Genomic DNA, 56,617 nt, shown 5'->3' with positions numbered 1-56,617 from the left:
ACGGCGACCGGGTCAAGGTGCAGAACGGCGTGGCGATGCCTTACTGACATAGGGTCGCCCGGATCTTCTATTGTTATTGTCTAAGGGTGTTAGGGTTCCCGGGCGGTGAGGCGGCCGCGCATAGCGCACCCGCTTGCTTGCCTGGCGCCGTTCATCCCACAGCAAGGAGCACAGCATGAAGATCCTGATGGTTCTGACCTCGCATGACCAGTTGGGCAATACCGGCAAGAAAACCGGCTTCTGGCTCGAAGAGTTTGCCTCGCCCTACTATGTGTTTCGCGATGCCGGGGCCGACATCACGCTGGCCTCGCCCCAGGGCGGCCAGCCGCCGCTGGACCCCAAGAGCGACGCGCCCGATGCGCAGACCGAAGCCACCGCACGCTTGCGCAAGGACACCGCGGCCCAGGCTACCCTGGCCAGCACGCTAAAGCTCGCGCAGGTCAAGGGTGGCGACTACGACGCTGTGTTCTATCCCGGCGGCCACGGCCCGTTATGGGACCTCGCCGAGGATCGCGCCTCCATTGCGCTGATCGAGACCATGTATGCCGCCGGCAAGCCGGTTGCCGCCGTGTGCCACGCGCCCGGCGTGCTGCGCCATGTGCGTGGCCCGGACGGTGAGCCGCTGGTGCGGGGCAAGGCGGTGACCGGCTTTTCCAATGCCGAGGAGGCCGCCGTCCAGCTGACCGAGGTGGTGCCCTTCCTGGTCGAGGATGAACTCAAGCGGTTGGGCGGCCACTACAGCAAGGCGGCCGACTGGCAGAGCTACGCGCTGGTGGCGCAGCGGCTCGTGACCGGGCAGAATCCCGCCTCGTCGGCCGCAGCGGCCGAGGCCTTGCTGGCGTTGCTGAAGTCTTGATCGCCTTCGCCTACACGCCCGCCCCGAACAAGTCCGCGTAATCCTCGCGCAATTGCCGCTTGAGCAGTTTGCCGGCGGTGTTGCGCGGCAGGTCGGGCACGAACACGATGCGCTTGGGCACCTTGTACGGGGCGAGCGCGGCGCGGGCATGGGCAAGCAGCGCCTCCTCCTCCGCGCGCGTCTCGCGCTTGAGCACCACGCAAGCCGCCACGGCTTCCACCCACTTGGGGTGCGGCAGGGCGAACACCGCGGCTTCCGCCACGGCTTCATGCTGGTACAGGCACTCCTCGACTTCACGGCTGGATACCAGCACGCCGCCGGAATTGATCACGTCCTTGATGCGGTCCACCACATACAGGTAGCCGCCCTCGTCCATATAGCCCAGGTCGCCCGAGTGGAACCAGCCGCCGCTGAAGGCCTCGGCGGTCTGCTCCGGCTTGTCCCAGTACTCGGTGAGCAACTGTGGCGAGCGGTGCACGATCTCGCCGAGCTCGCCGGGTCTGGCGTCCTGCATCTTTTCATCGACGATGCGGGTTTCCACATTCAGCACGGGCCGCCCGGCCGAAGCGGGCCGCTCGCGGTGCTCCTCGGGGCCGAGTACCGTGGCCAGCGGGCCGATCTCGCTTTGTCCGTAGCAGTTGAAAAAGCCCAGCGCGGGCAGGCGCTCGCGCAGCTCCAGCAGCACCGGCAGCGGCATGATCGAGGCGCCGTAATAGGCCTTGGTCAGCGAGACCAGCTGGCGCGGATCGAAGTCCGCGTGGCGCAGCAGCGCAATCCATACGGTGGGTGGCGCAAAGAAGCTGGTGATGCCTGCCTCGCGCACCGTGCGCAGGCAGAAGCCCGGCTCGGGGCTTTGCGCCAGCAGGATGCTGCCGCCCATCAGCAGCAGCGGCATCAGGAAGACATGCATCTGCGCGGAGTGGTAGAGCGGCAGCGCAGCCAGCGCGTCATCCTCCGGCTTGATGTCGCACGTGGCGATGGCGCTCATGTATTCGGCCAGCAAGGCGCGATGCGTCAGCACCGCCCCCTTGGGCGCGGACGTGGTGCCTGAGGTGTAGAGGATCTGCGCTGGCATGGCGTCGTCGAGGGTGGCGAGGATCTCCCCGGCGGGGCCCTTGGCCGCCGTCAGCACGTCGCGCTCGTCGCCGCCATGCAGGCTCCCCAGCAACGGGCAAGGCAGCCCTTCGACGTGCGCGGCCAGCGCCGGGTCGGAGAACAGCGCGCTGGCGCCGGACTGGGCGACGATGTATTCGACCTCGCCGCGCGTCATCGAGAAATTCACCGGCACATGGATCAGCCCGGCACGCAGGCAGCCCAGCCACAGCAGCACGTAGGCATCCGAATTCTTGCCGAACGCCGCCACGCGGTCGCCGGGGCGCAGGCCCCACCGCTGCAGCGCTGCGCCCACGCTGGCCGCCGCGGCCTCGAGTTCGCGATAGGTCCAGCTGCGTTCGCCAAAGCGCAGCGCCACCTTGTCGGGGCTGCGCCRTACCGCGCGGGCGAGGGCATCGGGGATGGTATTGCGCAGGACGCGCTGCTGCTCTGACTGCATGGTGGTCTCCGTTATGGTTTTAGGGTCCAGCAAGTCTTGAGAGCCGATGCCGCGGGGCTTGATCGCGTCATTGCATGCCTGGCGCAAGCACGATGCCCTGGCTGCGGCGTTGGCCTTCGAGGGGCCAGCATAGGGGCGGGACGGCACAGGCGCAAGCCGCCCTGGCGTGGGGGAAGGCGAGAGACGCCGGGCAGGACGCCCGGCGCAAGGGGAAGATAAAGCGAGGCAGCGCGCCACGGCAGGGCCATGGCGCGTGCGTGTCTGCAGCCCGATGGCGGCGGCTGCCGCTGCCGCTGGCTCAGGCGGACAGCGCGCCAGCCAGGAAAGTCAGGGCTCGGCCATGGGCCAGCGCGGCGGACGGCTGATGATACGAGCCGCGCGCCCAGCAGTTGAAGCCGTGATCGGCCTGCGCATAGACGTGGATTTCCGCCTGGCGATTGCCGGCCACGGCCGCGCGCACTTTCTCGACAGCGTCGGCCGGGATATGCGCATCGAGCGCGCCGTAGTGGAACTGGACCGGCACCTTGATACTGGCGGCTTCCTGCAGATTGTTCTGGATGCCGCCGCCATAGTAAGGAACCGCCGCATCGACCAGGCCGCGCGCGGCGCACAGGTAGGCCATCAGGCCACCGAAGCAGTAGCCCACTGCCGCAATCTTTGTGCCCGGGCTGAGCTGGCCGCGCAGCGCCTCGGCGGTGGCGGCGATGTCTTTCACCGCCAGCTCCACATCCACCTTCTGGCGCAACTCCATCGCGCGCGCCATGTCCGCGCCCGCATAGCCCAGTTCCACGCGCGGCGCCAGGCGCCAGAACACGTCCGGCGCCAGCACCACGTAGCCGTCGAGGGCGTACTGGTCCGCTACCGCGCGGATATGTTCATTGACGCCGAAGATTTCCTGCACCAGCACGATGCCCGGTGCATTGGCCGCCTTGCCCGTGGGCGGCAGGGCCAGGTAGGCATCGAAGGCGCCGCCTTCGGTTTCAACGCGGATCCATTGGCTGTTGCTGTGGTTAGGCATGCTTGCTTGCTCCATTGACACTCAGTGACGTTGATCGGCAGGACAGAAATCCGGCAAACCGCAAGTGTGCCACTGTCCGGGCAGACGTGCCGGGCGTGCCGCAGTCCACACTCGTCATGCAGCATGCGGGCGCCCGGTCCATCAGCTTGCCGGCTGAACGCCAGGCAGGAACTCGATGCCGGTGCGCTTGACCAGCTCGCCATAGGAAATCGGCTTGCCCGGCCGGGCGGCGTCGGAGTTTTCGATCCAGTGCGCCCAGGCGCGGTTGGTCGACGGGTCGTAGACGAGCTTGTAGAGGTATGTGGGGACCCAGACCTTGCCGCTGCCGATGGTGCGAACGTTGCCATCGAAGACCGGGCCCGTGATGACATAGACATCGCCGGCCGCGCGCATGGCGTACTTGCGTGTGGCCTTTTCGATGGAGGCCCATGCCTTGCGGTTGTTCTGGCTGTATTGCGGCACCACGTTGGCGAGCGTGAACGATTGCGACATGGCTTGCGCGGTCGGCTGGTCGGCGGCAGGCGACATATGGCCACGGTCGATGCCTTCATTGCCCTTGTAATCGTCCAGTTCCGCCCGCTCGGCGCGGGGCAGGCGCGCATCGGAGAAGAAGCGATTCGTTCGTGCTTCGTCCCTGGCATCGATCAGTTGCGCGCGCGACAGGCGCTCGGCCACGTACAGCGGGGTCTTGCTGCGGCCCGAGTGCATGACCGCAAAGGCGTCATAGCAAAGCGGGCGCAGCTTAAGCTCGGCCGAGCTCGGCGCCTTGGGGGCTGCGCTTTGCGCGAAGAATTGAGGACATTGGGCAAAGCTACCGGAAGCGCTGGCCACGCCAGATGCCAGGCACAGCGCCACCGAGACAAAAAACGTCTTCATGCGAGAAAGGAATCCTTACAGCTTGCAGATTGAAGAGACGGGAAAAACCGGCAAAGGCCAAAAAAAGCCTGAAAAAGCCGGCGAGAGCCGTCAGAGGACATCGCACCGTCGCGCAGGATGGCGGAGGCCGTGCGCGGGAGCCGGGCATTCTGCCAGACAGAAGCGCGATGCGGAACGAGCGATGCGAAACCTACATAGACCAGGGCGGCAATGAGACAGTTCTGATTCAACGCCGCGGCGGATCCTATAATCGCGCTTTTGCATCATCACCCACGCACCTGCGCTTTTCACGGCGCACACCACCATGCTCAACCGGCTGGAAATGCTGAGGATCTTTTGCGCGGCAGCGGAGTCGGCTTCGTTCAGGGCGGCCGCGACGCGGCTGGGCACGTCGCCGCAAACCGTCACCCGCGCGGTCAAGGACCTCGAGGAAGCCGTGGGCGAGCCGCTGTTCCACCGCAACACCCGCCAGATCCGCATCACCGCCGCCGGCGAGCGCCTGGCCGAGCGCGCCCGCGCGGCGCTCGTCGATGTGGACAGCCTGTTCGCGCATCCGGCCAGCCGCTCGGACACGGAGCTCAAGGGCGTCGTGCGCATTACCGCGCCGAGCACGCTGGGGCGGCAGCATCTGCTGGTGGCGCTGCGGGAGGTGGCGCTGGCGCATCCGGGCATCACGCTCGATATCCGGCTCTCGGACCAGGTCGCCGATGTGGTCGACGACGAGATCGACATCGGCCTGCGCCTCGGCATGTTCCGCGACCAGCGGCTGGTGGCGCGCATGACGACGCGGGTGGGCTTCCATATCGTGGGCACGCCGGAGCTGGTGGCGCGCGTCGGCAAGCCAGCCGACCTGGCCCAACTCGCCGCGCTGCCTACCACAGGCCTGATCGACCGCAGCAGCGGCCGCGCCTGGCCGTGGTATTTCGCGCAGGGCGAGCAGTTCAATCCGCGCGCGCCAGCGTTTCTCACCGACGACCCGGAGACTGAAATGGAGGCGATCCTCTCCGGGCTCGCCTACGGTCAGTTGCCTGACTATCTCGCGCAGCCCCATCTGCGCTCGGGCCGCCTCGTCAGCGTGCTGGAGCGCTTCGCGCCCGCGCCGTGGGGTTTGTACATCTACCGCTCGCGCCGTAGCCCGGTGCCGATGCGCATCCGGCTGGTGTTCGATGCGCTGGTGGCTTACTTCGGCGACAAGGATGCCGTGCCGGCGCGCTGAGCGCGCTTCCCGCTGGCTTGAACGAGTGGACGGTGGCATGCCGCCGCCGGGCAGGGTTCGCCGATAGCCGTTAGCTGGTGAGTTCCAGAAAATGGAATACTGAAATCAAAATGTTTCCATTTTGATGGATCGTCGCAGCCAAGATAATCACTCCCATCCGCAGGCAGCGCGCCTGCAGTTTTCCGGAGTGAACAATGAGCACGAACATCGCAAGCAAGGTTATCGTCATCACCGGCGCCAGCAGCGGGCTGGGCGAAGCCACCGCGCGTCACCTGGGCGCGGCGGGCGCCTCGCTGGTGCTGGCCGCGCGTCGCGGCGACCGCCTGGAATCCCTGGCGGCCGAAATCCGCGCCAAGGGCGGCAAGGTGGAGGTGGTGGTAGCCGACGTGAGCCGGCGCGCCGATGTCGAGGCCTTGGTGCAAAAGGCCGTGGCCAGCTTCGGCCGCATCGATGTCATGATCAACAACGCGGGCCTCATGGCCATCGCCCCCATGAGCGAGGCCAAGGTCGAGGAATGGGAGCGCATGATCGACATCAACATCAAGGGCGTGCTGTATGGCATCGCCGCCGCGCTGCCAGTGTTCCAGAAGCAGGGCACGGGGCACTTCATCAATATTGCCTCGGTCGCGGGCGTAAAGGTGTTCAGCCCGGGCGGCACGGTGTACAGCGGCACCAAGTTCGCGGTGCGCGCCATTTCCGAAGGCCTGCGGCATGAAACCGGCGGCGCGATCCGCACCACGGTGATTTCGCCGGGCGCGGTCGACTCGGAACTCAAGCTGGGCAGCTCCCACGCGGAAAGCGCCAAGGTGGTGGGCGAGTTCTATCAGCAAGCCATCCCGGCCGATTCGGTGGCGCGCGCCATCGCCTACGCGATCGAGCAGCCGGCCGACGTGGATATCAACGAGATTGTGCTGCGCCCGACCGTGCAGGAATTCTGAGCATTGCGGACAATGAGGCCACGCCCCTGTGGATCAGGCAGCGCGCGGTGTCTTTCGGCTGCGCATGGCCGAGGGGCGCACCTGCTGCAGGGTGCGCAGGCTCTGGATGGCATCTTCGATCGCCTCGATGCCTTGAGTGAGGCGGTCGCGCGCCTGGCCCAGCGCGGTCTGGGTCTCGGCGTCGAAGATCGCCAGGTGATCAAGCGAATCGACCTCGGCCTGCAACTGGCCGACGAGCCGTCGCAACTGCGCGGTGCTGTGTGAGGCGGTGGAACGGATTGCCATTGCGGTCTCCGGAAAGGCAGGGCGCACACTCGTAAGGTAGAACGTATGCACCGGAAAGGACAAACATTTTCTCGGCGCATCCGATCGTTTTACGCGTCAGGCATCAGTCTGGAAACAGTTGGGCAAGACATCGCAAACCACGGCAAGTCGAGGGCACGAATCGCGCCATGCAATGGCATGATCCTTGCTGCCGCAAAAGCCTGTGCCGCGGCCCTTGGCGCGCACGCACGGCACATACGCCGCGCAGCTATGCAGCGAGTGCGTTCGCTTATGGCTTGGCGTTGCGCACAATCGCCGCAATGGCCGCGCCCACGTCATCCGTGCGCGCTTCGCCGCCCAGGTCCGGCGTGCGCGGACCCTGCGCCAGCACGGCCTCGATAGCCCGCACGATGGCATCGTGCGCTTCGCGGTAGCGTGCGCTGTCGGCTGTCGCCAAGCCTTTGGTGCTGCTGAGGAAGTCCAGCATCAGCGCACCCGACCAGATCATCGCGATCGGGTTGGCGATGGCCTTGCCGTAGATGTCCGGCGCCGAACCATGGACCGGCTCGAACAGCGAGGGAAACGTGCGCTCCGGGTTGAGATTGGCCGAAGGCGCCAGCCCGATGGTGCCGGCGCAGGCGGGGCCCAGGTCGGAAAGGATGTCGCCGAACAGGTTGGAAGCCACCACCACGTCGAAGCGGTCGGGTTGCAGCACGAAGCGCGCCGTGAGGATGTCGATGTGCTGGCGGTCAACCGTCACATCCGGGTAGTGCTTCGCCATGGCGTCGGCGCGCTCGTCCCAGTACGGCATGCTGACCGCGATGCCGTTGGACTTGGTGGCCACCGTGAGGTGGCGGCGCGGCCGCGATTGCGCCAGCGCGAAGGCGTAGCGCAGCACGCGGTCGGTGCCCACGCGGCTGAACACGGATTCCTGCAACACCACCTCACGCTCCGTGCCCTCGAACATGCGGCCGCCCAGCGAGGTGTATTCCCCCTCGGTGTTCTCGCGCACCACGAAGAAATCGATGTCGCCCGGCTTGCGGTTGGCCAGCGGGCAAGGCACGCCCTCGAATAGCCGCACCGGGCGCAGATTCACGTACTGGTCGAACTCGCGCCGGAACTTCAGCAGCGAGCCCCACAGCGAGACATGATCCGGCACTTTGGCCGGCCAGCCCACTGCGCCGAAATACAATGCGTCGAACCCTTCCAGTTGCTCACGCCAGTCCGCCGGCATCATCGCGCCGGTTTGCAGGTAGTAGTCGCAGTGCGCCCAGTCGAAGCGGACGAATTCAAGCGCCAGCGAGTAGCGCTCGGCGGCGGCTTCCAGCACGCGCAGGCCTTCGGGCATGACTTCATTGCCGATGCCGTCGCCAGGGATGACGGCAATGCGCAGGGGCGCGGGAGTGGTCGGGTTCACGTTGGAGTCCTCACTGATGGGATCGGGGAGGCCCATGGTAAGCAACTTCAAGCGGAATATAATCGGCCAAACTGTAATGCCATAAAACACACATCGTGAAGAATGACGTGCTCAACGAGGACCTGCGGGTCTTCATCGAAGTGGCGCGCAAGTCCAGCTTTGCCGCCGCCGCCGAGGCGCTCGGCGTTTCGCCTGCCTACATCAGCAAGCGGATCCAGCTGCTCGAAGCCGCACTTGCGGTCAAGTTGTTTCACCGCACTACCCGCCGCGTGGTAGTGAGCGACGATGGCGAGCGGGTGTATGCGCTGGCGCAGCGCATCCTCGACGATGTGGACCATCTCTACGAGGAAGTCTCCAGCGCGCGCCGCGAGCCGCGCGGCCTGCTGCGGGTTTGCTCCAGCTTCGGCTTCGGCCGCCGTGTCGTGGCGCCGGCGATCTCGGAGTTGTCTATGCGCTATCCCGCGCTCCAGGTGCGCTTCGAGGTGTTCGACCGGTTGGTGGATGTGGCCACGGAAGGCTTTGACCTCGATATCCGAGTGGGCGACGAGATCGCACCGCACCATATCGCGCGCCGGCTTGGCGACAACCACCGGATCCTGTGCGCGGCCCCCGCCTACCTCGCGCGCCGGGGCCGGCCGCGCACGCTAGCCGACCTCGCCAGCCATGATTGCCTGGTGATCAAGGAGCGCGACCATCCCTTCGGCGTCTGGAAGCTGCGTAGCGGGATCAATGGCAACACCGAGCAGACCGTCAAGGTCACCGGGCCGCTCTCGTCCAACCACGGCGAGATCGTGGTGCGCTGGGCGGTCGACGGGCGCGGCATCGTGCTGCGCTCGCTATGGGACGTGGGCCCGCAGTTGGCCACGGGCGAACTCGAGCAGATCCTGCCCGAATGCCATCAGGAGGCGAACATCTGGGCGGTGTACCCGTCGCGCCTGACCACCTCGGCCAAGATCCGGGTTTGCGTGGAATTCTTCGAGGCGTTCTTTCGCGAGCGGGCAGCCTCGCATGGCAGCACGCGAGGCTGATATCGGTCGATATCGGTCAATATCTGTTGGTGCTGGCTGATGCCGCTTAATCCGCGTGGATATTGGCCGCTTGCGCGATCTTGCGCAGGCGCGCGATCTCGCTGATGACGCGTGCGCGGTATTCGCCGGCGCTGCCGTACTCGGGCTCGAAGCCGTTGGCGGTCATGCTCTGCTGCAGCGCGGGATCTTTCATCATGCTGGCAATGGCGGCGTCCAGCGTCTGGCGCACCGGCGCGGGAATGCCCTTGGGCGCGACGATGGCAAACCAGGTGCTGAGCGACACGCCGGGATAGCCGCTTTCGATCGCCGTGGGCACCTGGGGCAACAACATCGAGCGCGTGGCGCTGGTGACGGCGATGGCCTTGACCTTGCCGCCCTTGATTTGCGGCGCGGCTGCCACCACGGTATCGACCGACAGCGGGATCTGGTTGCCGATCAGGTCGGCCATGGCGGGCGCGCTGCCTTTGTACGGTACGTGCAGCAAGCCCATGCCGGTCGCCGCGTTGATCATCTCGCCCGCGAAGTGCGCGGTGGTGCCCGCGCCATAGGAGCCGTAGGACATGCCGCCCGGCGTGGCCTTAGCCTCGGCCACCAGTTGCTTGAGCGTGTCCGCCTTGACCGCCGGATTGGCCAGCAGCACCAGCGCGGTGGAGCCGACCATGCCGAGCGGCTCGAAGCTCTTGAGCGAGTCGTAGGGCAGGCGCGAGTACGTGACCGGATTCACGGTGAATGTGGTGGCGGCACTGAGTAGCAGGGTATAGCCGTCAGGCGTGGCTTTCGCCACATAGTCGGCGCCGACGATCGTGCCCGCGCCGGCCTTGTTCTCCACCACCACGGATTGCCGCAGCACTTCGCCCAGCTTGCGCGCCACCAGGCGGGCCAGCACATCCGTGGAGCCGCCCGGGGGAAACGGCACTACCAGCTTGACCGGCTTGTCCGGGTACGTCTGGGCCAGCGCCGGCCCGGCAGCCGCCAGTGCCGCGCAGGCGGCGGCACCGCCCATGATGCATCGGGCCACGGCGCTGGTCTTGTCCAGCGTCCATCTTGTCATGTGCGTTGCAAGCATCTGTGTTTCCCCTTGTGTTGCGATCAATGTGGTCGATGTTGTCGAAATGGTCAATGTGGCCCGGACTGCGGACCCTGGCCGGCGCCGCCGTGGCGGCTTACAACGCCGGGCGGATGCGCCCGGCGGCGTTGGCCTGCTCGAACAGTTGCGCGAAGGCCAGCAGCGCGCGCTCGCCGCGATACTTGCCGACGATCTGCAAGCCCACCGGCAAGCCATCGTCGGTAAAGCCGCAGGGCACCGAGATGGCAGGATGGCCGGTGATGGTGATGCGGTAGCACGAGCGCATCCAGCCGATATAGCTAGGCATCGGCACGCCTTCGATGTGCTGCGGATATTCGGTTTCAACGGCGAACGGCGTTACCTGCGACACCGGCGCGATCAGGAAATCGTAACGTGTCAGCAGGGCCTGCATGCGCGCAAACATGCGGCTGTGGGCCCGCGCGGCTTCCGCCATCGCGGCGCCGTCCTGGGCCAGGCCCAGGTCGATGTTCCAGCGCACGGTTTCCTTCATCTGTTCGCCATGCTCGGCGCGCGCCGCGCCGTAGTTGGTGGCGAATGCCAGCGCGCGCAGCACCTCGAAGGCGTGGTCGGCTCCGCTGAAATCCGGCTCCGCCTCGTCCACCGTGCAGCCCAGCGCCTGGCACTGGCGAATCCCCTCCTGCAGCACGCGGCTCACCGCCGGCTCGAACGGCAGCCCGCCGAGCGTCGGGCTGACCGCTACGCGCAGGCCCTTGCCATCGATCCGGGGCAGGGTGGCGAAATCGCTGGCGTCGGCAGCGATTGCCAGCGGGTCGGCCGGATCGTCGCCGGCCAGCACGCTGAACATCAGCGCCACATCCGCCACCGAGCGGCCCATCGGCCCCCCCACCGTGAGCGTGTTGAAGGCATGGTTGGCCGGTGTCATCGGCACCCGGCCGATCGACGCTCGCAAGCCCACCACGTTGCAGAAGCTGGCCGGGTTGCGCAGCGAACCGCCCATGTCCGAGCCATCGGCCAGCGCAACCATGCCCGCGGCCAGCGCCGCCGCGCTACCACCACTGCTGCCACCCGCCGAGACGTCCTGGCGGTAAGGGTTGCGCGTAGCGCCGAACACCGCGTTGAAGGTTTGCGAGCCCGCGCCGAACTCCGGCAGGTTGGTCTTGCCCAGCATGATGGCGCCCGCCGCCCGCTGGCGCGCCACCACCGCACTGTCCTGCGCCGGCACGAAATCCCGGTACACGGCGGAGCCAAAGGTAGTGCGCACGCCTGCGCTCAGAAAGGAATCCTTGTGCGCCACCGGCAGGCCAAACAGCGGCCCGGGCACGGCGCCACGGGCCAGCGCCGTGTCGGCCGCATCGGCCGCTGCCTGTGCCTCGTCGAAGGTGGTGGTGACGATGGCGTTGATGGCCGGGTTGACGCGCTGGATGCGCGCGATATGCGCGTCAACCACTTCGCGCACGCCGAGTTCGCGGGTGCGGATGGCGCGGGCCATTTCCACGGCGCCCAGGTAGCAGATGTCTTCCATGAGGTTACGGTCTCCTTGCTTCGCTTTGCATTCTGTCGGCGCCCCGCTGCCGCTTACCGCCTTGCAACCGCTTGCGCGGCCGGGGCATGGCGTAACGATAACGGCAGCCGGGCCGGCTCCGGCAAACCGCGTGTCGCAATGCCAACAGCATTTCCGGGTTCTGCCTGTCAGTTCACGCCCGCCAGTGGCGTGGACTAGCGCACTAGCCGCACCGCGGCGGTGCCGTTTGCGCGAGAAGCTGCTGCTCAGGCTGCGCCGCATGGCATTTCGGCACCATTGGTGGTCCGGCCGGCCAGAAAGCCGCTTTCTAAAATCGGCAAGGCAAGCGTAGGCCAGGCTTATCATTGCGCAAAGGCCGGTGCGGCATGGCAGCACGCTGCCAGTCCCTCTCATGCCAATACAAGCTTGCCAGAAGCACAACCATGAAGCTCACATCGATCCACGCGGTACCGCTGGCCTATTTCCTTGAAGTGGCAGAGCGCGGCTCGCTCAGCGCGGCCTCTGCCTCGTTGCATGTCGCGGTATCGGCCATCAGCCGGCAGGTGGCCCGGCTCGAAGCGGAACTCGGTACGGCGCTCTTTGAGCGTGAGCCGCGCGGCATGCGCCTGACCGAGGCCGGACTGGTGGTGCAGCAGTACGGACGCCGCGCCTTCCTCGACGCGCAGACCCTGCGGGCCGATCTCCAGGGCTTGCTTAGCGTGGCGCACAGCAAAGTCAGGCTGGCCTGCACTGACGGCTTTGCGCGGGACTACATGCCTTACGCGATGGCGCTGTTCCAGCGCCGTTTTCCCGGTGTGAGCTTTTCGCTTGAAGTCTGCGCCCCCGCGGTCGCCACGCGTATGGTCCGCGAGGGCACGGTGGACCTGGCGCTGACCTTCGCCATTGCGGCCCAGGAAGGCATCGAAGTCGCCTATTCGGAAGCCGCGCCGGTCTATGCCTATGTAGCGCGCAAGCATCCGCTGGCCGCGCTCAAGCGCGCCAGCCTGAAGGAGGTGGTGGCGTATCCGCTGGCACTGCCCAGCGAGACCAACACTATCCGGCAACTGTTCGACCTGGCCTGCGGCGTGGAAGGGCTGCGCCCGCGCATATTGCTTAGCAGCAATTCGCTGAGCGCGCTGGTGGGCTACCAGGCATACACGGACGCGGTGTACCTGACGGGTTCCCTTGCGGTGCGCAACAACCTGCGCGCGGAGCGGCGCGTGCTGGTGCCGATCGCCAGCCGCGCCATGCAGCAGCGCGCGCTGCAGGTACAGACCATGGCGGGGCGCCACCTGCCGCCGGCGGTGCGCGCCTTCGTCGAATGGCTAGCCGAGGACATCGCCGGGCGGCGCCGCGCCGTGCCGGACCAGCCGGCACGCCGGCGCGCGGGCCAGCCTCAGGCATGAAACGCCGGCACGGGGCCAGTGCTTGACCCGTCAGCAATCTTGCCGGCGAGTAACCGCACTTTGGATTTGCCGTGCCCGCTGCCTATGATGGAGAAACGTATCCGGAGCACCAGGCTGGCGGGTGCGGATCATAGCCAGCGGCCATCGCGCCAAGGAGGGCGGACATGTCAAACCACACCTACAAACTGGTCGAGATCGTGGGCTCGTCGCCGGACGGCTGCGACGCGGCGATCCGTAGCGCCATCGAGAAGGCGAGCGAGACCATCAAGCATATCGACTGGTTCGAAGTGGTTGAGACACGCGGGCACATCGCGGACGGCAAGGTCGCGCACTTCCAGGTCACGCTGAAGATTGGCTTTCGCGTGAGCTGAGTTGCGCGGCATCGTCCGCGTGGCTATACAACTGGTTCAGCGCCGCGTCGGGCGCGTCGCGCAGGAAGGCGAGCATCTTGTCGATGAATGGCGCATTGGCGGTGCGCGGCACTTGCCGCACCCAGCGGATGGCCTCGTGTTCCTGGCCGCATAGCGCCAGCGCGCGGGCGTAGTTGAACTGGCCGCGAAAATCGCCGCCTTCGGCGGCGCGGCGGTAGTAGTCCATTGCCACGGCCGCGTTGCGTTCTACTTCCCAGCCGTCCTCGTAGAAGCCGCCCACGATATTGAGCGACTTGGCGTGCCCCATGTCGGCGGCCCGCAGATACCAGTCGAGCGCTTGCGGGCGGCTGGCTGCAATGCCGCGGCCAAGCACCAGCGCGGTTGCCAGGTTGTACATGCCCCAGTCGGAGCCGCGCTGCGCCGCGAGCGTGTACCACTGCGCTGCCGCGTGATCGTCCTGCAGCGTGCCCCAGGCGTTTTCGTAGCAGCGGCCAGTCATGTTCGAGGCCCCGGCATGGCCGGCGTGCGCGGCGTGCTTGAACCACGCGAAAGCGCGGGCTTCATCGCGCTCGACGCCATGGCCGGCGAGAAACCACTGGCCAAGAATCATCTGCGCGTCGAGGTTGCCTTGCACGGCGGCGCCGCCCAGCCAGGGCAGCGCCAGGTGTGGCGGCTCGCGCAGCTTGTCGGCCAGGCCGTTGGGGCCAAGCTGGTCAAGCTCTCCGGGAGAGACGATGCGCAAGGGGAGTGTGGCCAGTGTGTCCAGTGTTTCCGGTGTTTCCATACGGGGCGATCAAGTAAAAACGGCACACCGTGCCGCAAGGGTGGTGTGCCGTGTGCGGGCTGGCCGGTCAGCAAGACCGGTCAGCAGCGCAGGGTTTGCCGAGCGCTTGCTGCCGCTCAATAACGCACGTTGAGGCTCAGGACGCCGGAGCGTCCGGGAGCGATCGATGCGTAGTGGCTGGCGAAGGCCTGGTTGTAATAGACCTTGTCGGCCAGGTTGAACACATTGAGCTGCACCGTCACGTTCTTGTTGATGCGATACGAAGCCATCGCATCAAAGCGCCAGTACGACGGCACCCACTTGTTGGTGGCTTCGCTGCCCCACACCTTGGAGACGTAGTACGCACCACCGCCTACCGTGAGGTTGGGGATGATCTGATACGTGCTCCACACGCTGAAGCTGTCCGCCGGCGTGTTGGGGAAGGACTGGCCGTCGGTGGCGCCGAAGGCCGCGCCGGAACCGCCGTTGTTGCGCAGTTCGCTCTTCAGGTGCGTGTAGCCGCCAAAGACAGCCCACTTGTCGGTGACGTTGCCCGAGAAGCCCAGTTCCACACCGTCCACGCGCTTGTTGCCGGCCATGGCTGCGGTGCCGTCCTGCTGCGTGATGCGCGCATTGGTGGTTTCCACGCGGAAGATCGCGGCGGTCAAAGCGAGGCGCTTGCGCAGCACGTCCCACTTGGTGCCGATCTCGAAGGCGCGGTTCTTTTCCGGCGCGAGGTCGGAGCCGGGATTGCGGCCACTGCGGTCCGGCCCCAGTGCGTTGCCGTCGCTGCCTTGGGCCAGGAAGGAGCCAGCCGGGGTAGACGAGGTGCCGTAGGAGACGTAGAAGCTGGCGTTGTCCACCGGCTTGTACACCACGCCCAACTGGTAGTTGAACAGGTTGTCGTCACGCGAGTACTCGGCGCGGGTGCCGTTGGCGGCGCGGGCGGCCTGGAACTCGGTGCTGTAGCGGTCAAAGCGCACGCCGGCATTGAGCAGCCACTGCTTGTTCAGCTCGATCGAGTCGAAGGCGTAGACCGAGCTGGTGTTGGTCTTCGAGTTGGTCGGGTTGTTCACGCGGCTGATGGCGCCCGCCCATGGGTCGTTGGGGATCGGGTTGTACAGCGTGGTGCAGTTGTAGCCGCCGGCTGCGCCCGGGCCTCTCGGGCAGCGGTTGCCGCTGGTGCCACCCGTATCCACGTTGTAGCTGTCGTTCTCGCTCTTCTCTTGCGCGAACTCCACGCCGAAGGCGTACTTGTGCTTGATCGTGCCGGTGGCGAACTCGCCCGACAGGTCGGTCTGGTTGGCAATGGTGTTTGCGGTGGCCACACGCGTATTGGCGCGGCGCCAGATCATGCCGTAATACAGATTGCCCTGGCTGTCGTCCGGCTGGGTCCAGATGAAGTCTTGGCTGGTCTTGGCAATACGGGTCTGGTTGCGGAACTTGAGCGCGGGGCTGAAATCGTGCTCGAAGCGGATGGTGCCCATGTCGGCCTTATCCTTGCGGAAGTCGCGATCGGACAAGCCGTAGTAGGTGTTGCGCGGCACGTTCACCGGCGAGCCGTCGCCGGCAACGCTCAGGCGCGGGCGGCCGTCGGTGCGGCGATTGAAGGTGGGGTTGTTGTACGGGATGCCGGTGTCGGGGATGTCGTCCGACTGCATGTGGTAGTAGGACAGCGTCAGGCGCGTGTCGGTACCCAGGCCGAAGGCCACGGAGGGGGCAAAGCCCCAGCGATTCTGGTGCGTGGTATCGCGCCCGGCGACGCCGGCATCGTGATACATGGCGTTCAGGCGGAAAGCCGCGTGGTCGGCGAACTTCCAGTTCCCGTCGACCGTGGCGCGCTTGTAGTCCGCATTGCCGACGCCGATGTTGCCTTCGGCGAAGCTGGTCAGCTTGGGCGCCTTGCTGACGATATTGATGCTGCCGCCGGCCGAGCCCCGGCCGTCGTAGGCGCCGGCCGGGCCCTTGGTGACTTCGACGGATTCGACGTTGAACAACTCGCGGCTTTGCGAGCCGATGTCGCGGAAGCCATCCAGGAAGGTGCTGGCCTGCGCATCGTAGCCACGGATAAAGGGCCGGTCGCCAACCGGGTTGCCGCCTTCGCCGGCGCCGAAGGAGATGCCGGGTACCGTACGCAGCACATCGCTCAGGCTGGTCGAGCCGGTGCTCTGGATCACTTCCTGCGGAATGATGGTGATCGATTTGGGCGTATCGAGCAGGGCGGCGGGCGTCTTGATCGACGATGCGGTGTCCGCCTTGAAGCCGCTTTCGTTGGCGCCACTGACGGTTACCGCGGGTAATTCCACGGCGGCAACGGTCGTGCCGGCCGATTGGGCAGCCACCGGCGCGGCTGCTACCGCCATGCCAACGGCGCCGGAAAGGCGCGGGATGACGTTATGTTTCTTGTTCTTCCGGACGACAAAAGCGGTCTGCACGAATTTCCCCGATTGCTTGAATGATGTTGCGAATGAGAGGAATTATCATTTGTGTTTCATATGTCAGTCAAGACATACATCCATAGCGTCTGTAGCGAAAACGTTACATTTTGGAATTCGCGGTATGGGAATACATGCCGTGGCACGTGCGGCTCCCGCGTGCCACGGCGGCGACAAACCTCGGCTCAGTAGCGCAGGTTGACGTTGAAAACGGCGGCGCGCCCGGGCGCGATCGATGCGTAGTGCGCCGGGTAGGCTTGGTTGTAATAGACCTTGTCGGCGAGGTTCATCACGTTGAGCTGCAGCGTCACGTTCTTGTTCAGCTTGTAGGCCGCCATGGCGTCGAAGCGCCAGTAGGACGGCACCCAGTTGTTACGGGCCTCGCTGCCCCACACCTTGGAGACGTAGTAAGCGCCGCCGCCCACCGTGAGATTGGGGAGGAACTGGTAGGTGCTCCACAGGCTGAAGCTATCTGACGGCGTGTTGGGGAATGAGTGGCCGTTGGATGCGCCGAAGGCCGCGCCGGATCCGCCGTTGTTGCGCAGTTCGCTCTTCAGGTGGGTGTAGCCGCCAAAGACAGCCCACTGGTCCGTCACGTTGCCGGAGAAGCCGAGCTCGATGCCGTCCACGCGCTTGTTGCCCACCATGGCCGCGAGGCCGTCTTCCAGGATGATGCGCGCATTGGTGGTTTCCACGCGGAAGATGGCAGCCGTCAAGGCCAGGCGCTTGCGCAGCACGTCCCACTTGGTGCCGAGCTCGATGCTGCGGTTCTTTTCCGGAGACAACGCGGAGCCCGCGCTGGTCGGCGCGATCCCGCTCGGCTCGCTGCCCTGGCCGACCACGGCGCCGGCTGGCGTGGACGAGGTGCCGTAGGATAAGTAGACACTGGCGTTTTCCACCGGCTTGTAGACCACGCCGACCTGATAGTTGAAGAGGTTGTCGTCACGCGTATGCGTGCTGCGCGGGCCCGCGCCACCGTTGGCGCGGGCGGTCTGCACTTCGCCGCGGTAGTGGTCGAAGCGCAATCCCGCATTCAACATCCACTGCTTGCTGAGTTCGATCGAGTCGAAGGCATAGACCGATGCGGTCGTGGCCGTGTGATTGGTCGGGTTGTAGTTGCGGGCGATCCGGCCGCTCCAGGGGTCATGCGGGTCGGGGTTGTACAGCGTGGTGCAGTTGTAGCCGCTGGCCGCGCCCGGGCCGCTTGGGCAGCGGTTGTTGCCGGTGGCGACCGTGTAGCCGTCGTTCTCGCTTTTCTCGCGAGAGAATTCCACGCCGAACGCGTACTTGTGCTTGATGGCCCCGGTGAGGAACTCGCCCGACAAGTCGGTCTGGTTGGCCTGCGTAGTCGAGATGCCGTGGCGCTGGTTGGTCCGGCGCCAGACCATGTCGTAGTAGATGTTGCCATTGAAGCTGCCGTCCGGGCGCGTCCACAGGTAGTCCTGCTTGGTGCGCCCGATGCGCGTCTGGTTGCGGAACTTGAGCGCCTGGCTGAAATCGTGCTCGAAGCGGATGGTGGCGACATCGGCGCTGTCTTTGCGGAAATCGCGGTCGACCAGGCCGTAGTAGGTGTTGCGCGGCAGCTTGAGCGGTGAGCCGTCGCCGGGCAGCCGTGCACGCGGCCGGCCATCGGTGCGCGGGACGAAGTTCGGGTTGTTGTAGGGCATGCCGGTGTCGGGCAGCCCATTCGTCTCCATGTAGTAGTAGGACAGCGTCAGCCGGGTCGGGCCACCAAGGCCAAGGGCGACGGACGGGGCAAAGCCCCAGCGCTCTTGATGCGCGCTGTCGCGCCCGGGCACGCCCGCATCCTGGAACATGGCGTTGAAACGCGCCGCGGCGTGGCCGCTGAACTGCCAGTTGGCGTCGGCGGTACCGCGCTTGTAGCTGGCATTGCCCACGCCGAGATTGCCTTCGGCGAAGCTGCCCAGCTTGGGCGACTTGCTGACGATGTTGATGCTGCCGCCCGCCGAGCCGCGTCCGTCGTAGGCGCCGGCCGGCCCTTTGGTGACCTCGACCGACTCGATGTTGAACATCTCGCGCGATTGCGCGCCGATGTCGCGCATGCCATCCAGGAAGGTGCTGGCCTGCGCATCGTAGCCACGGATAAACGGACGGTCGCCAACCGGGTTGCCGCCTTCGCCCGCGCCAAATGCAATGCCGGGCACGGTGCGCAGCGCCTCGGTGAGGCTGGTGGAGGCGGTGCTCTGGATCAGTTCCTGCGGGATCACCGTGATGGACCTGGGCGTATCCAGCAAGGCGCCAGGCGTTTTGATCGAGGAGGTGCCGTCGGTCTTGAACGGGTTCGGGGCCGAGCCGCTGACGACGACTGCGGGCAGCTCCACCGCCGCCACCTTGGTGCTTCCCGCGGTCTGGGCAGCCGTTGGCGCGGCCGCGATAGCCACGCCAACGGCGCCTGTCAGGTGCGGGATGGCGCTGAGTTTCTTCTTGGTCCTGATGACGAGGGCGCTTTGCATGATTCTCCGACGGCTGCGGTTGGTAATGAATGCAAACAATTATCATTTGCATCAACGCCGCAGAAATTCGGAAAAATCTGCAAAGCTAAGTGGAAAATTCCCAAAGACGCTTCGTCTTTGCCGTCCAATCGCTACCGACTCGCCACCTGCGCCGTCACCTATTCAAACTGATACGAGTACGTTGCGTTCAGGCGCGGTGACCGGCGCGCGGCATTGGTCGGCTTGTCGCCAACCGGCTGCGCCACCGAGACATCCAGCGTGTAGTAGCGCCGGTCCGAGAAGCGCAGGCCGATGGCCACCGACTGCAGCGTGCGGTGCACCAGCGACAAACTGTTCGAGTACACGCGCGCCATGTCTGTCAGCACGTAAGGCTGCACGGTCTTCAGGTAGGTCAGGCCAGGCGTAAAGAGGCGGTTGATCTCAGCCGACGCGCCCCAGCCCTTGTCGCCCGCCACCTCGCCCGCCGGATAGCCTAGCCCGAAGAAGCGGCCACCAAAGCTGATCTGCTCGCTCGACGCCAGGCGCTGCCCGCTGTACTGGCCTGCGGCGGACACTGCTACGCCGAAGCCCCAGGGCAAGTCGGTGGCCTGCGACACCACCAGCCGGCTGCGCACGAAGTCCAGGTCGTTGACGTTGTTCTCACGGCTCGCGCCGAGCGCGTTCATGCCTTTGTAGACGCCTAGCGTGGCGCTGCGGGTCTGGCCCTCCTGCCGCTGCACGTAGGCGAGTTCCGCGCTCAGCACGCGCACATGCGTGGTCAGCGCGATCTGGCTGCCCGTGCCCGACTGCGTATAGCGCTCGAACTGGTCGTTGGCATAGAGGCCGCCGGTAGCCGTGAGCGAGTGCGCGTTGTTGAGGATCACCGGATAGCTGAGCGTGCCGCCGAGGCGCTTGGTGTCGTTCACGTAGCGCGTATCGAAACCAATCTGCGCCAGCGTGCCGTTTTGCGGCACGCCACGGTAATGCGAGGCGCTCAGGCGAGCCATCATGCCCTCGGTGCCGATCGGCTGGCCGTAGCTGGCGACGTAGTATTCCTCGTGGTCCGGGCCCCGGGGCGCCAGCGCGGAGACCGATATCTGTTCGCCCAGCGGCGTCAGGCTGTTGGTGGTGGCGGTGAAGATGCCACGCACGCTCGGATCCTTGTAATCCAGGCCCATGCCAAACGTAAAGGGCTTGCGCTTGACCTCGAGCACCATCTCGCAGGCGCCGTCCGTGGTCTGCGGCGGCTGCACGGTCGCGGCCACCTGCATGCCGGGCTGCAGCGCCAGCACGTTGACGTAATGCTCGAAGGTCTCGCGGCGCAGCGGCTGGTCCTGCATCAATTGCTCTGCAATGGCGCGCAGGCGGCCTTCGGCCGGGCCCGCTTCGCCGCGGATCGTGATGGTGGAAACATGGCCCTCCACCACGGTGACCAGCACATTGCCATTCTCGAAGCTCTGCGTAGGGACAAAGGCGAAGGACAGCGGAAAGCCGCGTTGCTGGTACATCTGGGTGACTTCATTCGCCACCGCCAGCAGCTGGCCCACCGTGATTTCCTTGCCGGCCAACGGTGCGAACTTGGCTGCGATTTCCGCGAATGGGATCGCCTTCACGCCTTCGATCTGGAATCGCTGCGGCGTGAGCTTGCTGGTGAGCAGGTTTTGCAGCGCGGAGTCCGGCCGTTCGACCTGCACGGAGACATTGCTCTGCGGCGGGCGCGCGGGCGCGATGCTCGGCAAGGTTTGCGTGGGATCGCCCAGGATCGGGCTGCGTGGCTCCGCAAGGACACTGTTGCAGGCGCCAATGCCGAGCAGCAACGTGGCGACACGCAGGTGTGTGTGCGTCATGGTAATACCCCTGGATCCGTAAAAATCAGCATGCGGCTTTAACGCGCTGTGCCAATGACGCCAGGGGTGCCGCTACCCTTGGCGCTGCTGCGTGGCCGATCGCGTTCTCTTTTAAAAGGGGGCGCGTCGAACGCGCCCCCTTTTTTAATTCTTACATGCAGGCGCATGAAGCGCGAAGCATGTATTGCCTGCTTGACACTTAGCGCTTGCCGCCGAGGCCGCCCAGCAGGCCACTCACGAGGCCGGTAACCGGCGCCAGTGCGTTGTTGCCCGAGCCGCTGCCGCTGCCGCTGCTGCTGCTTGCGCCATTGCCGCCGGTGACGCCAGCGACGATGCCGGTAACCGGTGCGAGCGCATTGCCTGCGCCGCCACCCGAGGCAGCGCCAGCTGCGCCGGCGACCGTGCTCACCACGCCGCTGACCAGGTTGGTGACAGGCGCGAGCGGGCTGCTTGCGCTACCACCGCCCAGGCCGCCAGTGAGCCCACCGGTCAAGCCGCTGACCAGGTTGGTGACAGGCGCCAGCGGGCCGCTTGCGTTGCTACCGCCCAGGCCGCCGGTGAGCCCGCCCGTCAGGCCGCTGACGAGGTTGGTGACAGGCGCCAGCGGGCCGCTTGCGCTGCCACCCGTCAGGCCACCAGTCAGTCCACCCGTGAGGCCGCCCAGCAGGCTCGTGACCGGCGCCAGCGGGTTGCCCGCACCCGTGCCGCTCGGGTTGTAGACCACGCCGCCAAGCGCGGCCACCGTGCTGCCCGCACCGGCGACGATGCCGCCCACGCCCGATACCACCGGCGTGTTGGTCTGCTTGATCGTGTTGCCCGCCGTGGCCAGGCCGCCGCCAAGCGTCGCCAGGAGATTGTTGACCGGAGCACCCAGACCGGTTGCCGCGCCGAGCGTCTGCGTGGTGCTGGTGAGTTGCGAGGTGAGCGGCACGATGAGCTTGCTGACGCCGCCGGTGAGCTGCTCCACGGGGCCGGTCGAGAGGGCCGCGCCGAGCTGGGCGCCCGCGCCATTGACCGCTGTGCCGACTTGCGAAACCAGTGAACCCACCGGCGTGGTGACGGCAGCCAGGGGCGACAGCGGACCGCTGCCCAGGCCGCTGACGAGCGCGCCGGCATTGGTCACGGCATTGCCCACCTGGCTGACCACGCCGCCGGTGCTTGCCACCGTGGTGCCGAGCGGATTGGTGGCATTAGGGATGTTGCCCAGGCCGTTTTGCACGCCGTTGCCCAGGGTGCTGACCGCGGCGCCGAGCGAGCCGACCACGCCGCCCAGGCCGTCCTTGGATTGGGTCGAGAGAATCGGCAGGTTGGTGTTCTTGATCTGCGTGCCGAGGTCGCTCACGACGTTGCCAGCCGAGGTCACGATGCCACCCGCCTGATCGACGATCTTGCTGGTCGGTGTCAGCGCGGCCGTGTTGCCACCGTTATTGCCGCCATTGTTGCCACCGTTGTTCCCACCGGAATTGCCGCCGTTGCTGCCACCGCCCGTGCCGGCGTTGGTGCCGCCACCGGTACCAACGCCGCTGCTGCCGGTGGTGCCTGCGCTGGTACCGCCGCCATTGCTGGTGCCCGCACCACTGCCGGTATCCATGGACGTTGTGCCGCCACCGCTGGCGCAACCGCCGAGTGCCAACAGCGAGCCGAGCAGTGCCGTGATGAGAATCTGTTGAGTACGCATGACCTTTTCCTTTTTTTCTTCCCGTCGTGAAATCACGGAGCGCGTGGCGCATGCCGTGTTGTCACTGCATTGCGCAAAGGGTGTGCCAGTGCGTGCCAGCATGTCGCCGGCGCGCGCGCGGGCGCCGGACAAAAACGCGCCAAGCCTTGCCACGCTTGGGTTTGAAGAGGATGAGACATAGCCGGGAAAGGACCAGACATGAGCGCGCTGTGCGGTGTTTCGGTGTTACGCGTTACGTAACGCCGTGGCGCCCATAGGGAACAACGCGGACTTGTTCCCTGCGCCGCGGCCGCATGCCGCCGTGTCGGCGGCGTGTGGGCAGACGGCGCGTGTGCAGTTGGGCATCGGGAACATCGAGGGGGGAACACGTTACGTAGCACGTAACACGCAGCGCGGCATGGGGCCGCCTTGTTGTGCAACGCGACGCGCGACTTGCCCATGCTCGCCATCCCGCGTCAAACAACGGTTTGCGCGGCGGCGCCAGCAGTGATGGACTGCCTTGCCAACAGCGTGGCATGCAGGTGGCACGCAGCTTGCGGTATTGACTCCCGACAAGCGCGGCGCACAGCGCGGCGCGGCGCAAACGCCCTCGTCGTATTGCGGTATTGCGTTCCGCGCTCAAGGCTTCGCATGCATCGTCCAAGAGCCAATTCGATTGCAGTTCCAAAGGAGAACCTTCCGCGAGGAAGACCAGGAGATCCCATGAAAGCGCATTTCGCCCCGATTTCATCCATGACCCTCGCCTGTGCCGCCGCACTGTTGCTGCTGGCAGGTTGCTCCTCAGGCGGCTCCGGCAGCGGCGCCAGCCCCAGCGCCGTCACGCCAACCACGCCCCCTCCGAACACGCCGGCTGCGACGCCCGACACCACGCCCACCGCCAAGGTCACTGAAGGCGTGGGCAATACGGTGGTGGCAGCGGGCAATGCGGTGAGCGATATCGGCAAGCAGATCCAGGCTGCGCAAGTGCCGCTGCTGCCTGATGCCACGCGCAACGCGCTCGGTGGCGTAGTGGTAAACGCCGGTAACACGGTAGGCGCGCTAGGCGTGGGTGTGCGCGACGGCCTTGGCACGATGGGCGCCGTCACCGATCCGCTTGGCATCACCGTGTCCAGCACGGGCAACGTGGTGCAGAAAGCCGGCGTCACGGTATCGAGCGCGGGCGATCTCGTGAGCAGCCTCGGCACCGGGCAACTGGCGCCGCTAGGTGCGGTGACCTCGCCGGTGGGCGGCCTGGTCAATCAGGTTGGCGGCGCGGTGACGACGGCCGGCGGCAAGCTCGGCGAGGCGCTCTCGACCGGCCCCGTGGCGCAAGTCACCGGCAGCGTGAGCAAGGTGATCGTGCCGCTGACCACGCAGGTCACTACCGTTACGCAAACGGTTGGCGGAGCCACCGGCCTTGGCGCGCCGCTGGACAAGCTGCTGGCAACCCTTGGTAACTCCGTGGCCAGCGGCGGCAGCCTGCTGACCAATACCCAGGCCCCGTTGGTCTCCAGCCTCGGCGGTGTCGTGACCGAAGCCGGCAAGACCGTCGCGGGGACCGGCGTGCTGGTGCACGGCAACGGCACCGGCGGCAATCCGCTCGGCGGGTTGCTCAACAACCTGCCGCTGGGCGGCATTGCGGGCGGCTCCAGTTCGGGCACGGGCGCAGGCACAGCAGGCGTGCTGGCACCCGTGACCGGCTTGCTTGCGGGCGTGACGGGTGGTGCTTCCGCGGGCACTGGCACCGCCGGCGCGATCGGGCCGCTGGCCGGTTTGCTGGCACCTGTGACGGGCGTGCTGAGCGGCGCGCGCAACGCCGCAGCGGGCGCGGCTGCGACGACATCGAGCACGCCAAACACGCCGGGGCTGACCAATCTGCTCGGCGGCCTGGCTCGTTGATTGTTGATCTGAGTACGTCGAGTACGTCGAATAAGTCTTTACGGTGCGCAGTCGTCCTTACCCCGCGGCTGCGCATCCTTTTACATCACGCCGCGCCACATGGCTCACCCGAACGGGTGTGGTACTTGACGCGATTAGAACGTTTGCTCTTTAAAAAGACACTGTTTTCAAACGGACGTCAGCCATTATGCTGAGACAACTATAACTCCAAGGGGGGGTATGGTTGATACATGGCTTTGATCTATAAATTCTTCACCAGCGTTACTGCTCGGTACTAGCCTGGCCACAAGAGCGAGGCGGTATCGGAGGGGTAAGCGGACGCTGCGTGATGGAATAAATCAAAAAACGGAGTGACATCATGAAAAACGCTTTGGCACGCTTTCTTCGGGACGAACAAGGAGCAACTGCAATCGAGTATGGGTTGATTGCAGGACTCATTTCTCTGGCTATTGTCACCGCAGCCGGCACACTAGGCACCGAAATCGGTGGCATGCTCGGTCGCTTGACCACGCAAGTGAAGAGTATTCTTCCTGCATCCGGCACCTAAGTGTTAGCCCTAATTGCCGCGCTTCTCTGCGCGGCAATCATCTGGACCGATTTCGCTTATCGCAAAGTACCCAATGCCGTGCTGGTTGCCACGATCGTGGCAATCGGCCTGGCGCTTGCGTTCGGGCCGGCTTCTGAGCCTGTGCCTGGGCTGGGTTCGCGGCTGCTCGGCTTTCTGGTGGGCCTGCTGGTCATGTTGCCGGTTTATGCTCTCGGCCGCATGGGCGCGGGCGACATCAAGTTCTTCGCCGTCACAGGTTTGTTCACTGGCCCCATGGGGCTGGTGACAGTATGGGTCGTCGGCAGCCTGCTGGCGCTTGCGCATGCTTTGCTGGTGCGCATGCAAGCCGGCACGGTCTGGGCTGTATGGCGAGACCATTTCGCAAGCTTGCTGCAGCGAGGCGGCGGCATGAGCGTCCCTGGCGCGGCGCGCCATACAGCGGAGGAGCGCGGCATTCCGTACGCCGCGTACCTAGCGATCGGCTTGTTGGTCTGGATGATTCTGGGAAGGTAGCTGCCGCGCGGGCGAGGGGCTGTTAGCCAACCGCCTGTCGCCCGCGCCACCGGTCGGCGCAAAAAGTAAAAGATAACCGGGTGAAGTATGCCATTGCGGGGAAACCACGCCGTGCGGACGCGCTCGTCCGGAACGGCTGCGCTTGAATTTGCCATCGTGCTGCCGGTCTTTCTGGCCGTCGTGATCGGCATTGTCTATTTCGGCATCGTGCTGGCCTTGCAGCAGACCCTGACGCTTGCCGCGGAAGAAGGCGCGCGTGCAGCCCTGCGTTATCCCAGCGGGGCATCGGCCAATAACGCCGCCGCCACGCAGGCCTTGCGGGTGAGTGCGGCTTCGACGACAGCGCTGGCTGTGCTCCCTGCCTCCATCAGCAGCGTCATTTCCACCGCCAATATTGCCCAAGTTGTTTCCTGCGCCAATCCGAGCGGCTCGGTCTGCGTCAGGGTAACGCTGAACCTTCCCTCAAGCGAGATCTTGCCGGTCATACCTGGGGTACCCATTCCCACAACGCTGACTGGCAGCGCGACGGTGCAACTGGCGCCAGACACATGAGGATCTGCCCACGCCACGAGCGGACGCCGTTTGTCGATATGTGCCTAAGCCAGATTCCATTTATCCAAACCAGAGATTTAGCATGACCAGCAAACAGATCCGCGTGCTTGCCATCGCGCTGCTCGTCCTTGCCGCGTTGCTGGCGCTGCTCGCGTGGCGCGTGGCGCGTACGCCGGCCAAACCAGCGGAGCCCGTGGCGGGAAGCGCGCAGTCGTATCCGGTGGTGGTCACGGTGAAGCCGATTGAAGCCGGCAAGCCAGTCCCCGTCGACGCGCTCAAGGTAGAGCAGTTACCCATCAATCCGGCGGGGGCCTACACCGAGGTGGCCCGCGTGGCTGGCCAGGTGCCGCTGGTTGGCATCGGCGCGAACGTGCCGGTACTCGAAAGCCAGCTGCTGGCGGGTCTTGCCACTCAGGTGAAAGAGGGCGAGCGCGCGGTGGCGGTTGCGGTCGATGAAGTGATTGGCGTTGGTAATCAGGTGCAGCCGGGCGACTTTGTCGATGTGTTCGCTGTGTTCCGCCGCGATGGCCAGGAGATCGCAGGCAGCCAGGCGCGCATGCTGCTCGCGCGCCTGCGCGTGCTGGCCTATGGCGCGGGGACGGTCAATGAAACCGCCAAGCCTGCGCCCGAGCAAATGATGGCGCGCCGCGAAGGCGAGAAGACTGCCGTGCTGGCAGTGCCGGTGGCCAACGTCGGCAAGCTGGCTATCGCACAGCAAACCGGGCGCCTGTTGCTGGCCCTGCGCAATCCCGACGATCCGGATGTTCCCACCGAAGGCTTGTTTGAGGATCCTGCACCGGTCATGCAGGCAAAGGCGCAGGCAAAAGGCGGGGCGCCTGCCACAGCGCTGGCGCCATCCGATCGCGCTATGGCAGGTGTTGCGCTGACAGGGATCGCAGGCGGGGCACGGGGTGACGCGCTTCCTGCCAAGGCGGCGCCATCGCCTGTCCAGACACCCCCAGCCGTCGCGCAGCGCGCCCATGGCGCGGGCGCGAGCAGCGTCGCGCAAAATAGTGTTGAGATGATCCGCGGCGGCAAGCGCGAGATCGAATGAAGCCAGCAACGCCGCCGCGGTCGATGCATGCCTCGTGCACGCCCGCCGGATTGCATTTGGATTGGTGTTTTCAGTGTTACTTCTGGATAGTCGATTGATGAAATCCATTCTTGCCGGGGCCGCCACCATCATGGCCGTCTGCTGCACCGTCCCCGCGGCGTGGGCGCAGCAGGCCGACGGCGGCGTGCGTGATCTGAAGCTGGTGGTGGGTAGCCAGCGTGAGCTACGTCTGAACAAGCCACTTGAACGCGTGGCGATCGGCAATCCTGCCGTGGCGGATGCGTTGCTGCTAAAGAGCGGCTCGGGTGCCAACGGCGTGCTGGTGGTGGCCAAGAAGCCCGGCGCTACCGAGCTGATGGTTTGGCCGCGTGGCGAAGCCGCGCAAACCTACCGGGTGCAGGTGGATGCGACGCGAGGCGAGCCCGGCGATCCCGATGTGGCAGTGTCGGGCGGCGGCGCTTTGATCAGCGGGGAGGCGCGCGATGCGCAGGCTTCGCTGCGCGCGCAACTGGCAGCGCGCTCGGCCACCGCTACCGCCGAAGGCAAGGGTGGTGTGGTGATCGATCGCTCCACGATTCCGGTCAGCAGCACGGTGCAGGTCGACGTCAAGGTGGTCGAGATCAGCAAGACCGTGCTCAAGGAGGTGGGGTTCAATTTCTACCGGAACAATGGCGGCTTCGCCTTTGGCACGTTCTCCCCGTCGTCGCTGAACAAGTTCACTTTCACACCGCGAACGGACTCCGCGCCGGGTTCGTTCAGTGCCGACATCAGCTCGCCGATGAGCAGTGCCTTCAATCTTGTCGCGGCGTCATTCTCGCGCGGGATCTTCGCCAACCTGAGCCTGCTTGAGAGCAATGGCATGGCGCGGGTGCTGGCCGAGCCGAGCCTGGTGGCGCTGTCCGGGCAGAGCGCGAGCTTTCTTGCCGGCGGGGAGATCCCGATCCCGGTGCCGCAGGCACTCGGCACGACCACCATCCAGTTCAAGCCCTTCGGCATTGGCCTGACCGTGACGCCCACCGTGCTAGCCAAGGATCGCATTGCCTTGAAGGTGGCGCCTGAAGCCAGTGATCTCGATCCGTCACGCGGCATATCGATCAACGGTGCCATGGTGCCTGCCATCGTGACCCGCCGCGCCGACACCACGGTGGAACTCGGCGATGGGGAGAGCTTCGTGATTGGCGGGCTGGTCAGCCGTACCACGGTCAGCAACGTCAACAAGGTGCCTTTCCTCGGCGACCTGCCGATCATCGGCACCTTCTTTCGCAACCTGAACTTCAACCAGGAAGACCGCGAGCTGATGATCGTGGTCACGCCGCGCCTGGTGCGCCCGCTCGCCAAGGGCGCGGCGGCCGTGGCCGCGGTCAGCGAGGATGGGCGCACCAGCAGCAACCCGAATGTGTGGGGCCGGTACGTGCTTGGCGAATACGTCGATCCGACGCTGCCAGGGTTTTCAAAATGACATTGGGCAAGCAGGACGACGGCGCAAGGCAGGGTCAGATGGACTTCTTCCTGTTCAATACCGCACAGCCGGAGCCGCGCCAATGGCTGGCCAACGCGCTCGGCAACCTGGGCCGGCTGGTCGTCGAGGCTGGCCCGCAGGATGCCTTTGTGGAGCAGATCGCCACAGTCAATCCCGGCATGGTCTTCCTGCATTTTTCGCGGGAGCAGGCGCTGGCATCAAGCCGGCTGGCCGAGCACGTGACGAAGCTGTACCCGGGGCTGCCGCTGGTGGCGGTGGGCAACGCGGGCGAGCCGGACATCATGCTGGCGGCGCTGCGGGCTGGCGCCAAAGATTTCATCGACATGACCGCGCCGCCGGCTGGCGCGATCGAGATCGTGCGCCGGCTGCTGGCGGTGCGCGGCCACGCGGAGCCGGCGCGCCGGGGCAAGGTCGTGGCGGTGCTTGGCGCGCGCGTGGGCGTGGGTGCCACAACGCTGGCTACCAACCTCGCGGCGGCGGTGCGCAAGCGCAGCCATGGCGAAGTGCTGCTGATGGACCTGGGGCTGCCGTCGCGCGACGGCTCGTTGTACATGAACATCAGCCCCGGCTTTCACTTTGTCGAAGGCGTACGCAACCTGCGGCGCTTCGATCAGGTCTTCGTGCAGACCGCGCTGGCGCGCCACGGCAATGGCGTGGCCGTGTTGCCGTTGCCGGCCACGCTGGCGGAGATGCGGGATATCTCGTTTATGGAGGCGCTTGGGCTGCTGAATCGCCTGCGCGCCTTTTTTGACCTGCAGGTGGTGGACCTGGGCGGCTTTAGCAATGTCGACTTCATGGCACACCTGGTCAAGGCCGCCGACATGGTGGTGATGGTGGTGGACCAGAGCGTGGGCGCCATCGTCTCGGCCGCGGAGTTGCTCCAGGAGTTGAAGAAGCGCGAGGTGGAGCGCGAGGACCTGCACTTGCTGGTCTCGCGTTTCGAGGCGCGCCTGGGCGTGGATGCCCAGCAGATTGCGCAGCGCCTGGAGGCGCCATCGGTCGGCACCTTGCCCGACCGGCGCGAGCCGCTGGTGCTGGCGCTCAACCGTGGCGTGGTGCTGGCCGATGACAGCCCCGCCGATCCCTATGTCCGTGCCATTGGCCAGTTGGTGGATCGGCTGGGATACCGTGCCGGCACTGCAAGCGAAGCTGGCTTGCTGGGCCGGGTAAAAGAAAAACTGCCCGAAGCGCTACGCGCCATGCGCGTGATACGCGCTGAGCGGGCTGGGAACTGACATGTCGCAAGCCATCGAATTCTCCGATAACTCCGCCGCGCCTTTTCCTGCTTCGCAGGAATTCCAGAACATCAAGGAAGCGGCCCATGAGCATCTGCTCACCCGCATTGAGGAGCTGGGCGCGGAGTTCGGCCGCTGGTCGCGCACCGCGATCAACCGCTTTGTCGACCTGGAACTGGAGAGCTTCACGCGGCTGCGCCGCATCCCCATCAACGAGGCCGAGCTGCATCAGATCGCCGAGGCGCTGACCAAGGAGCTGGCGGGCTTCGGCCCGATCGAGGACCTGCTCAACGACCCGGCGGTGGAAGACATCCTGGTCAATGGGCACCTGGACGTCTACGTCTCCCGGCACGGTGTGCTGGAGCGCATTCCCGTGCGCTTTGCCGATAGCGGGCATCTGCTGCGCATCGTGCGCCGCATCCTGGCGCCGATCGGCCGGCGGCTGGATGAGTCCAATCCCATGGTCGACGCACGCCTGCCGGATGGCGGGCGCATCAATGTGGTGATTCCCCCGCTGGCGCTGGCCGGACCGGTGGTGTCGATCCGCAAGTTCCGCAAGGACCCGCTGACGCCCGCGGACCTGCAAGGCCTGGGCACCATGAGCCCCGAGGTCAACGAACTGCTCGAGGCCGCCGTAAAGGCCCGCTGCAATATCCTTGTCAGCGGCGGCACCAGCTCGGGCAAGACATCGCTGCTCAATGCGCTGGCCACCTATGTGCCCGACGGCGAGCGCGTGATCACCATCGAGGACACGGCGGAACTGGCGCTTAACCATCCGCACGTGGTGCGGCTGGAGAGCCGCCCTGGCGGCTTCGAAGGCACGGGCGTGGTGTCGATCCGCGACCTGCTGCGCAACAGCCTGCGGATGCGGCCCGACCGCATCATCGTGGGCGAGGTGCGCGGCGGAGAGGTGCTGGAAATGCTGCAGGCCATGAGCACGGGGCACGATGGCTCCATGGGCACCATCCACTCGAGCAGCCCGCGCGAGTGCCTGTACCGCCTGGAGATGCTGGCCGGCTTTGCCGGCTTCCAGGGCAGCGAGGCCAGCCTGCGCCGGCAGATTGCCAATGCGATTGACTTTATCGTGCAGATCGGCCGGCTCTCCAACGGCAAGCGCCGCATCCTCTCGATCACGGAAGTCACCGGCCTTGGCGACAACATCATCTCGACCCAGGAGCTGTTCCGCCACGAGCCGTTCGTCGGCCCCGACGGCAATGAGGTAGACCGCTGGCTCTCGCTTGGCATCTTGCCGCATTCGCCCAAGCTGGCGCGCATGCGCCCGACCAACTTTGGCCTGGACGACCGCTTCGATGTCTAGCGCGGCGCTGGTCGTTGCGGCGGCCGCTCTCGTTTTGCTGGGACTGGGCCTGCTGCTGCTGTCCAGCGCCAAGGCGCGCGCGCAGGAAGAGAGCGCACGCGCGTTCTTGCAAGCGCAGACCGAGCAGGTCAAGGCACGCTATGCGGCTACGCCGGAGCCGCAAGCCGGCAAGAAGCAGCACGACATGCGGCGCAAGTGGGCGGATTTCCTGCGCCGTGCGGACCTGGCGCCGACGCGGCGCACTTATGCGCTGTGGGGTGGTTCCATCATCGGCTTAGGGCTGGTGGGTGTTGCCATGGGCGGCTGGCTGGCTGCATTGGCTGCGCTGTCAATCGGGGTGGCGATCCTTTATTTCATGCTCTGGAACCGAGCCCGTCGTAACGGGCAGAGACTTCGCCAGCAGTTGCCGTCGTTTCTCGATGCGGTAGTCCGGATGATGAGCATCGGCAGCAGCGTGCCTTCGGCCTTTCAGGCTGCCATCGGCAATATCGAGGCGCCATTGCGCCAGTGCCTGGTACAGGCCATCCACTTGCAGCGCGCAGGCATGGAGCTGGATCAGGCGGTCTTGCAGGTCGCGCGAATCTATCAGGTTGACGAACTGATGCTGCTGTCTTCCGTGCTACGTCTCGCGGTGCGCTACGGCGGCCGCGCGGACATTGTCATGGAGCGTACCGCCGCCTTCATGCGAGACCGCCAGCAAGCGCAACAGGAACTGCATGCGCTGTCGTCCGAGACGCGGTTGTCGGCCTGGGTGCTTGGCTTGCTGCCGATGGTGGTGGCCGGGATGATGTTTGTGATGAATGCCGCCTACATCATGATGATGTGGCGCGACCCGACCGGCAAGACGCTATTGCTGGTTGCGGTGATGCTGGAAGTGATGGGGGCGGCCATGCTCTATCGCCTGGCCAAATCGGTATAGGAACAAGGGACCATGGATAGCACTACCTTGATCTCGCTGAGCCTATGCGTGGCGGCCATCGGGCTAGCCGCCCTGGCCTTGCCGCTGGTGGGGCAATGGCGGCAACGTCGCCGCGCCGAGCGGACCATCGACGCTGCGCTCTCGCGACAGGCGGCCGCGGCTGCCGCCGTCCCGGACGCTCCCGCCACCGCTCCGGCCAGCACGGCCAATGCTGCCAACGCCGCCGCGGCCCAAAGCGCCGGCGCTCGCATTGGCGCGCGGCTGGGCAGCCAGCTTAGCAAGCGCTTTGACCAGCGTTGGCTTGAGTCGCCTTTGGGCAAGGCCGTGGTGACGGTCGAAGAACAGCGATTGCTTGAGCAGTGTGGTTTTTACGGTGACAAGGCCCGGGCCATATTTGGAGGGCTGCGCCTGTCATTACCGGCGGCGTTGGCGGCGGGGGTCTTTGCATGGCGTTTGCCCACATCGCTGATGGGCGCAACGATGTGGGCCTTCGTCACGTTCGCGGTGTTTTTCCTGGCGCCGAAATGGGCGTTGCAGCGTCGGGCCAGCAGCCGCATGCTGCGCCTGGAGGATGAGTTGCCTGTGCTGGTCGACATGCTGCGCCTGCTGCAGGGTGTGGGGTTGTCGATCGATCAGAGCCTGCAGGTGATCGTGGCGGAGTTCGGCGGCATGCTGCGCGTGCTTGGCCCTGAGCTGATGCGTGCCAACCAGCAGTTTGCCTCGGGCCGGTCGCGTGACCAGACGCTCCAGCGCATCGGGAAGTTGTTCGACAGCGAGGACCTGAAAAGCCTGATCACCATGCTTAGCCAGGTGGATAGATTCGGCGGGGCCGTTCAGGAGCCACTGCGGCAATTTGGCTTGCGCTTGCAGGAATCGCGCAAGGCGCGCATGAAAGAGCAGGTGGGGAAGCTGACCGTGAAGATGACTGCAGTCATGGTGGTGACCATGCTGCCGGTATTGCTGATCATCACGGCCGGACCAGGCTTTTTGGGCGTGATAAGAATGCTGGCGCATATGTCGGGGGGATCGAAATGAACAAGCAAGACAAGCGCTCAGGAAGCAAGATGAGATATCGATCGCGTTGGCTCGCGCACTCTTCAACAGCGCTGGCATCGGCGCTGGCCCTGGCCGTGCTATCCGGCTGCGGCACCAGCCTGGCCACCCGCATGAGCGATCAGGCGGATGCCCAGGTGGAGCTGTCCAAGCTGCGCGACAAGCAGGACCGGGCCATCTATGACGATAAATCGGTCTACCTCGGCCTGATCGGCAAGATGCAGGAAGAGGGCCTGTACTTCGCGTCGCTCGCGCATATCGACGTCTACGAGAAGCGCTTCGGCGCTTCGCCGGCGATGACGCTCATGCGCGCGGACGCGTTGCGCGAGACCAATCAGGATGCCGCTGCCGAGCAGGCTTATCGCAGCCTGGCCGGCACTTCGGTGCAGGCGCGCGCCTACCACGGCCTGGGCCTGATCGCCGGCCGCAGGAACGACTTTGCCGCTGCCGCGACAGCGTTTCAATTGGCAACCGGCGCGGATCCCACCAATGCACAGGTGGCCAATGACCTGGGCTACGCGTTGATGCGCACGGGTGCGTTGGCCGAGGCGCGCGTACCGGTGATGCAGGCCTTGCAGCTCGATGGCAGGAACCCGCGCGTCGTGAGCAACGCGGCGGTCTGGCTCGCAGCCGACGGCAAGCGTGAGCAGGCGGCGTCGCTGATGCAGCGGGCCGGCCTGCCCGAGGCAACGCGCAAGACGGTGTTGCAGGAAGCAGAGCGGGTCCGGCGCGCGAGCACGCAACGCGAACGCGTCGCCGCGGAGCAGGCCGTGGCGCAGACCGCGCCACAATCGGCCCGGCTTGCCGCCGCCGGGACACCCGGCCCGAACCATCAGCGCCTGACCGACATCCTCCAGGCCACGCCATGAGAGATCGCTGGATGGCACAACCTCGCAATACCCGATACCCGTTGTCCGCGCCGACGGCACCAACCCAGGAGAATTCCATGAACCAGACCGGAACAAGAAGCCTGCGTGGCCATGCCCGCCGCAGCGGACTGGCGCTTGCGATCGCCATGCTCGGGTTGGGCGCCTTCCCCGCCGAGGCCCAGACGGACGCACCTGCAACACCCTCGGCGCGACCGGCCCGGCAAGAGATTGGCCCGCATACCCGTGGCATCCTCGAGATCCAGCGCAGTGGCGCTCAGGCGGGCGAGCTGCAGGTGTTGCGTGGGGAGCAGGCAGCCCTGTCCTACCAGCGCTATATGGCGACGTTCACCTATCCGATCCCCGAGTTCTACACGGGCCAGGCGGGATCGAAAAATGGCTCCAGCGGTGGCGCGGGGCAGGGAGTGGCAGGCCGATGATTCGCTGCTGCTCGCATCTCGTCGCCGGGCGCCGACGCGGGCAGCGCGGTGCCATCGGTGTGCTTGGCGCCCTGCTGCTGGCGACGGTTGCGATCGGTTCGCTGGTGTCGATCGATGTCGGCCACGTGTTCTACCGGCAACGCCAGTTGCAAAAGATCGCCGATATGGCCGCACTGGCCGGCGCACAGCAGCTCAAGCAGGCCGCGGCTGCCGCCACCGTGTCGGCCAATGTGCTGAGCGCCACGCAATCGGCTGGCGCGCAGAATGACTACGCCGGCACGGCGACCGCCAATTGCAGCGCAGCGGGCAGCAGCGATGCCGATGGCATGCGTGTCTGCCTGGGCGTATGGGATCCGGCTTACAGCACTGGGAGCGACACCGTACGGCACTTCAACGCCGGCTACGACACCACCAAGCTATCGGCAAACGCGGTGCAGGTGGTCGTGACCCAGACCGTGCCGATCCTGTTCGTGATTCCGGGCAGCGCGTCGCGCCAGTTGCGCGCGGAGGCGATCGCCAATGCGAGCCCGCCGGTGGCGTCGTTTTCGGTCGGTAGCGGGTTGTTGGATGTCAACACCGGTAGCAGTGTGCTCAGCAGTTTGCTGGGAACCTCGGTGCAGTTGTCCATTTTGGACTGGCAAGGCTTGCTCAACGCCAATGTCACGCTCGACCAACTGCGCCTGAAGCTGGGTGTTGGCACCATTGACGACTTGCTGAAGACCTCGCTGTCGATCCAGCAGTTCTATGCGCTCGTGCTGGGCGCGGCCGGCAAGGATTCGCTGCTGTCCGCGGCGCTGGGCAGCCCGCCCACGCAACTTGGGTTGAGCGGGGTCAAGGCCAACGTGGGACTGGGTCAGTTGCTGAACCTGGGCGTGCTGGCGCCGGCGGCGTCGTCAGCGGCTGACGTGGCATTGAACGTGGCGCAGTTGCTGATGCTCGGGGCGCAGGTCGCGAATGGCAACTCGGCGATCCAGGTGAAGTTGCCAAATCTTAGCGTGCCCGGCCTTACCAGTATCGGCGCCCAGCTCTATGTCGTGCAGCCACCTGTGATGGCGGTTGGGCCGGCGCGGCAGCTGAGTCCCGGAGTCTGGCAGACTACCGCGCATACGGCGCAGGTGGGGTTACGACTCGATGCCGGAATCAGTATTGACGTGGCCAGCCTAGTGGGCATCGGCATAAACGTGCCACTTTATATTGAGGTTGCGGCGGCCACGGCCTCATTGCAGGGCATTCAGTGTGCGGCCGCAAAGGCGGATTGCCGTGCCACATTGGGGGTGAACACAGGCTTGGTCAAGGCATGCCTTGCCGCAGCCTCCGGCAGTGGCTGCGCGTCCGGCCCTGTCACGTTGGTGGACACCGGGATTAGTCTTCTCGGTACGGGGGTGAGCATCATCGCCAGCGGCAGTGCGCGAACCGGCGTGGTCGGCGTCAACAGTTCGACTATCAGCATGGCACCAGGCACAACGACTCGAGTCGGGACGCCCCAACCACTGACGGGTGTCCTGGTCGATGTTGTGGGTAGCCTGAACCTGACGGTCGCCGTCAAGGTACTCTGGCTTGACTTATTGAGCGTCAAGTTGCCACTGGCCGGTCTGCTTACGCCTTTGTTCACTGCTTTGGACAGCGTGCTTGGCCCTCTACTAGGCGCATTAGGCATCCAGCTAGGCTACGCCGACATCTGGATGCAAGGAATCGACTGCAACAACGCCGAGCTGGTGTTCTGAGCCATGCAGCAGGCTAATCGCTATACGGCGGAAGACAGATGAAGACAGATCGCTGGGCTTACGAGAGCCTTGAAGTATATGTATGGGAAGGCAAGTCTGACATTGCCGACCGGGTGGCGCGTTTCCTGTCACCGCTTGGCGTGGACGTGATCCGCGCCGGCGCGCTGGAGGCGTTGCCCGCGGAGCCGCGGCTCAAGCCGTGCGTGGCGGTCATCAGTGTCTCGGTGATCGGCGCAGCGAAGTTCACCGCGCTGGACTGGGAGGCGGCCCACGGCATGCCCGTGGTGTGGGTGGCGGCGCCGGGGCGCGAGACGGATCCGGGGCGCTTTCCCGCGGAGTATGCGCATATCCTTGCCGACGATTTCACGGGGCCGGATCTGCGCAACCAGATTGGCAAGCTGCTGCCGCAGTTGCTGGCGGCGGCCGAGCCGGCGAATGCGGTGGCGGATCTGGTGGCGGAGTCGCCCGCCATGCAGCAGTTCCTGTCGCAGGTGGAGACCTTCGCGGATTTCGGCAGCAACGTGATGCTGTATGGCGAGACCGGCGCGGGCAAGGAGCGGATCGCGCAGCGCTTTCACGAGCGCAACAACATCTATGGCAAGGGGCCGTTCGTTGCCGTGAATTGCGGAGCGATTCCCGATGGCTTGTTCGAGTCGCAGTTCTTTGGCCATGCCAAGGGCGCGTTTACCGGCGCCATGTTTGCGCACCGCGGCTTCTTCGAGCAGGCCAACGGCGGCACGCTGTTCCTGGATGAAATCGGTGACCTGCCGATGTTCCAGCAGGTCAAGCTGCTGCGCGTGCTGGAGGAGAGCGCGCTGACCCGGCTTGGCTCGACCATGCCGGTCAAGCTGGATTTCCGCCTGGTCGCGGCCACCAACAAGGATCTGCGCGAGGCCGTGTCGCAGGGCCGCTTCCGTGCGGACCTGTATTTCCGGCTGGCGGTGATCGAGCTGCGGCTGCCCAGCCTGGAGGAGCGGGGCGCTGTCGATAAGGTGGCGTTGCTGGTGTCGTTCCTCAAGCAGATGCTCGGGGCCTCAGGGCTGGACGCGTTGCCGCCTGTGCCTGACTGGCTCAAGGGGGCGGTGGGCACGGCGTTTTTCACGGGGAATGTGCGCGAGCTGCGCAACCTGGCCGAGCGCATCGGCATTACCGTGCAGCAGACCGGGCATTGGGACGAGGCGCGGATCCGGCCTTTGTTCCGCAGCCTGCGCCCGGGTGCGTTCGATAGCAGCGAGCGCACGGCCGACTGGCGCGGCGAGACCGAGGAGCGCCGCCGCATTGTGGCCGCGCTGGATGCCAATAGCTGGCGGCGCCAGGATACGGCGGCCAGCCTGGGCATCAGCCGCAAGGTGCTGTGGGAGAAGATGCGCAAGTTCCAGATCGCCGACAACGAGGCCGAGCCGGCGTGAATTGTCCCCGTCATGGCACGGGGGCGCCGCGCCTCAGAACGTCTTCTTGCCGCCCTGGTACGCGCTGATGATGCGGTTCATTTCCGCCAGCAGCGCGGCGCTCTCGCCGTGCAGCGTGCGCGCAATGCCTTGCATGTAGCCGAGCAGTTCCTGCTTGGCGGCTTCGGCAAAGTCCATGGTCACTGCCTGGTCCTCGTACAGCAGCACGTACGAGCGGGCAAAGCCGTACAGCAGGAAGTAGGCTGCCGCGTGTGCGGGGTCGGTGTCGATCAGCTCGCGCGTGGCTTTCTTCACCGTCACGAAGGCGTCGGTGCCGGGGAGCGAATCCTGGAATTGCTGGAGGGTGGTTTCAAGCGTCATGGCGCAATATCGGTTAGTGAGAACGGGTTCGGTACATCAAATGAAAATGGCTGCATGGCGGATCGCGCCCGCTCATACGCTGTTCAACATGCGCCGCAGCAGCGCGGCGCCATCGCGCCCCTTGTAGGCGCGTTGCCATAGGTCATTGACCATGGTGGTGTAAAGCCGTACCGCCTCGGGCGCCGCGGTCACGGTGGCGATGCCGGTGGACACGTTGGGAAATTCGCCAAAACGGAATGGGCTGGTGGCCACATAAGCCTTGCCGGGCCGCTCGAAGACCTGGAAGGTCACGTTGGGCATGCTGCCGTCGACGATGCCGATCTGCAGGCCGATGGGCTGCGCGTCCAGCAGGTCGATCACGCGTTCGATCTCGCGCCGGGCTGCCAGCGAGCGCTCCATGCGCACCGCGGGCGGCAGGTCCAGCCGTCCCACCAAGCCAAAATGCACGAAGCGCTCCAGCGAGCGCAGGTCGATCAGGCTGGTGATGGGCGGCACGCTGCGCGCGAACGATTGCTTGCGCTCTTCCAGCAGGTCCAGCAGGGCGTCGATGGTTGCGGCTGGCGCCGGCTGCGGGCTCTCCGCCAGCATCTGGCGCAGGTGGCCGGCGTAATCGGGCGAGGTCAGCAGGTAGGAGATCGGTTCGAAATGGGCCAGGATGCGCGTTGCGCCGTGCTCGAGCTGGCGCATGCGCTCGATATACGCCACGGCCGAGTAGTAGTACTCGGACTCGACCCCCAGCATGGAAGCCAGCGAGGTGCCGAGCAACTGGGCGAGACGGCCAAGGGTCTCGATCTTGACGATGTCGCCCTTCTCCATGCGATAGATCGCGGCCCGCGATACGCCGAGCTGTTCGGCGATGGCTTCCGCGCGCATCCCCGCGCCTAGACGGTACGCGCGCAGGCGATTGCCGATTTCAACGAAATCAACCATTGGGCCGGCAGCGAGCGGAGCGTCCATCCTCGGGGAATCTCAAAAAGAAGACAAGGCCCATCCTAGCATGGGCCGTGGCCGGATGGCGAGAGAAGCATCGTGTCGGAATGGCATGCCGTCGCGCTTCCCCGTGTTCAAGGCATCCGTGCTTCCGGACGATATACCCTTCACAGCCGGATGATCCGGATCAGTCGCATTTTGTGCATCAATATGTCTTTGATGCTCGATTGTGGTGCATGACGACGGCAACAATGCTCGTATAGTCTCGTAAACGAGACTTGGCTAGTTTTTTGGATGGCATGTATATTGCGATCCGCATCATGAGGCCGGCAATCCGCTGGTTTCCCGCATCACGCTTGCCACATCAAAGGAGCGCCTCAGGCGCCAGAAAAGGAATCCGATGAAGAAGTCCCTCGCCACGGCGCTGTCCGCAGCCGTCACGATCGTTACGACTGCCACGCTGACCCTGGCCGTAGTGCCTGCCCAGGCCGCTGGTTATCCAGACCGCCCCATCACCATCGTCGTGCCCTACGCCGCCGGCGGCAGCAACGACCTCGTGGCGCGCGTGCTGAGCCAGCGCCTTGGCCAGGACCTGGGTGTATCGGTGGTGGTGGACAATGCGCCGGGCGCCAGCGGCACCATCGGCGCGCTCAAGACCATCAACGCGCCGGCCGACGGCTACACGTTGCTGCTGGGTTCCAACAGCGAAATCTCGATCGCCAAGCTGACCAACCCGAAGATCAAGTACGACGGCCAGCGGGATCTCGTGCCCTTGCGCATGGTGGGCTCGCAGCCCATGGTGCTGGTGTCCGGCGCGCATTCCGGCATTCAGGGCGTGGCGGGTTTCCTGGCGCTGGCCAAGAGCAAGAAGCCGGTGAACTACGGCACCTCGGGCATCGGCACGCCGCTGCATTTGTCGGGAGAGCTGATCCGCGGCGCCAGCAAGGTCGATATGACCCACGTGCCGTACAAGGGCGGCGCGCCGGCCATCGCCGACCTGATGGCAAACCAGATCGAGTTGGGCGTGCTGGTGCTGTCGACGGCGCTGCCGCAGATCAAATCGGGCAAGCTGCAAGCGATTGGCGTGACCTCGGCCACGCGCTCGCATGCCGCGCCCAATATCCCGGCACTGGCGGAGAACAAGGCCCTGGCCAATGTGGACATGCGCCTGTGGTTTGGCTTGTTCGCGCCGGTGGGCACGCCCAAGGCGGTGACCGACAAGCTGACGGACGCACTGGCTCGCGCCATCAACGCGCCGGAAGTGAAGAGCAAGCTGTCCGAATCGGGTGTCGATATCGATGCGAAGGACGCCGCCGCCTTTCGCAGCTTCATCGCCAGGGAAACCGAGTCGTACCGCAAGATCGTGAGCGAAGCCAATATCCAGGAATAATCAGGATTCCAGGCTTCCAGACGTCAGTGCGGCGATGCCCGGGTGCTTACGGCCCGGGCATCGCCGTTTTTGCGCTATGCATTAAAGAATGCGGATCTGCTTGACCTTGAACTTGGAGTCGCCGAAGAGCTGCTTGTCGTATTCGCCCAGCAGTTCCACCTTGGTCGATGCGTCCACTGGCTTTCCGGCAGGCCACAGCTTCTTGTCGATCTTGATCCGGATCTGGCCGGTGCCGTCGTCGAGCTGGTAAAGCTCGTGGCCCACGCTGCTGATGATCTGCCCGCGCAGCACGGCATGCTGGTCATCCTTGCCTTGCTCCGTCAACGCCTTGACGGTGGTCGTCGGAACCGTGGTTGGGCCCACGTACTGCGCTTGTGCCAATGCGGCCGTAGCCGTCAGTACTGCCGCGATCAGGATGCGTTTCATGGTTTCTCTCTCAGGTCTGGTTGAAACATACCGGCTGGGGGGCGGCAACCTGGCCAGCCCATTGTGCCGGAGGCGGTGCTTTTGCACTGGCTCGGCGCCTATTGTGGAGAGTGCAGGCTGAACCGAAGCTGAATGACGGCTGCGCAACGTTATGATGGCGCGTGCCGCCGCGGTCCGCTCCGGCCCGTCCACATACTGCTAGGGATTCACATTGCGTTTTCTTCACACTGCCGACTGGCATCTCGGGCGCGTATTCCATGCGCGCAGCCTGATTGAAGACCAGGCCTGGGTGCTTGACCAATTCGTTGCGCTGGTGCGCGAGCGCCGGCCCGATGCGGTGCTGATCGCCGGCGACGTGTATGACCGCGCGGTGCCGCCGCCCGAGGCCGTGGCGTTGCTGGACGACGTGCTGGCCCGCATCGTGGTGGATGCCGGCATTCCGGTGGTGATGATCGCGGGCAATCACGACAGCGCCCAGCGGCTTGGTTTCGGCGCGCGGCTGCTGACGGCGCAGGGTTTGCACGTGGCCGGCATCACCGAGCGTGATGCCACTTGCGTGACCTTGTCCGATGCCCATGGCGAAGTACGGATCTACGCCTTGCCCTATGCCGAGCCCGCAACCGTGCGCGACGCCTTTGACATGGAACTGCCCGGGCACCAGGCGGCGTTGGCGGCGCGCCTGGACGCGATCCGCGCCAGCCATCCGGCGCAGGCGCGTTCGGTGGTGGTGGCCCACGCTTTCGTGATCGGTGGCGAGGCTAGCGAATCCGAGCGGCCGCTGTCGGTTGGCGGCAGCGGCGCCGTTGCCGCCAGCGTGTTCGACGGTTTCGACCTGGTCGCGCTTGGCCACCTGCATCGCCCGCAGACCTTCAGCCAGCGCATCCACTACGCCGGCTCCTTGCTGAAGTACTCGCTGTCCGAAGTCACGCATGCCAAGTCGGTCTCGCTGATCGAGCTGGCGGCCGATGGCGCCGTCAGCATCGAGCCGATCGCGCTGTCGCCCCGGCGCGACCTGCGCATGGTCGAAGGGCAACTGGCCGATCTGCTCGCGCAAGGCGCGGCAGACCCGCGGCGCGATGACTACATCCACGCGGTGTTGACCGACAACGGCGCCTTGCTCGATCCGATGGCGCGCTTGCGCCAGGCCTATCCCAATGCGCTCGCCATCGAGCGCGCCGTGCTGGCGCGTTCGGGCGAGGCCGGGGCGGCAGGCCAGCGCCTGCGGCAGCTCGATACCGGCGAGCTGTTCGCCAACTTCTTCAAGGAGGTGGCGGACGAGGAGCTGGACGACGACAAGCGCCGCGTGCTCGACCAGGTGCTTGAGGGCATTGCCCGCGCAGACCGGGAGTCCGCATGAGACCGCTGCGCCTGAAATTGCAAGCCTTCGGCCCGTTTGCCGCCAGCGAGGAAATCGACTTCACCCGGCTCGGGGAGCGGGCTTTCTTCCTGATCCACGGCCCCACCGGCGCGGGCAAGACCACCCTGCTCGACGCGATCTGCTTTGCACTCTACGGCGACACCTCTGGCGGCGAGCGCAGCGCGCAGGACATGCGCAGCGCCAACGCCGATCCGGCCTTGCGCACGGAGGTGACGTTCGAGTTCAGCTTGGGTGGCCAGCGCTACATGGCCACGCGTTCGCCCGCGCAGGAGCGGCCCAAGCTGCGCGGCGAGGGCACCGTCAAGGAAACGCCCAAGGCCCAGCTTGATGTCATGGGCGACGCGGGCTGGACCAGCAAGGCGAGCCAGCCCAACAAGGTCGATGACTTCGTGCGCAACCTGCTGGGCTTTGACAGCAGCCAGTTCCGCCAAGTGATCGTGCTGCCGCAGGGGCGCTTTCGCGAATTGCTCACGGCGGATTCCAAGAGCCGCCAGGCCATCCTCGAGCGGCTGTTCCGCACCGAGCTGTATCGGCGCGTGGAGGAACTGCTCAAGGGGCAGGCGGCCGGCATTCGCCAGGAAGCCGAGCGCCTGCGCATCGAGCAGACGGCGTTGCTGCAGCAGTATCAGTTGGAGTCCGTGGACGCGCTGCGGGAGCAGGCTGCGGGGTTGCAGGCCCAGCTGGCCGAACTGCAGCAGCGCGATGTGGCCGCGCGCACCGCGCTGGAGGTGGCCACATTGGCAACCCGGCAGGGCGAGCAGACGGATGCCCGCTTGCGGGAGCAGCGCGATACCGAGGCGGCCCATGCTGCGCTGATGGCGCAGCGGCCCGAGATGGAGGCGCAGCGCCAGCGCCTGCAGGCCGCACGCCGAGCCATGCAGGTGCAGCCGTTCGAGCAGCATCTGGGGCAGGCCGTGCAGGAACACCAGCAGGCGCAGCAAGCGCTGGCCGCGGCAAGCGCGCGGTCTGCCGATTGCGCCGCCGTCTCGACCACCGCCGCGGCGGGGCTTGAGGCCGAAGTGGCCCGCGCCGGCGAGCGCCAGACGGCGCAAAAGCAGGTGACGGAGCTGGAGGCCATGTTGCCGCAGGCGCAGCGGCTCGGCGTGCTGCAGCAGGAGTTGGCGGCTGCGGCACGCCAGCAGGCGCAAGCGGGCGCGGCCCATGCCGGGGCGCTGCAGGCGCAGCAGCAAGTCACCGCCACGTTGCGCCAGGCCGAGGCCGGCCTGGCGCAGGCGCAGGAAGGCGCGCGCGGGCTGGAGACGATCCAGCTCAAGCAGGCCGGCCTGGCGCAGCAGGCAACCACGCTCGACAAATACGCCGCCACGCTGGCGCAATGCGAGCAAGCGCGCCGCCAGGCCGACGCCGACCAGCTCGCCGCGCAGCAAGCCGCCCAGCAGCAGGCGGCAAGCCTGCTGCGCCTGCGCGAGACGGAGCAGGCCTGGCGGGCCGGGCAAGCCGCGCGGCTGGCTGCCGGCTTGCAGGATGGCCAGGCGTGCGCAGTCTGCGGGAGCACCGCGCACCCGCAACTGGCGCGGCACGTCGATGCGCCGGTCTCCGACGAGGCACTGGACCTGGCCCGCGAGGCCGCACGGCTTGCCGACCAGGCGGCGCAGGCCGCAGCCAGCCGTGCGCAAGGTGCATCGCTGGCCGCCATGCACCGGCAGGAACAACTGGATGAACTGCGCGAAGCGGCGGGAGCGATGGGCATGCCCGACGGCGCCGCGCAAGACCCGGCGGCGGCCAGGCAGCAGCTCGCCGGCGCCATCCAGGCGCTGCGCCAGCAGCAACAGGCGGCAGAGGCGGCCGCCGGCCGTTGCCAGCCGCTGGCCGCGGAAGTTGAGCGGCAGCAAGCCGCCCTCACGGCAGCCGAGGCGGCCATTCGCGCCGCCGAGGCCGCTGTGCAGGATGCAGGCCAGCGTCACGCCAAGCTCCAGGGCGAGTGGCAGGCCGCCAGTACGCAGGTGCCGCCGGACCGGCGCGAGCCGGAGCGGCTCGCCGCTGCGCTGGCACAGGCACGCCGTGACCTTGCCGCGCGCGAAGCCGCACTGGCCGCCGCGCAGGCAGCCGACAAGCAAGCCGGCGTGGGGCTGGCGGCAGCCCTGGCCGCGCAAGCCGCCGCGCAAGCGAGCCTCGCTACTCACGCAAAGCGGGAGACGCAGGCGGGTGCCGCATTCGCGAGCGCGCTGGAGCAAGCCGGCTTTGTCACCCGCCAGGCCTACGCCGAGGCGCGCATGCCGGGCGCGCAGATGGAGCAGGCCGAAGCCCAGGTCAATCGCTTCGACCTCGACCTGGCCGCTGCCGGCGATCGCCGCGAGCGCGCCGCCATCGCCGCGCGCGACCTTGCCCCGCCGGATCTTGCCGCGCTGCGCCAGGCTCAGGCGGACGCCGCCGGCGCGCTCGAGGCACTGGTCCGGCAGCAGGCCGACCTGCACCGCAGCCGCGAGAACCTGCTGCAGTGCCAGCAGCGGCTGGATGCACTGGCCAGCAAGGGCGCGGACATCGAGCGCAGCTACGCGGTGCTTGGCCGCCTGGCCGAAGTGGCCAACGGCAACAATCCGCGCCGCATGACATTCCAGCGCTTCGTGCTGGCCACCTTGCTCGACGAGGTGCTGGAAGCGGCCTCGCTGCGGCTGATGCGCATGAGCCGCAACCGGTATGAGCTGCAGCGCGTGCGCCAGCAGGGCGACCAGCGTACCGCCGGCGGCCTGGACCTGGAGGTGTTCGACCACGATACCGGCATGGCGCGCCCGGCCAATACCTTGTCCGGAGGCGAGGGCTTCCTGGCCTCGCTCTCGCTCGCGCTGGGGCTGGCCGATGTGGTGCAGTCGCGCGCGGGCGGGATCCAGCTCGATACCTTGTTTGTCGACGAGGGTTTCGGCACGCTCGATCCGGAGAGCCTGGACTTTGCCATCCGCACCCTGATCGACCTGCAGCATGCCGGGCGGCTGGTGGGCATCATTTCCCACGTGGCCGAGCTGCGCGAGCGCATCGATGTGCGGCTGGAGATCCGGGCGGGGGCCGGCGGCAGCCGGGCGGAGCTGCAATTGCCGTAGCGGCCCGGGACCACCTCAGCGGGGCCTGAAGAGCGTAAGCTGTCCGATGTTCCGGGCCACCGTGGCCCCATTGGCAAGCTAGCTTTCAACTGCCCTACGGTTGTGGCCGGCTAACGCACAAGCGATTTGCCGGCGCCTTGACCACCCGCGGACAGCGGGTGTAACCTGTTCATTCTGCGAATTGAAGTTCGCAATTAGAACAAACCACAATAATAAGAAAAACCAAAGTCTGTTGGATTCGTTTCCGGCGGTGCGCCTTTTGCAAGCGGAGGGCGCCCAAGCCGGATGGCTCTTCCGGCAGGACTGTCCGGAGACAGCGTTTGCGCGCCGCCTGATTTCCCTCCTTGGCGGCCGGTTCCGGATAGTTCGTCCGGACTCTCGGAACTGGAACGCAAGTGATCAACAAGCTATTCGACTCGGTGGAATCGGCCATGGCCGATATCCAGGACGGCGCCACCATCCTGATCGGCGGCTTCGGCATGGCAGGCATGCCGGCGGAGCTCATCGATGCCCTCATCGCCCAGGGCGCCCGCGACCTCACCATCGTCAACAACAACGCCGGCAATGGCGACACCGGGCTGGCCGCGCTGCTCAAGACCGAGCGCGTGCGCAAGATCATTTGCTCTTTCCCGCGCCAGGCCGACTCCTACGTCTTCGATTCGCTCTACCACGCCGGCAAGATCGAACTGGAACTGGTGCCGCAGGGCAATCTGGCCGAGCGCATCCGCGCCGCCGGCGCCGGCATCGGCGGCTTCTTCACCCGCACCGCCTATGGCACGCCGCTGGCCGAGGGCAAGGAAACCCGCATCATCGACGGCCAGGGCTACGTCTACGAGACGCCCATCCATGCCGACTTCGCCCTGATCAAGGCGCTGCGCGCCGACCGCTGGGGCAATCTGACCTACCGCAAGACCGCGCGCAACTTCGGCCCCATCATGGCGATGGCCGCCAAATGCCCCATCGTGCAGGTCAGCGAGATCGTCGAACTCGGCGAGCTGGACCCGGAACACATCGTGACCCCGGGGTTGTTCGTCAAGCGCGTCGTCAAGGTCGACGGCGCCAGCCAGGCCGSTGCCTGAGCGCCAAGGAGATCCAGAATATGCAACGCCTGACCCGCGATCAGATGGCCGCCCGCGTGGCCAAAGACATTCCCGACGGTGCCGTGGTCAATCTCGGCATCGGCCTGCCCACCTTGGTTGGCAATCACCTGCCAGCCGACCGTGAAATCCTGCTGCACAGCGAGAACGGCCTGCTCGGCATGGGCAAGGCACCCCCCGCCGGCGAAGAAGACGGCGACCTGATCAACGCCGGCAAGCAGCCGGTCACGATCAAGCCGGGCGGCTCGTATTTCCACCATGCCGATTCCTTCGCCATGATGCGCGGCGGCCACCTCGACTTTTGCGTGCTGGGGGCTTTCCAGGTCTCGGTGAAGGGCGACCTGGCCAACTGGCATACCGGCGCGCCGGGCGCGATTCCCGCCGTGGGCGGCGCGATGGACCTGGCGATTGGCGCCAAGGAGGTGTTCGTGATGATGGAACACCAGACCAAGCAGGGCGAGAGCAAGATCGTGGCGGAATGCACGTATCCGCTGACCGGCATGACCTGCGTCACGCGCATCTATACCGATCTGGCGACTATCGACGTCACGCCTGACGGGCTGGTGGCGCGCGATCTGGTTGAAGGCCTGTCCTTCGACGAACTGCAACGCCTGACCGGCGTGCCGCTCAAGCAGGGCGCTTCTGCCTGAGTGCCTGAGTGTTGGCCTGACCGGCGGGGCCAGCCCCGGCGAGCACGCTTGCAAGCCTCCCGTTTTCACGATCACGAACAAGCAAGAGAGAGACAACCATGACCGAAGCCTTCATCTGCGACGCCATCCGTACCCCCATCGGCCGCTACGGCGGTAGCCTGTCCGGCGTTCGCCCGGACGACCTGGGCGCGGTGCCGCTCAAGGCCCTGATGGCACGCAACCCGAACCTGGACTGGTCCGCCATTGACGACGTGATCTACGGCAATGCCAACCAGGCCGGCGAAGACAACCGCAACGTAGCGCGCATGTCGCTGCTGCTGGCCGGCCTGCCGCAAAGCGTGCCGGGCGCCACCATCAACCGCCTGTGCGGCTCTGGCATGGACGCTACCGGCACCGCCGCGCGCGCGATCAAGTCCGGCGAAGCCGGCCTGATGCTCGCCGGTGGCGTGGAAAGCATGAGCCGCGCCCCGTTCGTGATGGGCAAGGCCACCAGCGCCTTCTCGCGCGATGCGCAGATTTTCGACACCACCATCGGCTGGCGCTTCATCAACCCGGCGATGCGCGCGGCTTACGGCGTGGACTCGATGCCAGAGACCGCCGAGAACGTTGCCACCGACTACAAGATCAGCCGCGAAGACCAGGACCTGATGGCCCTGCGCAGCCAGGAAAAGGCATCGCGCGCGCAAGCCGACGGCACGCTGGCGCAGGAAATCACCGCGGTCACGATCGCCCAGAAGAAGGGCGATCCGCTGGTTGTGGACCGCGACGAACACCCGCGTGCCACCAGCATGGAAGCGCTGGGCAAGCTGCGCGGCGTGGTTCGCGCCGATGGCACCGTGACCGCCGGCAATGCCTCGGGCGTGAACGACGGCGCCTGCGCCATCCTGCTCGCCAGCGAAGCCGCGGCCCGCCAGCACGGCCTGACGCCCAAGGCTCGCATCGTCGGCATGGCAACCGCCGGCGTGGCGCCGCGCGTGATGGGCATTGGCCCGGCACCGGCTTCGCAAAAGCTGCTCAAGCAACTCGGCATGACCATCGCCCAGATGGACGTGATCGAGCTGAACGAAGCGTTCGCCGCGCAAGGCCTGGCCGTGCTGCGCGAACTCGGCGTGGCCGACGACGACGCACGCGTCAACCCGAATGGCGGCGCGATCGCGCTGGGCCACCCGCTCGGCATGAGCGGCGCCCGCCTGGTCACCACCGCCATGTACCAGCTGCACCGCACCGGCGGCCGCTACGCGCTGTGCACGATGTGCATCGGCGTGGGCCAGGGCATCGCCATGGTGATCGAGCGCGTCTGATCGTCAGCAGCCTGACCGTTTGACGCCCGGGCGCCCGCGGGTTTCGGCTCGCGGGCGCCGTGCGCTAAAGAATGCCGCGCGGCTGCCGTTAGTACCCGGTGGAAGTGCAGGCTGATGAAGTTTCCCAACGCAAAGAAGCAGCGCGACAGGGCCGACTGGCTCGCCGGCTCTCGTCGCATCCTCTTCAGCATGACCCGGTGCCCCTTGCCGGTCGGAGTATGTGATGTCCCTTCCCGTTGCCACGCTCGTTACCGGCGCCAGTTCCGGTATCGGCCGCGCCATCAGCGAAATGCTGCTGGCCGATGGCGTGACCCAGGTGGTCAATGTCGACTATGTCGCCCCCGCCTGGTCCCATCCCAATATGACGTTTGTCCAGGCCGACCTGACCAATGCCGACGCGACCCGCGCCGCGGCCGAGCAGGTGACCTCGCGCTTTGCCGTGACCCGGCTGGTCAATAATGCCGGCGCCACCCGCCCCGGCACGGCCGACACGGCGCGCGTCGAAGACCTGGACTATGTGGTTGGCCTGCATCTGCAAGCCACCCTGCTGCTGACCCAGGCCTGCCTGCCCGCGATGCGCGCGGCACGCTTTGGCCGCATCGTGAACATGGCCTCGCGCGCGGCGCTGGGCAAGCCGGAACGCGTGGTGTATTCCGCCACCAAGGCCGGCCTGATCGGCATGACCCGCACGCTCGCGATGGAACTCGGCGGCGACGGCATCACGGTCAATGCCGTGGCGCCTGGCCCGATTGCTACCGACCTGTTCCGCAAGAGCAACCCCGAAGGCAGCGAGCAGACCAAGCGGATCCTCGCCAGCATCGCGGTCAAGCGCATGGGGACCCCGGAAGACGTGGCTCGCGCCTCGATGTTCTTCCTGTCGCCGGAGAACGGCTTCGTGACCGGCCAGGTGCTTTATGTGTGCGGTGGCACCACCCTCGGCGTCGCACCCGTATAGTCCCGCAGCGTGCCCGGCGCAAAACGCGCACCCGTCATCACACCGCAGCATTTAGTCCGTAGAAAACTAAAAAAGATGACCCGCGCCACAAGCGCGGGCTTACAGCGATTTATCCTGGAGCAAACATGAAATCCCATTCCCAAGCTCGCACCCCGCACAACAGCGCGCGCCGTCGCCTGCTGGCTGCCGGTGTGGCATTGGCCGCCACCTTCGGCGGCATGACCAGCGCAGCCTACGCGCAAGGCAACTATCCGACCAAGCCGATCACCATGATCGTGCCGTTCTCGGCCGGCGGCACCACCGACATCCTGGCGCGCATCGTCGGCCTGCAACTGGGCAAGGCGCTCGGCCAGCCGGTGGTGATCGACAACCGTCCGGGGGCGGGCGGCAACATCGGCGCATCGATCGCGGCCAAGGCTCCGGGCGATGGCTACACCCTGTTCATGGGCACCATCGGTACCCACGCCATCAACCAGTCGCTTTATTCCAAGCTGCCGTTCGATCCGGTCAAGGATTTCGCGCCGATCTCGCGCGTGGCGATGGTGCCGAACATCGTGGTGGTGAACCCCAAGGTGCCGGTCAACAACGTCAAGGAACTGATCGCCTACGTCAAGGCCAACCCGGACAAGCTGTCGTACGGTTCATCGGGCAGCGGCTCGTCGATGCACCTGTCGGGCGAGTTGTTCAACTCGATGACCGGCCTGCATATCCAGCACATCCCGTACAAGGGCAGCGCCCCGGCGGTCAACGACCTGCTGGGTAACCAGATCGGCCTGATGTTCGACAACATGCCGTCGTCGTACCCGCACGTGAAGGCCGGCAAGCTGCGCGCCATCGCCGTGACCTCGGCCAAGCGCTCGCCGGCACTGCCGAACGTGCCGACCGTGGCCGAATCCGGCGTGCCGGGCTATGAAGCGACGTCCTGGTTCGCGCTGTATGCCACCGGCGGCACGCCGCAGCCGATCGTCGATCGCCTGAATGCGGAAGTGGTGAAGATCCTGGCCATGCCGGAAGTGAAGAAGCAGATGGCCGACCAGGGCGCGGAGCCGCATCCCGAGAAGCCGGCCGAACTGGCCGCTTTCATGAAGACCGAGACCGCCAAGTGGGCCAAGGTGGTGAAGGCTTCGGGCGCCACGGTGGACTGATCGATCCCCGCGCGGTTGCCCCGGCCCGGACTTCTGGCCCGGGCCGATGACAGTAAAAAGGCCGGCCCTTTCGGGGCCGGCCTTTTTACGTGTGCTTGACGTCTGGACGCGCTCAGGACAGAAAAAAGCCCGCGGTAGTTTGCGGGCCCAATCCTGGCCCACACACACAGGGCAGGAGGAGACAGGGGGGAAACATTGGCAGGAGACGGTGCACGGTGCACGGCGCACGCCGCGCATCAGCCGTCAGGCCAGGCTGTACTTGACAACCTGTTCTTCCACGCCCACAAAACGCACCAGCTGACGCAAGCCGCTGGCGTACTCCTTGATATGGTGCCCGTCCGGCGTATCCGGCAGGCGGTAGTACACGGGCATCGTTGTAGCCGACGCGGGCTGGCTGGCGGCTTGGGGCCCGTCGGCCTCCCACGGGACATCCCGGTCTTCGGCGAAATCTGTTCGTCCTGGCATGGACCACTCCTGGTGAATGACTGGCATGGCTGTGCCGTGGCCGAGAACCGGCAACAGGCATGCGGAATGACTATGTCTGCAAATGTATTGCACCCTGCCGAAAAATGCTATTTAGCATTTTTTAGATCTGCATCAGCGTTGTCATTGCCTTGTCATTTTTCGTGTGTCCAACAGCCGGAAATTGGCGGTCTCCGTGAGCAGCAGCCCTGGCGGGGCCTGGCTTTGCGCTACCATAGGCGCTCGCCACTCAAAGCCATGGCGGCAGCCCTATGCCGCCACCGGGCGACCGGCCTCCACGTCACGCTTCCCGCATGTCCGTTCAGCACGCACTCCTGACCTCCCTTCTGGAAAAACCGTCTTCCGGCTACGAGCTGGCTCGCCGCTTCGACCGCTCCATCGGCTATTTCTGGCATGCGACGCATCAGCAGATCTATCGGGAGCTGGGCCGCATGGCCGAGCACGGCTGGATTGCCGCGGATGAGGGGGAGGGGGACGCCAGGAACCGCAAGAAGGTCTACTTCGTGCTGCCGCCAGGGCGCGACGAACTGGCGCGCTGGGTGCTGGCGCCTACCGCCGGCCTGGACGTGCGAGATGAAATCCTGGTGAAGCTGCGTGCCGATGCTGTCGTGGGCCCGCTCGGGCTGAGGCCGGAGATGGCGCGGCTGATCGGCCTGCACCGCGAGCGGCTCGAGACCTATCGCCAGATCGAGCGGCGCGATTTCTCCGCCGCGCAGCCCACGCGCGCGCAACAAGTGCAGCACGCCCTGCTCAAGCGTGGCATCCGGTATGAAGAGGATTGGGTGTCGTGGGCCGAGGAATTGTTGCCGCTGCTGGATAAGCAGGACGACGCGGCCTGAAGTCGCGCCGGGCGATCGCGCCCGGCGGATGGGAAATGCGTGGAAACGGGCGGCAATAGGGGGATCGGACAGGTGGCCAGGCGCTGCGGCGCGCTGGCCACCGTCAACAACGCGCTCAGGCCAGGTCGGCTGCCGTCGCGCCGTTGGCGTAAGCCGCTGCCGGGGCCAGCCCGAGGCGGCGGCGCGCCAGCGCGTATTCCTCTGCAAAGCGGCGCACCAGTTCGGCGGCCGGCACCACGCGCTTGATGGCGCCCACGCCCTGGCCAGCGCCCCAGATGTCTTTCCACGCCTTGGCGCTGCCCGAACCGAAGTTCATCTTGGACGGATCCGATTGCGGCAGCGCTTCCGGATCGAGCCCGGCATTGACGATGCTCTGGCGCAGGTAGTTGCCGTGCACACCGGTAAAGAGGTTCGAGTAGACGATGTCCGACGCGGTGCTGTCGACGATCATCTGCTTGTAGCCCGCTTGCGCGTTGGCCTCTTCAGTGGCGATAAAGGCCGAGCCCACATAGGCCAGGTCGGCGCCTGCGGCCAGCGCCGCGAGGATGCCGTCGCCGCTGGCGATGGCGCCCGACAGCAGCAGCGGGCCGTCGAACCACTCCCGGATTTCATGCAGCAGCGCAAACGGCGACAGCACGCCGGCATGGCCCCCCGCGCCCGAGGCGACCGCGATCAGGCCGTCGGCGCCCTTCTCGATGGCCTTGCGTGCGAAGGTGTTGTTGATGATGTCGTGCAGCACGATGCCGCCATAGGAGTGCACGGCATCGTTGACTTCCTTGCGTGCGCCCAGCGAGGTGATGACGATGGGCACCTTGTAGCGCACGCACAGTTCCAGGTCGTGATCGAGCCGGTCATTGGACTTGTGCACGATCTGGTTGACCGCGAACGGTGCCGACGGGCGGTCCGGATGCTTGGCGTCGTGCTCGGCCAGCTCGGTGGCGATGCGGTCCAGCCAGTCGTTGAGCACCGGGCCAGGGCGCGCATTGAGCGCCGGGAAGGAGCCGACCACGCCGGCCTTGCACTGGGCGATCACCAGGTCGGGGTTGGAGATGATGAACAGCGGCGAGCAAACCACCGGCAGCGAAAGACGGTTCTGGAGAATGGCGGGAAGTGACATGGCGTTTCTGCGAGAGTGAATACAGTGGACCGGATAGGAATACGGGATACGGGATACGGGATACGGGATACGGCGATGCGCTCAGGCGCTGGCGCTCTGCAGCACGGATTTCTGGCTGGCGAGGCGGGCGCCCATGGCGGCGGCGAGCGCGTCCAGGCCGCTCTTCGGGCGGACCATGACTTCGAAGTCGTCGATCTTGCCGGCGTCGTTAAAACGGATCATGTCGATGGCCTTGACGGATTTGCCATCGACCGTCGCGCTGAACTCCAGCACCACGCTGCGCCCGTCGTCGCTGACAAACGTGCGGTGGTAGCGGAAGTCCTGGAACACCTGGTTGACGGATTCCAGCACCATGCGCAGGGCAACGCGGCCCGGGTACGGCGTGTGGGCGACGGGCGAGTGAAAAACCACTTCGTCCGCCACGATGCTGTCCAGGTCGGACATGGAATGGGTGGCGATCATGCGGTGCCAGATGGCTAGCGAGGCCTGCGCTGCCGCTGACAAGGTTGCTTGGGTCACGGTGTCTCCTCCGGTTGGGCCGAGGGCGTGGGAGTCGCCCGTTGCGGCACGCTGCGCAACGCATGCCCGCGGCCCCTCAGGGGCTACGGCAGCGGCGGCTTACACATCGCTATGCAACTGGTTGCATAGCGATGTGTGAAAGGTAGCAGCAGACGACGCCAAATGCAATGGCCTGACGTTGCGAGGGCAGGAACCGGCGCGTTCCGGATTGCCGGATGAGGCCCGTCCTTGTTTGTGCAGCGGTCAAACGAACTCTGTCTTTTGTGGCGACTTGTCTACAATAGCGGCATTGCCGAAAACCAATGCAGGAGCGCGAGTGAGTACTGACATGAGCGCCAACGGGCCATCCCCCGACCTGTTCGATGCGGACCTGGAGGCCTGGCGGAAGCAGCCAGAGCGAGCCTTCGATGGCTGGCTGGCCAGCCACGGTTTTCGCCATGGCACGGCTGTGGTGTACCGCGCGATGTGGGGCAAGCTCTTGCGCTGGTCGGGCGAGCGCGGCTTGGCGCCGCTGTCCTGGTCGGCGGAGCAGATCGGGGCCTTCCTCGATGAGCAGGATCTGCACAAGCATCACCGTTACCGCTACACGCGGCTGATCGAGCGTGTCTTCCACCATCTATCGCTATTGCAGGACGGCTTGCACAACCCGGCCAGCCAGGCGGTGCGCGCCCACCTCGCCGAAGGCGAGAACGATCCGACCGCCTTCCTGCTGCCCGCCGAGCGCGATGCCCTGATTGCCCGCGTGCTGGCACCGGCGGCCCTGGCGGCCGGGCAGGATGGCGCCGCGCTGTCGGCCACCCAATGGAAGCGCGCCCGCGATACCGCATTGGTGGCCGTGTTGCTGGGCGCCGGCCTGAAAGTGGGCGAAGCGCGTGGCCTGGGCATCGACAGCATCGCCGAGGATGCCGGCAGGCTGCGTTTGGTCCGCGCCGACAATGGCCGCGCGTACGAGGCGCCGGTCTTTGCCTTCGCCCGGGCGGCGCTGCTGGCCTGGCTGGAAATCCGCTCCCGTAGCGGCACGCTGGGCAACCTGGTGTTCCCGGCCATGCCAAGCGGGCGGCACTTGCACGCGGCCTCGCTATACCGCCGCGTGGAGATCCTGCTCGACGAGGCTGGCGTGCTGGCGGGGCGCAGCGAGCGCGCGTCGCCGCAGACGCTGCGCAATACCTGCGGCGCACTGCATTTCGAGGCCGGAGCCGGCCCGGCCCAGGTGGCGCAATGTCTTGGCATGCGCGACCTGGAGTCTGGCTGGCGCTTGCGTGCGGCGTTTGAGGCCTGGCAGGCACGTGCTGGCCTGAAACCGGCGCACGGCGGCGCCGGTGACACAGGCACGACAGATGTGGCCTGCTATGCTTAGCCGCCCTGTTTCAACCTGTTTCGACCTGTTTCGATCCGATGCGGGCAACCCCGGCTGGGCCTGGCTGCGGCCCGTCAGGACAGCGCCGCGATATTGCAGCCTGAAGCATGGATTTCGCTTGTTGCATCGTGCGCGCTGTCCTGGCGCCCGTTACGTCTCTTTTCACAACTATTTGATGAATCGCTATGTCTGAAACCTTGCTGCTCACGGGAGCTACCGGTTATATCGCCTCGCACACCTGGGTCGCCTTGCTCGAGGCCGGCTATCACGTGATCGGCCTGGATAATCTCTGCAACAGCAATCGCGTCGTGGTCGAGCGTCTTGCGCAGATTACCGGCCAACGCCCGCATTTTGTCGAAGGCGACGTGCGGGACCGCGCTTTGCTGGACCGTTTGTTCGCCGAACACCGGATCTCGGGCGCGATTCATTTCGCGGCACTCAAGGCGGTGGGGGAATCGGTCAGCAAACCGCTGGATTATTACGACAATAATCTCAATGGCCTGCTCACCCTCTGCTCGGCCATGAACACAGCCGGCGTGAAGCAGCTGGTGTTCAGCTCTTCCGCCACCGTTTATGGCAATCCGCATACGGTGCCGATCCTGGAGGACTTTCCGCTGTCGGCGACCAATCCGTATGGCCAGACCAAGCTGATGAGCGAGCAGATCCTGCGTGACCTGGAACTGTCGGACCCCGCCTGGCGAATCGCCTACCTGCGCTATTTCAATCCGGTGGGCGCGCACGAAAGCGGGCTGATCGGGGAGGACCCGGGTGGTGTGCCGAACAACCTGATGCCTTACGTGGCGCAAGTCGCCGGCGGGCGCCGCGAGAAGCTGCAGGTGCACGGTGGCGACTATCCCACGGTCGACGGCACCGGTGTACGCGATTACATCCACGTCTGCGATCTGGCAGCTGGCCACCTTGCGGCCCTGGTCTACCTGCGTGACCAGCAGCAGTGCCTGACGGTCAATCTCGGCACGGGCCGGGGCTACAGCGTGCTGGAAGTGGTCGCGGCCTACCAGCGTGCCAGCGGGCGCCCGGTGCCCTACGTGATCGGGGACCGCCGCCCTGGCGATATCGCTTCGTGCTACGCCGATCCCGCGTTGGCGCAAAAGCTGATCGGCTGGCGCGCGCAGCACGACATCGATCGCATGTGCGAGGATTCCTGGCGCTGGCAGTCGATGAACCCGCTGGGGTTTGCCGGCTAAGCTGCCTGGCCGGACGCGCGGGCACGTAGGCAAGCGGGGCGCACATCCGTTTTTTGCGTGCCCGGTTTCTCCGGTGTGTCGAGGCGAGGACAGGACAGCAGGAAATAAAGACGGCCGGGCAAATGCCCGGCCGTCTTCAGGGGTCCTGCGGGCTCGCGGCGTAGTCGGCCGCCATGCCCGGCGTTGCGCCCGACTTTAGCGAATCAGGAAGTCTTCGATGGTCTTGCCCGCGGCCAGGGCCTGGGTCAGCCAGCCCGGACGTTTACCGCGGCCAGTCCAGGTATTGCCTGCGCTGTCGCGATAGCGAACCGGTACCTTGCGTGTTGCCTTCTTGCCGGCGGCGGGCTTGGTGCCGAAGCCCAGGTCGTCTGCGGTCAGTCCATATTGGTCGATTTTCTGGCGAATATCGGCGATGACGGAAGCCTGCTCGCGGGCCTTGATTTCCTCGGCCTGCTTTTGAAGTTCGCTGATTTTCTGAACAATTTCCTGATAAGTCGCCATTACGAGCCTCGATTTACTGGGTGAGCATGATGAACCGGATGAATTATAACGGCCGCAAGCGATCCTGCAAACGCTTTTAACCCAGATGGGGAGAATTCTGATAAATCATCTGCCCCATCTAATTAATGAACTTCCGCGCAGGTCGCCGGTCATCGATGGGGCCGGATTCTCCAGCGTGGTGCCCGCTTTGGCATCTCGCCGAAATCCATGCGTGGCGCAGATTCGGTTTTTTACATTCGCGCTGCGCAATAACCCT

The 56,617-nt window shown here is 65.8% G+C and carries 51 protein-coding genes and 1 pseudogene (2 of these 52 running past the window's edge); 33 read left to right on the top strand and 19 right to left on the bottom strand.

From position 1 onward, the window contains the following. Together AC1DQR_RS08230 and AC1DQR_RS08225 are read left to right on the top strand one after the other, a co-directional pair. A protein-coding gene (locus tag AC1DQR_RS08230; RefSeq protein WP_416051482.1) for an outer membrane lipoprotein crosses the window boundary here: on the top strand, positions 1-47 show its final stretch. The gene continues 631 nt to the left of window position 1, outside the view; only the last 47 of its 678 coding nucleotides appear in the window; its start codon lies off the left edge, out of view; it ends in the stop codon at positions 45-47. A gap of 128 nt (positions 48-175) precedes the next feature. Beyond that, positions 176-856 (top strand): type 1 glutamine amidotransferase domain-containing protein, encoded by a 681-nt coding sequence (locus AC1DQR_RS08225; RefSeq protein ID WP_416051483.1) that lies wholly within the window; start codon positions 176-178, stop codon positions 854-856. Positions 857-866: 10 nt separating this feature from the next. Here the strand turns inward: AC1DQR_RS08225 and AC1DQR_RS08220 are convergent, their stop codons facing one another. From AC1DQR_RS08220 to AC1DQR_RS08210, 3 genes are all read right to left on the bottom strand, one after another. Then, a complete protein-coding gene (locus tag AC1DQR_RS08220) occupies positions 867-2,408 on the bottom strand; it encodes a fatty acyl-CoA synthetase (RefSeq protein ID WP_477132866.1) in 1,542 nt (513 codons plus the stop codon). Between the two features lie 298 nt (positions 2,409-2,706). Then, positions 2,707-3,426, bottom strand: a complete 720-nt coding sequence (locus tag AC1DQR_RS08215) for a dienelactone hydrolase family protein (protein WP_416051485.1) — start codon at positions 3,424-3,426, stop codon at positions 2,707-2,709. A gap of 141 nt (positions 3,427-3,567) precedes the next feature. Continuing rightward, complete coding sequence (locus tag AC1DQR_RS08210) at positions 3,568-4,302, bottom strand: DNA/RNA non-specific endonuclease (protein WP_416051486.1); 735 nt, start codon at positions 4,300-4,302, stop codon at positions 3,568-3,570. A 304-nt stretch (positions 4,303-4,606) separates the two neighbouring features. On the opposite strand from AC1DQR_RS08210, the gene AC1DQR_RS08205 reads away from it, so the two are divergent. Together AC1DQR_RS08205 and AC1DQR_RS08200 are read left to right on the top strand one after the other, a co-directional pair. Continuing rightward, a complete protein-coding gene (locus tag AC1DQR_RS08205; RefSeq protein ID WP_477132865.1) occupies positions 4,607-5,518 on the top strand; it encodes a LysR family transcriptional regulator in 912 nt (303 codons plus the stop codon). A gap of 194 nt (positions 5,519-5,712) precedes the next feature. Continuing rightward, complete coding sequence (locus AC1DQR_RS08200; RefSeq protein ID WP_416051488.1) at positions 5,713-6,456, top strand: SDR family oxidoreductase; 744 nt, start codon at positions 5,713-5,715, stop codon at positions 6,454-6,456. A 33-nt stretch (positions 6,457-6,489) separates the two neighbouring features. On the opposite strand, the gene AC1DQR_RS08195 is transcribed toward AC1DQR_RS08200, so the two are convergent. Continuing rightward, positions 6,490-6,741: a hypothetical protein gene (locus AC1DQR_RS08195; RefSeq protein WP_006163098.1), complete on the bottom strand. Its 252-nt coding sequence runs from the start codon at positions 6,739-6,741 to the stop codon at positions 6,490-6,492. A 268-nt stretch (positions 6,742-7,009) separates the two neighbouring features. Beyond that, complete coding sequence (locus AC1DQR_RS08190; RefSeq protein WP_416051489.1) at positions 7,010-8,173, bottom strand: tartrate dehydrogenase; 1,164 nt, start codon at positions 8,171-8,173, stop codon at positions 7,010-7,012. 59 nt (positions 8,174-8,232) lie between these two features. Here AC1DQR_RS08190 and AC1DQR_RS08185 point away from each other — a divergent pair, with 59 nt between their 5' ends. After that, entirely contained in the window at positions 8,233-9,165 is a 933-nt protein-coding gene (locus AC1DQR_RS08185) for a LysR substrate-binding domain-containing protein (RefSeq protein WP_416051490.1), read from the top strand. A gap of 46 nt (positions 9,166-9,211) precedes the next feature. Here the strand turns inward: AC1DQR_RS08185 and AC1DQR_RS08180 are convergent, their stop codons facing one another. Then, entirely contained in the window at positions 9,212-10,216 is a 1,005-nt protein-coding gene (locus tag AC1DQR_RS08180) for a Bug family tripartite tricarboxylate transporter substrate binding protein (RefSeq protein ID WP_477132864.1), read from the bottom strand. Positions 10,217-10,328: 112 nt separating this feature from the next. Further along, positions 10,329-11,735 (bottom strand): amidase, encoded by a 1,407-nt coding sequence (locus tag AC1DQR_RS08175; protein WP_477132863.1) that lies wholly within the window; start codon positions 11,733-11,735, stop codon positions 10,329-10,331. Positions 11,736-12,157: 422 nt separating this feature from the next. On the opposite strand from AC1DQR_RS08175, the gene AC1DQR_RS08170 reads away from it, so the two are divergent. Beyond that, on the top strand, positions 12,158-13,120 hold the full coding sequence (locus AC1DQR_RS08170; protein WP_416051492.1) for a LysR family transcriptional regulator: 963 nt from the start codon (positions 12,158-12,160) through the stop codon (positions 13,118-13,120). 164 nt (positions 13,121-13,284) lie between these two features. Continuing rightward, on the top strand, positions 13,285-13,491 hold the full coding sequence (locus AC1DQR_RS08165) for a dodecin (protein WP_150991561.1): 207 nt from the start codon (positions 13,285-13,287) through the stop codon (positions 13,489-13,491). Here AC1DQR_RS08165 and AC1DQR_RS08160 read toward each other — a convergent pair. The 5 genes from AC1DQR_RS08160 to AC1DQR_RS08140 all read right to left on the bottom strand — a co-directional run bounded on the left by AC1DQR_RS08160 (position 13,460) and on the right by AC1DQR_RS08140 (position 22,667). Beyond that, a complete protein-coding gene (locus tag AC1DQR_RS08160; RefSeq protein ID WP_416053354.1) occupies positions 13,460-14,233 on the bottom strand; it encodes a tetratricopeptide repeat protein in 774 nt (257 codons plus the stop codon). The genes AC1DQR_RS08165 and AC1DQR_RS08160 overlap by 32 nt on opposite strands. A 158-nt stretch (positions 14,234-14,391) precedes the next feature. Further along, the gene (locus tag AC1DQR_RS08155) at positions 14,392-16,617 is read right to left on the bottom strand and encodes a TonB-dependent receptor (RefSeq protein WP_477132877.1); all 2,226 of its coding nucleotides are present in this window, start codon (positions 16,615-16,617) and stop codon (positions 14,392-14,394) included. Positions 16,618-16,874: 257 nt separating this feature from the next. Further along, on the bottom strand, positions 16,875-19,163 hold the full coding sequence (locus AC1DQR_RS08150; RefSeq protein ID WP_477132862.1) for a TonB-dependent receptor: 2,289 nt from the start codon (positions 19,161-19,163) through the stop codon (positions 16,875-16,877). Between the two features lie 158 nt (positions 19,164-19,321). Then, positions 19,322-20,989 (bottom strand): ShlB/FhaC/HecB family hemolysin secretion/activation protein, encoded by a 1,668-nt coding sequence (locus AC1DQR_RS08145; RefSeq protein WP_477132861.1) that lies wholly within the window; start codon positions 20,987-20,989, stop codon positions 19,322-19,324. Positions 20,990-21,188: 199 nt separating this feature from the next. Beyond that, positions 21,189-22,667 carry a collagen-like triple helix repeat-containing protein gene (locus tag AC1DQR_RS08140; RefSeq protein ID WP_477132860.1) on the bottom strand — a complete coding sequence of 493 codons (1,479 nt, stop codon included), beginning with the start codon at positions 22,665-22,667 and terminating at the stop codon, positions 21,189-21,191. A 702-nt stretch (positions 22,668-23,369) separates the two neighbouring features. On the opposite strand from AC1DQR_RS08140, the gene AC1DQR_RS08135 reads away from it, so the two are divergent. The 14 genes from AC1DQR_RS08135 to AC1DQR_RS08070 all read left to right on the top strand — a co-directional run bounded on the left by AC1DQR_RS08135 (position 23,370) and on the right by AC1DQR_RS08070 (position 37,655). Continuing rightward, entirely contained in the window at positions 23,370-24,545 is a 1,176-nt protein-coding gene (locus AC1DQR_RS08135) for a collagen-like triple helix repeat-containing protein (protein ID WP_477132859.1), read from the top strand. A 358-nt stretch (positions 24,546-24,903) separates the two neighbouring features. Then, complete coding sequence (locus tag AC1DQR_RS08130) at positions 24,904-25,092, top strand: Flp family type IVb pilin (RefSeq protein ID WP_477132858.1); 189 nt, start codon at positions 24,904-24,906, stop codon at positions 25,090-25,092. Then, on the top strand, positions 25,093-25,605 hold the full coding sequence (locus AC1DQR_RS08125; RefSeq protein WP_477132857.1) for a prepilin peptidase: 513 nt from the start codon (positions 25,093-25,095) through the stop codon (positions 25,603-25,605). It begins immediately after the preceding gene. Positions 25,606-25,692: 87 nt separating this feature from the next. After that, the gene (locus AC1DQR_RS08120) at positions 25,693-26,157 is read left to right on the top strand and encodes a TadE/TadG family type IV pilus assembly protein (protein WP_416051499.1); all 465 of its coding nucleotides are present in this window, start codon (positions 25,693-25,695) and stop codon (positions 26,155-26,157) included. 82 nt (positions 26,158-26,239) lie between these two features. Then, entirely contained in the window at positions 26,240-27,211 is a 972-nt protein-coding gene (gene cpaB / locus AC1DQR_RS08115) for a Flp pilus assembly protein CpaB (RefSeq protein ID WP_477132856.1), read from the top strand. A gap of 97 nt (positions 27,212-27,308) precedes the next feature. Beyond that, a complete protein-coding gene (locus AC1DQR_RS08110) occupies positions 27,309-28,670 on the top strand; it encodes a type II and III secretion system protein family protein (RefSeq protein ID WP_416051501.1) in 1,362 nt (453 codons plus the stop codon). Positions 28,671-28,708: 38 nt separating this feature from the next. After that, complete coding sequence (locus tag AC1DQR_RS08105; RefSeq protein ID WP_477132876.1) at positions 28,709-29,926, top strand: CpaE/TadZ family protein; 1,218 nt, start codon at positions 28,709-28,711, stop codon at positions 29,924-29,926. 1 nt (position 29,927) lies between these two features. Beyond that, the gene (locus AC1DQR_RS08100) at positions 29,928-31,244 is read left to right on the top strand and encodes a TadA family conjugal transfer-associated ATPase (protein WP_150991529.1); all 1,317 of its coding nucleotides are present in this window, start codon (positions 29,928-29,930) and stop codon (positions 31,242-31,244) included. After that, positions 31,237-32,163, top strand: coding sequence for a type II secretion system F family protein (locus tag AC1DQR_RS08095; protein ID WP_477132855.1), 927 nt, complete (start codon positions 31,237-31,239; stop codon positions 32,161-32,163). Before AC1DQR_RS08100 ends, AC1DQR_RS08095 begins: the two co-directional genes overlap by 8 nt. A gap of 12 nt (positions 32,164-32,175) precedes the next feature. After that, the gene (locus AC1DQR_RS08090; RefSeq protein WP_477132854.1) at positions 32,176-33,198 is read left to right on the top strand and encodes a type II secretion system F family protein; all 1,023 of its coding nucleotides are present in this window, start codon (positions 32,176-32,178) and stop codon (positions 33,196-33,198) included. 29 nt (positions 33,199-33,227) lie between these two features. After that, positions 33,228-34,085, top strand: a complete 858-nt coding sequence (locus AC1DQR_RS08085; protein WP_477132853.1) for a pilus assembly protein TadD — start codon at positions 33,228-33,230, stop codon at positions 34,083-34,085. Positions 34,086-34,162: 77 nt separating this feature from the next. Next, on the top strand, positions 34,163-34,522 hold the full coding sequence (locus tag AC1DQR_RS08080; protein WP_416051505.1) for a DUF3613 domain-containing protein: 360 nt from the start codon (positions 34,163-34,165) through the stop codon (positions 34,520-34,522). After that, positions 34,519-36,246 (top strand): TadG family pilus assembly protein, encoded by a 1,728-nt coding sequence (locus tag AC1DQR_RS08075; RefSeq protein WP_477132852.1) that lies wholly within the window; start codon positions 34,519-34,521, stop codon positions 36,244-36,246. Before AC1DQR_RS08080 ends, AC1DQR_RS08075 begins: the two co-directional genes overlap by 4 nt. 38 nt (positions 36,247-36,284) lie before the next feature. Further along, positions 36,285-37,655, top strand: a complete 1,371-nt coding sequence (locus AC1DQR_RS08070) for a sigma 54-interacting transcriptional regulator (protein WP_416051507.1) — start codon at positions 36,285-36,287, stop codon at positions 37,653-37,655. Between the two features lie 33 nt (positions 37,656-37,688). Here the strand turns inward: AC1DQR_RS08070 and AC1DQR_RS08065 are convergent, their stop codons facing one another. Together AC1DQR_RS08065 and AC1DQR_RS08060 are read right to left on the bottom strand one after the other, a co-directional pair. Continuing rightward, entirely contained in the window at positions 37,689-38,015 is a 327-nt protein-coding gene (locus AC1DQR_RS08065; protein WP_477132851.1) for a hypothetical protein, read from the bottom strand. Between the two features lie 72 nt (positions 38,016-38,087). Next, a complete protein-coding gene (locus AC1DQR_RS08060) occupies positions 38,088-38,945 on the bottom strand; it encodes a helix-turn-helix domain-containing protein (RefSeq protein WP_309405743.1) in 858 nt (285 codons plus the stop codon). A 400-nt stretch (positions 38,946-39,345) separates the two neighbouring features. Between AC1DQR_RS08060 and AC1DQR_RS08055 the strand changes: the two genes are divergently transcribed. Further along, the gene (locus AC1DQR_RS08055) at positions 39,346-40,335 is read left to right on the top strand and encodes a Bug family tripartite tricarboxylate transporter substrate binding protein (protein WP_416051508.1); all 990 of its coding nucleotides are present in this window, start codon (positions 39,346-39,348) and stop codon (positions 40,333-40,335) included. Between the two features lie 81 nt (positions 40,336-40,416). Here the strand turns inward: AC1DQR_RS08055 and AC1DQR_RS08050 are convergent, their stop codons facing one another. Beyond that, a complete protein-coding gene (locus tag AC1DQR_RS08050; RefSeq protein ID WP_477132850.1) occupies positions 40,417-40,761 on the bottom strand; it encodes a NirD/YgiW/YdeI family stress tolerance protein in 345 nt (114 codons plus the stop codon). A gap of 211 nt (positions 40,762-40,972) precedes the next feature. On the opposite strand from AC1DQR_RS08050, the gene AC1DQR_RS08045 reads away from it, so the two are divergent. The 7 genes from AC1DQR_RS08045 to AC1DQR_RS08015 all read left to right on the top strand — a co-directional run bounded on the left by AC1DQR_RS08045 (position 40,973) and on the right by AC1DQR_RS08015 (position 50,340). After that, the gene (locus tag AC1DQR_RS08045; RefSeq protein WP_477132849.1) at positions 40,973-42,118 is read left to right on the top strand and encodes an exonuclease SbcCD subunit D; all 1,146 of its coding nucleotides are present in this window, start codon (positions 40,973-40,975) and stop codon (positions 42,116-42,118) included. Continuing rightward, positions 42,115-45,192, top strand: a complete 3,078-nt coding sequence (locus tag AC1DQR_RS08040; protein WP_477132848.1) for an AAA family ATPase — start codon at positions 42,115-42,117, stop codon at positions 45,190-45,192. The genes AC1DQR_RS08045 and AC1DQR_RS08040 overlap by 4 nt, the downstream gene beginning before the upstream one ends. Positions 45,193-45,587: 395 nt before the next feature. Further along, positions 45,588-46,271, top strand: a complete 684-nt coding sequence (locus tag AC1DQR_RS08035; RefSeq protein ID WP_477132847.1) for a 3-oxoacid CoA-transferase subunit A — start codon at positions 45,588-45,590, stop codon at positions 46,269-46,271. A gap of 20 nt (positions 46,272-46,291) precedes the next feature. Continuing rightward, the gene (locus AC1DQR_RS08030) at positions 46,292-46,939 is read left to right on the top strand and encodes a 3-oxoacid CoA-transferase subunit B (RefSeq protein ID WP_043357060.1); all 648 of its coding nucleotides are present in this window, start codon (positions 46,292-46,294) and stop codon (positions 46,937-46,939) included. A gap of 98 nt (positions 46,940-47,037) precedes the next feature. Further along, entirely contained in the window at positions 47,038-48,240 is a 1,203-nt protein-coding gene (pcaF, locus tag AC1DQR_RS08025) for a 3-oxoadipyl-CoA thiolase (RefSeq protein ID WP_416051512.1), read from the top strand. Positions 48,241-48,463: 223 nt separating this feature from the next. Next, the gene (locus tag AC1DQR_RS08020; protein ID WP_043357057.1) at positions 48,464-49,195 is read left to right on the top strand and encodes an SDR family NAD(P)-dependent oxidoreductase; all 732 of its coding nucleotides are present in this window, start codon (positions 48,464-48,466) and stop codon (positions 49,193-49,195) included. Positions 49,196-49,320: 125 nt separating this feature from the next. Continuing rightward, the gene (locus tag AC1DQR_RS08015) at positions 49,321-50,340 is read left to right on the top strand and encodes a Bug family tripartite tricarboxylate transporter substrate binding protein (protein ID WP_150993157.1); all 1,020 of its coding nucleotides are present in this window, start codon (positions 49,321-49,323) and stop codon (positions 50,338-50,340) included. Between the two features lie 243 nt (positions 50,341-50,583). Here the strand turns inward: AC1DQR_RS08015 and AC1DQR_RS08010 are convergent, their stop codons facing one another. Then, complete coding sequence (locus tag AC1DQR_RS08010; protein WP_416051513.1) at positions 50,584-50,805, bottom strand: hypothetical protein; 222 nt, start codon at positions 50,803-50,805, stop codon at positions 50,584-50,586. 311 nt (positions 50,806-51,116) lie between these two features. Here AC1DQR_RS08010 and AC1DQR_RS08005 point away from each other — a divergent pair, with 311 nt between their 5' ends. Next, a complete protein-coding gene (locus tag AC1DQR_RS08005) occupies positions 51,117-51,662 on the top strand; it encodes a PadR family transcriptional regulator (protein ID WP_150993161.1) in 546 nt (181 codons plus the stop codon). 115 nt (positions 51,663-51,777) lie between these two features. On the opposite strand, the gene AC1DQR_RS08000 is transcribed toward AC1DQR_RS08005, so the two are convergent. Next, the gene (locus tag AC1DQR_RS08000; RefSeq protein ID WP_477132846.1) at positions 51,778-52,779 is read right to left on the bottom strand and encodes an NAD(P)H-dependent flavin oxidoreductase; all 1,002 of its coding nucleotides are present in this window, start codon (positions 52,777-52,779) and stop codon (positions 51,778-51,780) included. 81 nt (positions 52,780-52,860) lie between these two features. Then, complete coding sequence (locus AC1DQR_RS07995; RefSeq protein ID WP_477132875.1) at positions 52,861-53,241, bottom strand: nuclear transport factor 2 family protein; 381 nt, start codon at positions 53,239-53,241, stop codon at positions 52,861-52,863. 385 nt (positions 53,242-53,626) lie between these two features. Here AC1DQR_RS07995 and AC1DQR_RS07990 point away from each other — a divergent pair, with 385 nt between their 5' ends. Then, positions 53,627-54,655 carry a tyrosine-type recombinase/integrase gene (locus tag AC1DQR_RS07990; protein WP_477132874.1) on the top strand — a complete coding sequence of 343 codons (1,029 nt, stop codon included), beginning with the start codon at positions 53,627-53,629 and terminating at the stop codon, positions 54,653-54,655. Between the two features lie 185 nt (positions 54,656-54,840). Next, the gene (galE, locus tag AC1DQR_RS07985; RefSeq protein WP_183033927.1) at positions 54,841-55,860 is read left to right on the top strand and encodes a UDP-glucose 4-epimerase GalE; all 1,020 of its coding nucleotides are present in this window, start codon (positions 54,841-54,843) and stop codon (positions 55,858-55,860) included. A gap of 195 nt (positions 55,861-56,055) precedes the next feature. Here the strand turns inward: galE and AC1DQR_RS07980 are convergent, their stop codons facing one another. Next, a complete protein-coding gene (locus AC1DQR_RS07980; RefSeq protein WP_043357044.1) occupies positions 56,056-56,361 on the bottom strand; it encodes an H-NS histone family protein in 306 nt (101 codons plus the stop codon). A gap of 85 nt (positions 56,362-56,446) precedes the next feature. Between AC1DQR_RS07980 and AC1DQR_RS07975 the strand changes: the two are divergent. Continuing rightward, positions 56,447-56,617, top strand: a pseudogene (locus tag AC1DQR_RS07975) (flavin reductase family protein); its annotated part runs 462 nt beyond the window's last position; the annotation flags it as partial.

It is taken from the genome of Cupriavidus sp. 05L411, assembly GCF_056398045.1.
Note: the sequence above shows the minus strand (reverse complement) of the source record. Positions and strands in the feature narration are given on the sequence as shown.

Coding starts and splice junctions, on each gene's coding strand:
- AC1DQR_RS08225 (WP_416051483.1), top strand. CDS start 176: ATGAAGATCCTGATGGTTCTGACCTCGCATGACCAGTTGGGCAATACC.
- AC1DQR_RS08215 (WP_416051485.1), bottom strand. CDS start 3,426: ATGCCTAACCACAGCAACAGCCAATGGATCCGCGTTGAAACCGAAGGC.
- AC1DQR_RS08210 (WP_416051486.1), bottom strand. CDS start 4,302: ATGAAGACGTTTTTTGTCTCGGTGGCGCTGTGCCTGGCATCTGGCGTG.
- AC1DQR_RS08205 (WP_477132865.1), top strand. CDS start 4,607: ATGCTCAACCGGCTGGAAATGCTGAGGATCTTTTGCGCGGCAGCGGAG.
- AC1DQR_RS08200 (WP_416051488.1), top strand. CDS start 5,713: ATGAGCACGAACATCGCAAGCAAGGTTATCGTCATCACCGGCGCCAGC.
- AC1DQR_RS08195 (WP_006163098.1), bottom strand. CDS start 6,741: ATGGCAATCCGTTCCACCGCCTCACACAGCACCGCGCAGTTGCGACGG.
- AC1DQR_RS08190 (WP_416051489.1), bottom strand. CDS start 8,173: ATGGGCCTCCCCGATCCCATCAGTGAGGACTCCAACGTGAACCCGACC.
- AC1DQR_RS08180 (WP_477132864.1), bottom strand. CDS start 10,216: ATGACAAGATGGACGCTGGACAAGACCAGCGCCGTGGCCCGATGCATC.
- AC1DQR_RS08175 (WP_477132863.1), bottom strand. CDS start 11,735: ATGGAAGACATCTGCTACCTGGGCGCCGTGGAAATGGCCCGCGCCATC.
- AC1DQR_RS08170 (WP_416051492.1), top strand. CDS start 12,158: ATGAAGCTCACATCGATCCACGCGGTACCGCTGGCCTATTTCCTTGAA.
- AC1DQR_RS08165 (WP_150991561.1), top strand. CDS start 13,285: ATGTCAAACCACACCTACAAACTGGTCGAGATCGTGGGCTCGTCGCCG.
- AC1DQR_RS08155 (WP_477132877.1), bottom strand. CDS start 16,617: ATGGCGGTAGCAGCCGCGCCGGTGGCTGCCCAATCGGCCGGCACGACC.
- AC1DQR_RS08150 (WP_477132862.1), bottom strand. CDS start 19,163: ATGCAAAGCGCCCTCGTCATCAGGACCAAGAAGAAACTCAGCGCCATC.
- AC1DQR_RS08145 (WP_477132861.1), bottom strand. CDS start 20,989: ATGACGCACACACACCTGCGTGTCGCCACGTTGCTGCTCGGCATTGGC.
- AC1DQR_RS08140 (WP_477132860.1), bottom strand. CDS start 22,667: ATGCGTACTCAACAGATTCTCATCACGGCACTGCTCGGCTCGCTGTTG.
- AC1DQR_RS08135 (WP_477132859.1), top strand. CDS start 23,370: ATGAAAGCGCATTTCGCCCCGATTTCATCCATGACCCTCGCCTGTGCC.
- AC1DQR_RS08130 (WP_477132858.1), top strand. CDS start 24,904: ATGAAAAACGCTTTGGCACGCTTTCTTCGGGACGAACAAGGAGCAACT.
- AC1DQR_RS08120 (WP_416051499.1), top strand. CDS start 25,693: ATGCCATTGCGGGGAAACCACGCCGTGCGGACGCGCTCGTCCGGAACG.
- cpaB (WP_477132856.1), top strand. CDS start 26,240: ATGACCAGCAAACAGATCCGCGTGCTTGCCATCGCGCTGCTCGTCCTT.
- AC1DQR_RS08110 (WP_416051501.1), top strand. CDS start 27,309: ATGAAATCCATTCTTGCCGGGGCCGCCACCATCATGGCCGTCTGCTGC.
- AC1DQR_RS08105 (WP_477132876.1), top strand. CDS start 28,709: ATGGACTTCTTCCTGTTCAATACCGCACAGCCGGAGCCGCGCCAATGG.
- AC1DQR_RS08100 (WP_150991529.1), top strand. CDS start 29,928: ATGTCGCAAGCCATCGAATTCTCCGATAACTCCGCCGCGCCTTTTCCT.
- AC1DQR_RS08095 (WP_477132855.1), top strand. CDS start 31,237: ATGTCTAGCGCGGCGCTGGTCGTTGCGGCGGCCGCTCTCGTTTTGCTG.
- AC1DQR_RS08090 (WP_477132854.1), top strand. CDS start 32,176: ATGGATAGCACTACCTTGATCTCGCTGAGCCTATGCGTGGCGGCCATC.
- AC1DQR_RS08085 (WP_477132853.1), top strand. CDS start 33,228: ATGAGATATCGATCGCGTTGGCTCGCGCACTCTTCAACAGCGCTGGCA.
- AC1DQR_RS08080 (WP_416051505.1), top strand. CDS start 34,163: ATGAACCAGACCGGAACAAGAAGCCTGCGTGGCCATGCCCGCCGCAGC.
- AC1DQR_RS08075 (WP_477132852.1), top strand. CDS start 34,519: ATGATTCGCTGCTGCTCGCATCTCGTCGCCGGGCGCCGACGCGGGCAG.
- AC1DQR_RS08070 (WP_416051507.1), top strand. CDS start 36,285: ATGAAGACAGATCGCTGGGCTTACGAGAGCCTTGAAGTATATGTATGG.
- AC1DQR_RS08065 (WP_477132851.1), bottom strand. CDS start 38,015: ATGACGCTTGAAACCACCCTCCAGCAATTCCAGGATTCGCTCCCCGGC.
- AC1DQR_RS08060 (WP_309405743.1), bottom strand. CDS start 38,945: ATGGTTGATTTCGTTGAAATCGGCAATCGCCTGCGCGCGTACCGTCTA.
- AC1DQR_RS08055 (WP_416051508.1), top strand. CDS start 39,346: ATGAAGAAGTCCCTCGCCACGGCGCTGTCCGCAGCCGTCACGATCGTT.
- AC1DQR_RS08050 (WP_477132850.1), bottom strand. CDS start 40,761: ATGAAACGCATCCTGATCGCGGCAGTACTGACGGCTACGGCCGCATTG.
- AC1DQR_RS08040 (WP_477132848.1), top strand. CDS start 42,115: ATGAGACCGCTGCGCCTGAAATTGCAAGCCTTCGGCCCGTTTGCCGCC.
- AC1DQR_RS08030 (WP_043357060.1), top strand. CDS start 46,292: ATGCAACGCCTGACCCGCGATCAGATGGCCGCCCGCGTGGCCAAAGAC.
- pcaF (WP_416051512.1), top strand. CDS start 47,038: ATGACCGAAGCCTTCATCTGCGACGCCATCCGTACCCCCATCGGCCGC.
- AC1DQR_RS08020 (WP_043357057.1), top strand. CDS start 48,464: ATGTCCCTTCCCGTTGCCACGCTCGTTACCGGCGCCAGTTCCGGTATC.
- AC1DQR_RS08015 (WP_150993157.1), top strand. CDS start 49,321: ATGAAATCCCATTCCCAAGCTCGCACCCCGCACAACAGCGCGCGCCGT.
- AC1DQR_RS08010 (WP_416051513.1), bottom strand. CDS start 50,805: ATGCCAGGACGAACAGATTTCGCCGAAGACCGGGATGTCCCGTGGGAG.
- AC1DQR_RS08005 (WP_150993161.1), top strand. CDS start 51,117: ATGTCCGTTCAGCACGCACTCCTGACCTCCCTTCTGGAAAAACCGTCT.
- AC1DQR_RS08000 (WP_477132846.1), bottom strand. CDS start 52,779: ATGTCACTTCCCGCCATTCTCCAGAACCGTCTTTCGCTGCCGGTGGTT.
- AC1DQR_RS07995 (WP_477132875.1), bottom strand. CDS start 53,241: ATGATCGCCACCCATTCCATGTCCGACCTGGACAGCATCGTGGCGGAC.
- AC1DQR_RS07990 (WP_477132874.1), top strand. CDS start 53,627: ATGAGCGCCAACGGGCCATCCCCCGACCTGTTCGATGCGGACCTGGAG.
- galE (WP_183033927.1), top strand. CDS start 54,841: ATGTCTGAAACCTTGCTGCTCACGGGAGCTACCGGTTATATCGCCTCG.
- AC1DQR_RS07980 (WP_043357044.1), bottom strand. CDS start 56,361: ATGGCGACTTATCAGGAAATTGTTCAGAAAATCAGCGAACTTCAAAAG.